At 57.0% G+C, this 57671-nt stretch carries 50 protein-coding genes and 1 tRNA gene (2 of these 51 running past the window's edge); 33 read left to right on the top strand and 18 right to left on the bottom strand.

From position 1 onward, the window contains the following. The 10 genes from tolB to B9Z49_RS21600 all read left to right on the top strand — a co-directional run. A protein-coding gene (tolB, locus tag B9Z49_RS11985) for a Tol-Pal system beta propeller repeat protein TolB (protein ID WP_233254611.1) crosses the window boundary here: on the top strand, positions 1–747 show its 3' portion. Its footprint begins 483 nt before the window's first position; 747 of the gene's 1230 nt are visible here — the last part of the coding sequence; its start codon lies beyond the left edge, outside the window; it ends in the stop codon at positions 745–747. A gap of 40 nt (positions 748–787) precedes the next feature. Continuing rightward, positions 788–1336, top strand: a complete 549-nt coding sequence (pal, locus tag B9Z49_RS11990) for a peptidoglycan-associated lipoprotein Pal (RefSeq protein ID WP_108353679.1) — start codon at positions 788–790, stop codon at positions 1334–1336. A gap of 8 nt (positions 1337–1344) precedes the next feature. Beyond that, entirely contained in the window at positions 1345–2154 is an 810-nt protein-coding gene (locus B9Z49_RS11995; RefSeq protein ID WP_108353680.1) for a tetratricopeptide repeat protein, read from the top strand. Between the two features lie 6 nt (positions 2155–2160). Then, positions 2161–3273 carry a YeeE/YedE family protein gene (locus B9Z49_RS12000; RefSeq protein WP_108353681.1) on the top strand — a complete coding sequence of 371 codons (1113 nt, stop codon included), beginning with the start codon at positions 2161–2163 and terminating at the stop codon, positions 3271–3273. A 50-nt stretch (positions 3274–3323) separates the two neighbouring features. Next, the gene (locus tag B9Z49_RS12005; protein ID WP_108353682.1) at positions 3324–4118 is read left to right on the top strand and encodes a ThiF family adenylyltransferase; all 795 of its coding nucleotides are present in this window, start codon (positions 3324–3326) and stop codon (positions 4116–4118) included. A 44-nt stretch (positions 4119–4162) separates the two neighbouring features. Beyond that, a tRNA-Lys gene (locus tag B9Z49_RS12010) sits at positions 4163–4238 on the top strand. Positions 4239–4352: 114 nt separating this feature from the next. Then, positions 4353–5123 carry a hypothetical protein gene (locus tag B9Z49_RS22250; RefSeq protein ID WP_233254606.1) on the top strand — a complete coding sequence of 257 codons (771 nt, stop codon included), beginning with the start codon at positions 4353–4355 and terminating at the stop codon, positions 5121–5123. 495 nt (positions 5124–5618) lie between these two features. After that, positions 5619–7247 carry a hypothetical protein gene (locus B9Z49_RS21590; protein ID WP_146188522.1) on the top strand — a complete coding sequence of 543 codons (1629 nt, stop codon included), beginning with the start codon at positions 5619–5621 and terminating at the stop codon, positions 7245–7247. Between the two features lie 183 nt (positions 7248–7430). Next, positions 7431–8222, top strand: coding sequence for a hypothetical protein (locus B9Z49_RS21595; protein ID WP_146188523.1), 792 nt, complete (start codon positions 7431–7433; stop codon positions 8220–8222). Between the two features lie 137 nt (positions 8223–8359). After that, positions 8360–8686, top strand: coding sequence for a hypothetical protein (locus B9Z49_RS21600; RefSeq protein WP_146188524.1), 327 nt, complete (start codon positions 8360–8362; stop codon positions 8684–8686). 185 nt (positions 8687–8871) lie between these two features. Here the strand turns inward: B9Z49_RS21600 and B9Z49_RS12020 are convergent, their stop codons facing one another. The 4 genes from B9Z49_RS12020 to dapC all read right to left on the bottom strand — a co-directional run bounded on the left by B9Z49_RS12020 (position 8872) and on the right by dapC (position 14465). Then, positions 8872–10962 carry an ABC-F family ATP-binding cassette domain-containing protein gene (locus B9Z49_RS12020; protein WP_108353683.1) on the bottom strand — a complete coding sequence of 697 codons (2091 nt, stop codon included), beginning with the start codon at positions 10960–10962 and terminating at the stop codon, positions 8872–8874. A gap of 156 nt (positions 10963–11118) precedes the next feature. Further along, positions 11119–11997 (bottom strand): 50S ribosomal protein L3 N(5)-glutamine methyltransferase, encoded by an 879-nt coding sequence (prmB, locus tag B9Z49_RS12025; protein ID WP_108353684.1) that lies wholly within the window; start codon positions 11995–11997, stop codon positions 11119–11121. After that, positions 11994–13160 carry a succinyl-diaminopimelate desuccinylase gene (gene dapE / locus B9Z49_RS12030; RefSeq protein ID WP_108353685.1) on the bottom strand — a complete coding sequence of 389 codons (1167 nt, stop codon included), beginning with the start codon at positions 13158–13160 and terminating at the stop codon, positions 11994–11996. Before dapE ends, prmB begins: the two co-directional genes overlap by 4 nt. A 69-nt stretch (positions 13161–13229) precedes the next feature. Further along, positions 13230–14465, bottom strand: a complete 1236-nt coding sequence (gene dapC / locus B9Z49_RS12035; protein WP_108353686.1) for a succinyldiaminopimelate transaminase — start codon at positions 14463–14465, stop codon at positions 13230–13232. A gap of 215 nt (positions 14466–14680) precedes the next feature. Between dapC and smc the strand changes: the two genes are divergently transcribed. From smc to ligA, 3 genes are read left to right on the top strand one after another with little or no spacing between them, the layout of a single operon-like run. Next, positions 14681–18208, top strand: a complete 3528-nt coding sequence (smc, locus tag B9Z49_RS12040) for a chromosome segregation protein SMC (RefSeq protein WP_108353687.1) — start codon at positions 14681–14683, stop codon at positions 18206–18208. Positions 18209–18227: 19 nt separating this feature from the next. Beyond that, the gene (locus tag B9Z49_RS12045) at positions 18228–19301 is read left to right on the top strand and encodes a cell division protein FtsZ (protein ID WP_108353782.1); all 1074 of its coding nucleotides are present in this window, start codon (positions 18228–18230) and stop codon (positions 19299–19301) included. Further along, the gene (gene ligA, locus B9Z49_RS12050) at positions 19302–21443 is read left to right on the top strand and encodes an NAD-dependent DNA ligase LigA (protein WP_233254607.1); all 2142 of its coding nucleotides are present in this window, start codon (positions 19302–19304) and stop codon (positions 21441–21443) included. It abuts the gene before it with no gap. A gap of 38 nt (positions 21444–21481) precedes the next feature. Here ligA and serB read toward each other — a convergent pair whose 3' ends face one another. Next, positions 21482–22198, bottom strand: a complete 717-nt coding sequence (gene serB / locus B9Z49_RS12055; RefSeq protein WP_108353784.1) for a phosphoserine phosphatase SerB — start codon at positions 22196–22198, stop codon at positions 21482–21484. Positions 22199–22493: 295 nt separating this feature from the next. Here serB and B9Z49_RS12060 point away from each other — a divergent pair, with 295 nt between their 5' ends. The 5 genes from B9Z49_RS12060 (at position 22494) to B9Z49_RS12075 (ending at position 27834) form a co-directional block, all read left to right on the top strand. Further along, a complete protein-coding gene (locus B9Z49_RS12060) occupies positions 22494–23510 on the top strand; it encodes an OmpA family protein (RefSeq protein ID WP_108353688.1) in 1017 nt (338 codons plus the stop codon). 39 nt (positions 23511–23549) lie between these two features. Then, positions 23550–26267, top strand: a complete 2718-nt coding sequence (locus tag B9Z49_RS12065) for an Ig-like domain-containing protein (protein ID WP_108353689.1) — start codon at positions 23550–23552, stop codon at positions 26265–26267. Further along, positions 26233–26625, top strand: a complete 393-nt coding sequence (locus B9Z49_RS21805; RefSeq protein WP_158273488.1) for a hypothetical protein — start codon at positions 26233–26235, stop codon at positions 26623–26625. The genes B9Z49_RS12065 and B9Z49_RS21805 overlap by 35 nt, the downstream gene beginning before the upstream one ends. A 2-nt stretch (positions 26626–26627) precedes the next feature. Then, on the top strand, positions 26628–27011 hold the full coding sequence (locus B9Z49_RS21610) for a hypothetical protein (RefSeq protein ID WP_146188526.1): 384 nt from the start codon (positions 26628–26630) through the stop codon (positions 27009–27011). 127 nt (positions 27012–27138) lie between these two features. Next, complete coding sequence (locus B9Z49_RS12075; RefSeq protein ID WP_158273489.1) at positions 27139–27834, top strand: ABC transporter substrate-binding protein; 696 nt, start codon at positions 27139–27141, stop codon at positions 27832–27834. Here B9Z49_RS12075 and B9Z49_RS12080 read toward each other — a convergent pair. Next, positions 27769–28497, bottom strand: coding sequence for a response regulator transcription factor (locus tag B9Z49_RS12080; RefSeq protein ID WP_108353692.1), 729 nt, complete (start codon positions 28495–28497; stop codon positions 27769–27771). The genes B9Z49_RS12075 and B9Z49_RS12080 overlap by 66 nt on opposite strands. Before the next feature lie 130 nt (positions 28498–28627). Here B9Z49_RS12080 and B9Z49_RS12085 point away from each other — a divergent pair, with 130 nt between their 5' ends. From B9Z49_RS12085 to B9Z49_RS12130, 10 genes are all read left to right on the top strand, one after another. Beyond that, entirely contained in the window at positions 28628–30133 is a 1506-nt protein-coding gene (locus B9Z49_RS12085) for a sigma-54-dependent Fis family transcriptional regulator (RefSeq protein ID WP_108353693.1), read from the top strand. A 209-nt stretch (positions 30134–30342) separates the two neighbouring features. Next, entirely contained in the window at positions 30343–31530 is a 1188-nt protein-coding gene (locus tag B9Z49_RS12090) for a substrate-binding domain-containing protein (RefSeq protein ID WP_108353694.1), read from the top strand. A gap of 216 nt (positions 31531–31746) precedes the next feature. Beyond that, positions 31747–32511, top strand: coding sequence for an ABC transporter ATP-binding protein (locus B9Z49_RS12095; protein ID WP_108353695.1), 765 nt, complete (start codon positions 31747–31749; stop codon positions 32509–32511). Continuing rightward, complete coding sequence (locus B9Z49_RS12100) at positions 32508–33248, top strand: ABC transporter ATP-binding protein (protein WP_199225048.1); 741 nt, start codon at positions 32508–32510, stop codon at positions 33246–33248. Before B9Z49_RS12095 ends, B9Z49_RS12100 begins: the two co-directional genes overlap by 4 nt. Beyond that, positions 33245–34231, top strand: a complete 987-nt coding sequence (locus B9Z49_RS12105; RefSeq protein ID WP_108353696.1) for a branched-chain amino acid ABC transporter permease — start codon at positions 33245–33247, stop codon at positions 34229–34231. Before B9Z49_RS12100 ends, B9Z49_RS12105 begins: the two co-directional genes overlap by 4 nt. An 11-nt stretch (positions 34232–34242) precedes the next feature. After that, positions 34243–35346 carry a branched-chain amino acid ABC transporter permease gene (locus tag B9Z49_RS12110; protein ID WP_108353697.1) on the top strand — a complete coding sequence of 368 codons (1104 nt, stop codon included), beginning with the start codon at positions 34243–34245 and terminating at the stop codon, positions 35344–35346. After that, positions 35343–36209, top strand: a complete 867-nt coding sequence (locus B9Z49_RS12115; protein ID WP_108353698.1) for an alpha/beta fold hydrolase — start codon at positions 35343–35345, stop codon at positions 36207–36209. Before B9Z49_RS12110 ends, B9Z49_RS12115 begins: the two co-directional genes overlap by 4 nt. A 95-nt stretch (positions 36210–36304) precedes the next feature. Beyond that, positions 36305–37321 (top strand): ABC transporter substrate-binding protein, encoded by a 1017-nt coding sequence (locus B9Z49_RS12120; RefSeq protein ID WP_108353699.1) that lies wholly within the window; start codon positions 36305–36307, stop codon positions 37319–37321. A gap of 13 nt (positions 37322–37334) precedes the next feature. Further along, the gene (locus tag B9Z49_RS12125) at positions 37335–39536 is read left to right on the top strand and encodes an iron ABC transporter permease (protein WP_108353700.1); all 2202 of its coding nucleotides are present in this window, start codon (positions 37335–37337) and stop codon (positions 39534–39536) included. Positions 39537–39553: 17 nt separating this feature from the next. Continuing rightward, complete coding sequence (locus tag B9Z49_RS12130) at positions 39554–40609, top strand: ABC transporter ATP-binding protein (RefSeq protein WP_108353701.1); 1056 nt, start codon at positions 39554–39556, stop codon at positions 40607–40609. A gap of 357 nt (positions 40610–40966) precedes the next feature. Here the strand turns inward: B9Z49_RS12130 and B9Z49_RS12135 are convergent, their stop codons facing one another. From B9Z49_RS12135 to B9Z49_RS12160, 6 genes are read right to left on the bottom strand one after another with little or no spacing between them, the layout of a single operon-like run. Continuing rightward, a complete protein-coding gene (locus B9Z49_RS12135) occupies positions 40967–41647 on the bottom strand; it encodes an AAA family ATPase (RefSeq protein ID WP_108353702.1) in 681 nt (226 codons plus the stop codon). Positions 41648–41681: 34 nt separating this feature from the next. Then, positions 41682–41957 (bottom strand): cell division protein FtsB, encoded by a 276-nt coding sequence (gene ftsB, locus B9Z49_RS12140; RefSeq protein WP_108353703.1) that lies wholly within the window; start codon positions 41955–41957, stop codon positions 41682–41684. A 12-nt stretch (positions 41958–41969) separates the two neighbouring features. Next, positions 41970–43253, bottom strand: coding sequence for a phosphopyruvate hydratase (gene eno, locus B9Z49_RS12145; protein WP_108353704.1), 1284 nt, complete (start codon positions 43251–43253; stop codon positions 41970–41972). 53 nt (positions 43254–43306) lie between these two features. After that, positions 43307–43594, bottom strand: coding sequence for a DUF1330 domain-containing protein (locus tag B9Z49_RS12150; RefSeq protein WP_108353705.1), 288 nt, complete (start codon positions 43592–43594; stop codon positions 43307–43309). Further along, a complete protein-coding gene (kdsA, locus tag B9Z49_RS12155; RefSeq protein WP_108353706.1) occupies positions 43591–44445 on the bottom strand; it encodes a 3-deoxy-8-phosphooctulonate synthase in 855 nt (284 codons plus the stop codon). Before kdsA ends, B9Z49_RS12150 begins: the two co-directional genes overlap by 4 nt. Before the next feature lie 11 nt (positions 44446–44456). Further along, positions 44457–46112: a CTP synthase gene (locus B9Z49_RS12160; RefSeq protein WP_108353707.1), complete on the bottom strand. Its 1656-nt coding sequence runs from the start codon at positions 46110–46112 to the stop codon at positions 44457–44459. Positions 46113–46189: 77 nt separating this feature from the next. Here B9Z49_RS12160 and coaBC point away from each other — a divergent pair, with 77 nt between their 5' ends. Further along, complete coding sequence (gene coaBC / locus B9Z49_RS12165) at positions 46190–47401, top strand: bifunctional phosphopantothenoylcysteine decarboxylase/phosphopantothenate--cysteine ligase CoaBC (RefSeq protein WP_108353708.1); 1212 nt, start codon at positions 46190–46192, stop codon at positions 47399–47401. Between the two features lie 26 nt (positions 47402–47427). After that, positions 47428–47877, top strand: coding sequence for a dUTP diphosphatase (dut, locus tag B9Z49_RS12170; protein WP_108353786.1), 450 nt, complete (start codon positions 47428–47430; stop codon positions 47875–47877). 28 nt (positions 47878–47905) lie between these two features. Here dut and B9Z49_RS12175 read toward each other — a convergent pair whose 3' ends face one another. Further along, positions 47906–48439: a peptidylprolyl isomerase gene (locus tag B9Z49_RS12175; RefSeq protein WP_108353787.1), complete on the bottom strand. Its 534-nt coding sequence runs from the start codon at positions 48437–48439 to the stop codon at positions 47906–47908. An 87-nt stretch (positions 48440–48526) separates the two neighbouring features. Between B9Z49_RS12175 and B9Z49_RS12180 the strand changes: the two genes are divergently transcribed. After that, a complete protein-coding gene (locus tag B9Z49_RS12180) occupies positions 48527–49648 on the top strand; it encodes a JmjC domain-containing protein (protein WP_108353709.1) in 1122 nt (373 codons plus the stop codon). A 230-nt stretch (positions 49649–49878) separates the two neighbouring features. Here the strand turns inward: B9Z49_RS12180 and B9Z49_RS22040 are convergent, their stop codons facing one another. The 5 genes from B9Z49_RS22040 to B9Z49_RS12205 form a co-directional block, all read right to left on the bottom strand. Then, positions 49879–50058, bottom strand: coding sequence for a hypothetical protein (locus B9Z49_RS22040; protein WP_199225049.1), 180 nt, complete (start codon positions 50056–50058; stop codon positions 49879–49881). Between the two features lie 70 nt (positions 50059–50128). Next, complete coding sequence (gene bamC, locus B9Z49_RS12190; protein ID WP_108353788.1) at positions 50129–51235, bottom strand: outer membrane protein assembly factor BamC; 1107 nt, start codon at positions 51233–51235, stop codon at positions 50129–50131. A gap of 44 nt (positions 51236–51279) precedes the next feature. Then, positions 51280–52176, bottom strand: coding sequence for a 4-hydroxy-tetrahydrodipicolinate synthase (dapA, locus tag B9Z49_RS12195; protein WP_108353711.1), 897 nt, complete (start codon positions 52174–52176; stop codon positions 51280–51282). A 111-nt stretch (positions 52177–52287) separates the two neighbouring features. Continuing rightward, complete coding sequence (locus B9Z49_RS12200; RefSeq protein WP_108353712.1) at positions 52288–52833, bottom strand: bifunctional 2-polyprenyl-6-hydroxyphenol methylase/3-demethylubiquinol 3-O-methyltransferase UbiG; 546 nt, start codon at positions 52831–52833, stop codon at positions 52288–52290. Between the two features lie 146 nt (positions 52834–52979). Next, on the bottom strand, positions 52980–54191 hold the full coding sequence (locus B9Z49_RS12205) for an MFS transporter (protein WP_108353713.1): 1212 nt from the start codon (positions 54189–54191) through the stop codon (positions 52980–52982). A 123-nt stretch (positions 54192–54314) separates the two neighbouring features. Between B9Z49_RS12205 and B9Z49_RS12210 the strand changes: the two genes are divergently transcribed. Together B9Z49_RS12210 and parC are read left to right on the top strand one after the other, a co-directional pair. Further along, positions 54315–56297 carry a DNA topoisomerase IV subunit B gene (locus B9Z49_RS12210; RefSeq protein ID WP_108353714.1) on the top strand — a complete coding sequence of 661 codons (1983 nt, stop codon included), beginning with the start codon at positions 54315–54317 and terminating at the stop codon, positions 56295–56297. Between the two features lie 87 nt (positions 56298–56384). Next, a protein-coding gene (parC, locus tag B9Z49_RS12215; RefSeq protein WP_108353715.1) for a DNA topoisomerase IV subunit A crosses the window boundary here: on the top strand, positions 56385–57671 show its 5' portion. Its footprint extends 1077 nt past the window's final position; only the first 1287 of its 2364 coding nucleotides appear in the window; the start codon lies at positions 56385–56387; its stop codon lies off the right edge, out of view.

The raw sequence follows: 57671 nt of genomic DNA on the forward strand, positions 1-57671 counted from the left end.
CTGTGGATTGCCGATGCCGATGGGGAGGGCGCACGCTCTGCGCTCAGCAGTCCAGAACCGATCATTTCCCCCTCTTGGTCGCCCACGGGCACCCAACTGGCCTATGTGTCCTTTGAGTCACGCAAGCCGGTCGTGTATGTTCACGAATTGGCCAGCGGTCAGCGCCGGGTGGTGGCCAATTTCAAAGGCTCCAATAGCGCACCGACATGGGCCCCTGACGGTCGCTCGATTGTGGCCACGCTCAGCCGCGATGGTGGCTCGCAGCTTTATCGGGTGTCTTTGCAAGGCGGCGAGCCCCAGCGCCTGACTTCGGGCAACATCAACACCGAACCAGCTTTTTCGCCGGATGGCAATACCTTGTACTTTGTCAGTGACCGGGGCGGTAACCCCCAAATCTACAAAATGCCTGCACAAGGCGGTCCTGTCGACCGGGTGACTTTTTCAGGCAACTACAACATCTCACCTGCCATCAGCCCCGATGGTCGCTGGCTGGCCTATGTCTCTCGCTTGCCTGGCGGTTTTCGCTTGCACCTGATGGAGTTGGCCACAGGTCAGGCCACAGCGTTGACGGACACCAATGCCGATGAGCGGCCCAGTTTTGCCGCCAACAGCCGTTTACTGGTGTACGCCACGCAACAAGGCGGCGAAGCCTTGATGACCAGCACACTGGATGGTCGCATCAAAGCCCGCTTGGCTGTGCAAGGGGGCGACATCCGCGAGCCGCATTGGGGTCCGGTGCGTCCCTGAGTTCTGAATTTAAAATCTGTTTTTATCCATGAGGTTCAATATGAAAAAGCATTTCTGGTCGGTGTTGATGGTCTCGGTGGCCCTGGCGGGCTGCGCCTCGGGCGTCAAACTTGATGATGTGCCCGTGGAAGACAAATCGGCCACCAGCAAAGCCTCTGGCGCCAATGTGGCGGTGCAAACCATTGCTTCTGGTCAAGGAAGTGCCCAAACAGGCGTGGCTTCTGTGACGGCCAATCAAAGCGCGCCAGGCCAAGGCCCTGTGGGCATTGCCCATGTCGTGTTTTTTGATTACGACAGTTTTGTGCTTCGCCCAGAAGCGCGACCTGTGATCGCTTCGCATGCCCAGTTTTTGCAAGCCAACAAGCAACGCAAAGCCAATCTGGAAGGCCACACCGATGACCGAGGTGGCCGTGAATACAACCTGGCCTTGGGCCAAAAGCGTGCCGATGCGGTGCGCCAGGCGCTGAGCTTGCTTGGCGTGCCTGAATCTCAACTCGAGGCCGTCAGCTTTGGCAAGGAAAAGCCCTTGGCCAACGGCGCTTCTGAGGCCGACCAAGCGCAAAACCGCCGCGTTGAAATTCGTTATTGAGGTCTGACATGCAACACGTTCGATCGGTCTGGTGCAATGCTGCCATGGCGCTGACCCTTGGCTTGGCGGTTTTGTCCAGCCCAGCACAAGCGGCCTTGTTTGGCGGAGATGATGAAGCCCGTCGGGCCATCCTGGATTTGCGCCAGCGTCTGGAACAGTCTCAAAACGCCACCCGCGCCCTGATCGAGCAAAATGCCCAGTCTCAAAATCAGTCACAAAACCAAGCCATTGCCCAGTTGCGCAGTGCGCTGCTGGATTTGCAGGGCCAAATTGATCGCCTCAAATCGGAACTGGCGCAAAGCTTGGGTGCGCAAGAGCGCCTGGCACGCGACCTGACTGAATTGCAGTTGCGTCAAAAAGACGTGCTCAACACCGTCGACGACCGCTTGCGCCGCTTCGAGCCTGTACCCGTCACCATCGATGGCCGCGAGGTCATGGTTGACCCAGCTGAAAAAGCCGACCATGACAAAGCCATGGCGCTGTTTCGCCAGGCTGACTTTGCCGCCGCCCAAGGTGCACTGGAATCGTTTGTATTGCGTCATGGGGCCAGCGCTTATGTGCCCTCGGCCCTGTTCTGGCTGGGCAACGCTCAGTACGCCAACAAGGCTTACAAAGAATCGATGGCGAATTTCCAAAAACTGCTGAGAATGGCGCCGAATCACCCGCGTGCGGCCGAGTCCATGCTGGCCATCTCCAATGTTCAAATTGAACTCAAGGACATGAAGGCGGCGCTTAATACGCTGGAAGATTTGATTGCCGCCTATCCTCAGGCCGAAACGGCAGGCACCGCCCGCGAGCGCCTGAGTCGCCTGCGCTGACACCGGATGGTTTTGTATTCTGCGGATGAAGTCCAGCAGTTGGTCTTCCTGGTTCAAGGGCCTAGCTTCGCCTTATCGCTGTTGGCGGGTATCTTGGTTCATCGGGGGCACTTTTGCACCATGGGGGCCATCAGCGATTGGGTAGTGATGCGCGACGCCACTCGGTTGCGGCAATGGGCACTGGCTGTGGCGGTGGCTACGGCCGGTTTCGGCCTGATGGCCTGGCTGGGCTGGATCAGTCCGCTGAGCACCATTTACGCCTCTTCTCAATTGGCCTGGCTGTCGGCGCTTTTGGGTGGCGCTATGTTCGGTATCGGCATGGTGCTGGCGTCGGGCTGCAGCAGCAAATCCTTGGTTCGTCTGGCGGCGGGCAACCTCAAATCCCTGGTGGTCTTGCTGGCCATGGCGGTCTCTGCGCTGGCGGCCATGCGGGGTTTAACGGCGGTGTGGCGGGTGCACGGGTTGGACACTGTGGCCATTCACTTACCCTACGGCCCTTTTGTCGGTCAGTGGATCTCTGCTTTTTTGGCGCTGGACCTGCGAACGGGCTTGGGCATCAGCGCGGCGTTGGTGTCCTTGCTTTTGCTGGGGTGGGTCGTCATAGATCGCCGTTTCCACACGGTGTTCAACTGGGCCACGGGTGCAGGTCTTGGATTGCTGGTGGTGGCACTGTGGTGGGTCAGTGGTGTCATGGGTTATGTGCCTGAACACCCGGAAACCCTGGAGCCGGTGTTCCTTGCCACCCACAGCGGCCGCATGGAAGCGTTCAGCTTCACAGCCCCTGTAGGTTATTGGCTCGATGCCCTGCTTTATTACAGCGACGGCAGCAAACGGCTGACCCTGGGCATGGTCACGGTGGTCGGTGTTTTGGTGGGTGCTTGTTTGAGCGCATTGCAGCAAGGCAGCTTTCGTTGGGAGGGCTTCACCCACCGAGCCGATTTGGTGCGCCATTTGGTCGGTGGCGCACTCATGGGCACAGGCGGCGTTCTGGCCATGGGGTGCACCTTGGGTCAGGGCCTGAGTGGGCTGTCGACTTTGAGCCTGGGGAGCCTGCTGTCGGTGATGGGCATTTTTGCAGGGGCCTGGGCCGCTTTGCTTTGGCAAATGCGCCAGTCCTGAGCGTTCACATTCGCGCGTCGCCTTCACTTCATTTTTTGCACGACCAGTCCATGAGCCAGATGCCACAGACGGAAACAGACGACGACAACACTCGCCGGTTCGGCGGTCTTCAACGCCTGTATGGCGTGGCCGGTGCGCGGCGCATTAGGCAAGCGCATGTCGTGGTGGTGGGGATCGGTGGCGTGGGCTCTTGGGTGGCAGAAGCTCTGGCCCGCAGCGGCGTGGCGCGTTTGACCCTGATCGACATGGACCACATTTCAGAGTCCAACATCAACCGACAAATCCACGCGCTCAGCAACACCACTGGCCAATCCAAAGTGCTGGCCATGCAAGAACGCATTGCTCTGATTCATCCGCAATGCCAAGTCGATGCAGTTGACGATTTTGTGAGCCCTGAGAACTGGCCTGCGCTGTTGTCCTGCATGCCCGATGCACTGATTGACGCCTGTGACCAAGTCAAGGCCAAAGTGAGCCTGGCGCAATGGGCACTGAGTGAAGGCGTGGGCTTTATCACTGTGGGGGCTGCTGGTGGTAAGCGCCTAGCGCACAAGGTCGATGTTGACGACCTGTCTCGCGTCACCCACGACCCTTTGCTGGCGCAGTTGAGATACCGGTTGCGCAAACACCATGGTGCCGCCAGGGGCGACAAACGCATGGGCGTTCAAGGCGTCTTTAGCCGCGAAGCCGTGGCCCCGCCAGATGCTTCATGCGCCTTGGAAAGCGACGGCTCGCTCAACTGCCACGGCTACGGATCGGTGGTCAGTGTGACGGCCACCTTTGGCATGTGCGCGGCTTCAGAAATATTGAATTTTTTAGCGACCGGCCCAGAGGGGGTCAAAAAATAACGCTATAATTTAAGACTTGCCAAAGTGCACAGCGCCTAAGCAAAGGGACCATAGCTCAGTTGGTAGAGCAGCGGACTTTTAATCCGTTTGTCGTGGGTTCGACCCCCGCTGGTCCCACCATTATCAAAGTGAAAACACCCTGTACGAAAGTGCTGGGTGTTTTTTTGTCCGTGCTGCAACACTAAAACACTCTGCGAGCACTTTGAATTCCACGCTGTCGTTCGTCGTTGCTAAATGTCTCGCCAGCAACGCACACCCAAAAACACACCGCAGCACCTCACACCTCAAAACACAGCACAGGTGTTGGCGTTGCTGCCCACAGCAAACCCACAGCACATTCATTTGCGTGATGGCGAAGTGGTGCTTTACAGACGCAGCCGCAGCCTGCTGTATCAATGCCGCTACAAACTTGCTGATGGCACTTGGTATCGCCAAACAACAGGCAAAGCCAGCATAGAACACGCCGTTGCCGTTGCCTGTGATTTGTATGACGAAGCCAAGTACAGACAGCGGCTGGGTTTAGCACACCAAACACACACGTTCGCACAAATTGCGGCGGTTACGTTGGCAGAACTGCGAGTGAAAATTGACGCCAGCACTGGCAGAACTGCTTACAGCGACTACGTGGGCTGTATTGAGAAATATTTTTTGCCCTACTTCAAAGACAAGCGGCTGGAAGAATTGACGCACACAGACATCGTTGAATTTGAATTGTGGCGGGACAGGCAGATGCGACGCCGACCCAAAGCAAGTGCGTTGATGAACTACGCCAGTGCTTGGAACAAGTTGTTGTCTGTTGCGGTGTCGCGTGGCTACATCAGCGAACGTGTGCCAGTGCCAAAACTGACGACAAAGGGCGAGAAGGGCACAACACGCCCAGCGTTTAGCGAAGAAGAAATTACTCAGTTGTTAGCGTTTATGGAAACGTGGCAGCACGAGGCTTGCGAGCAGTGGAAAAAGAAATGCGTTCCCTGCTGCGTGACTACATTGAAATGTTGCTGCTAACGGGAATGCGGTACGGCACAGAAGCAATGGGCATCTGCTGGCGGCACTTGGAATGGCACACGGATAAAGGTGTGCGCTACCTGGGTATATGGGCAGATGGCAAAACAGGGGGGCGTTGGCTCATTGCCAAGCTCCGTGTGGTGGCAGTGTTGGAACGCTTACACGCAAGACAACGAGACATCTGTGACTTGTCGTTTGAAACGACATTCGCATAGCGGGTGCCCCACAAGTTGTTCAGGTTCAGTGACGGCTATCAACCGCCAAGCCTGAACGGCACATTCAGGCGGCTGATGCGTGACACAGGTTTGCTGAAGAACGAGGATGGGCAGAACAGAACCTTGTATTCGTTGCGTCACACCTACGCCACATTTGAACTCTTGCAGAATGGCACGGACATACATACACTCAGCAAACATATGGGCAACTCTGCGGCAATGATTGAGCGGCACTACTCAAAGTTGACGGCAACGATTGATAAACAATATTAATTTAATTATGAATTGCAACAAAATTCTTTCTATTTCACTTTTTTTGATGCTCGCAATCTCAAGCGCGCAATCCCAAGAGGTACAACTTGAACTACCAGTAGGAGTTCAAAGTCAAGTTTCGTTGCAAATTAAACTGCCAAATGAAACAGGCAAGTGCAATATAGAGATCACTGTGCCCGGGCTAGCAAAATTTGAACGAGAGGTAAATGCGCCAAATTTTCAGACCTTGGTGGAATTTACGCCGCCAGCAGAAGGATCTTTTCCAATTGAATGGAGAGGAAAATTAAAAAAGCGTGGTCTAAATTCAGTACTTGGTTGTGATGGTGCTGGCAAGGTAATGGTCGTAGGCAAGGTAATGGTTGTAGGCAAGCCTAGTACATCTGATATTGCAGCAAAGTGGAATGATTACTTTTCCAAATCAAATCCCGAAGCTGTTGAATGCGTGAGGATGGGTTTAGAAATAAATCAAGTACTGTTTGAGTCTGCTGATCCATCTGCGAAACTTGTAGCCCCGAATGACTCATTAGTTAAACCAATATTCGAAAAATGCGATTCGTTTTTTCGTCAAAAACAACCACAGCAAAATTACGCTTGCACAATTCCAGGCGGAATTAAAACATTTTGTAACGAACTCTATGCAGAACGAGGTTCTGATGGAAAGTTGAGTGCAATCTCGAAATTGGAGGCAATCAAACTTCATTTTAACGGCAGAGAATGGATGCTTGCACACACAGAGACCGGAGAAGCAAAGGCAACCCGATTAAAATCGGAAGAAGACAGCAAAAAACAGCAGGAAGCTGATGCAGCTAAAAGGACAGCAGAAGCTAATTCGAAACGATTGAAAGCTGAAGAAGAAAACAAAAAAATGCAGATAGCTGATGCAGCTAAGAGTAAAGCCCTTTCATCTGAACAAAAATCTAAGCCGGCTTCTTCCGAACCAGACATTTTGAAAGAAGAAAAAGCGATGAGAGCCTACAATATAGGTATATGTCTTGGCGCCGCTGGCATTGCTATGCAAAGATTTGGCGATAACGAAACATACGATAAATATATGAATAAATTTAGGTCCGCTTTTACAAATTACGAAAAATTTATCGTTGAACCTTGTAAATCCAAAATGACTGAAGCTTGCTTTAATAAACTGCCAGAAGAATCAAGATTTTATTTTAATGGCATTACAACGTCGCGAACAGAGTTGAATTCTCCTAAGCCTGTAACAATTCTTAGCTCTAATCGGATAGGGACAGACAGGACAACACTGATAGCTGCAATAGCAGGCTATTGCGATGCTGAAGCCGAAAGTAAGCTCACTTCAACAACTTCATCCGAACCCAAGCCAGCGGATGTTGATATGTTTTGTAGCGGGTTACTTTTCAGAGCTTCTGGGCTTATAAATTCTGGTTTGTCTCCATACAGGGGAGAGGCTCTAAATCAATTAACGCAGCTGTCGGCGCATCTAGAAAGATCAGCAAATCTTCTTATGCAAAGGGGTGTTGTTCGTAATGGATCCGCTGATAGCGCAAATGCTGGTGTGTCGGTAGCTAACAACGTTATTGGGAGAAATATCAATGGCCTTATTCAAAGTGGTTCGGATCCGCACAAGTCAGTGATGGGGTGTTTAAAAAGACTTCAATAGTAAGTAATATTCTGTTGCTTTTTTTTAAGGCTTTGCAAGGGCGAAAGTGAATTTTCAATTTTGCGAACAGAGTTGAATTCTCCTAAGCCTGTAACAATTCTTAGCTCTAATCGGATAGGGACAGATAGAAGAACACTGATAGTTGCAATAGCAGGCTATTGCAACCAATAAAGGATTTTGATAATGAACTATATTATTTTTTCGAGTTTGGCTATTTTGGTTGGTATTTTAATTTTTACTTCTGCATTTATTCGAATAAAGTACCTTAATAAAGTATATGATTATAGCAATAAGGGTTGGGGTGAAAATCCAGATGCACTTATAAGTAAGTTACATCGTTGGTCGAAAAAAATCGCAGCTGCATTTTTTATATTAATTTCAGTTATCATATTCCCATTAAATTTAGTTATTTTTCTACCGGATGAATTGGAGGCGATAGAGTATGGTGTATCTGGTGATGAACTTAAAAAATTAAAATTGGAACACAAAAAATTAGCCGATTCAGATTTTATCGATTTTGTAGAAAGTTATTTAAAATTTGGGCAATCAAATGCCATCGAACACACATCAGCTCGTAAATATAATATTGCAGTTGATAATTTCGTAGAAGCTCGTAAATTAAATATTGCAAATTATAACGATTTGTCGAAGTATAAAGAGGCAGTAGAGCAACGTGAGCGAGAGAAAAAAATAGCTTTCGAAGCCGAAAAAAAGCGTAATGCTGAAGCCGAAAAGAAGAGAAATTCATCAAGTAATTACTCATATAGCTCCAGTACATCATCATCCTTTACTCGAGAGGATCCACGAAATGTTTATATATATTGCGTGACTGGCCAGCGTTCTATATGTTACACGACACCTGCTGAGTGTGAAGCACAAAAGGTATATTATGGCGGGCAATGTAAATCTGCTGCCTGTGGCACGGCCGAAACAGTACTCAATACAAGTCAGTGCGCACTTAAAGGTTATAAGTGATTGCCTGAAAATTTCTGTATAATTTCATCAGAAAGGATTATTTAATGACAAGATGATTTTAATACTTCCTCAATCTTTAATAATTACATTTTGCATTTTGCGAACAACTCTTGAATTAATAAAATAAGGAATTTCAAATGAATGCTGTTGCGAAAAATTTTATTTTCATACCAATCTTTTTATTTGTACTTAGCGCACAAACAATCGCTCAAACACCTAAACCAAAACCCACGCTTTTATCGTGTGATGTTAATGTTGATTGTAAAAATAAAGATGATGCAGTGATGAAAATGCGTATGAGCTGGATGCAGATAAATGCTTCAAGTGATCCTTCCGTCAAAGCCTATGCAGAAGCTTGTTTTGAAGCTTTGCAAACAGTTCAAAAAAATACTTTTCGTATGCCTAAACAAGACCTACCTACTTTTCTAAAAATGTGCAATATAGGTCTTCAGCGAATGCAATAATTAATTTTTCATTTAAAAATGTTAAAATTTTTAATTATTATTACGTTATTGTAGTAATAGTCAGTTTCGATGCGAATCCGAATAAATTGAAAAAGACTATTTAAGATTGAAAAAGCTCGCTCAATGGCCGGCTTTTTCTATTGTGTCGTTCAAAACCTTGCATTTTGGATTTCATATACTTCAGTTTACAACGCAGTCATGGTGGCTTCTTCGAGCAAAGAAGTTATCGTCAGCCAGCGCTCCTCCAAGGTCGCCACTTCGTCGGCCAAGGCTTTGAGACGGCGGCCCGCGTCCGCCATTTCGGCGGGTGATACAGGGGTGGTCAGGAGCGCTTCCAATCGGTTTTTCTCGACTTCGATGCTGGCCATGCGCTCCTCGTTTTGTTCCAGTTCGCGCTTGAGTGGGCGGGTTTGTGCGGCCAGTTGCTGGCGTTTTTGGGCGTCGAGTTTGCGCTGCTCGGCGCTGTTCAGGCCGGGAGTGCCGGTCTGCATGACGGCCGCGCTTGATCCCTTGGCTGCAACAACGGCAACGGCTGCTGCGGGTGTAGTTGCAGGTGAAGCACTCGAAGGGCTTGGGTCTTTGCGCGGCATGATGGCGGTTGCCGCTGGAGCCGGTGCCGTCGTCGTAGTGACCACAGCATCGCGAGCTGAATTTTTGGCTTCTTCACGCAGGCGTTTGGACTCTTCCAGCAGGTACTTTTGGTAATCGTCCAAGTCGCCGTCAAACGGCTCGACCTTGCCCCGGCCAACCATCCAGAATTCGTCACACACCGCACGCAGCAAGGCGCGGTCGTGGCTGACCAGCATGACGGTGCCTTCGAACTCGTTGAGCGCCATCGACAGGGCTTCGCGCGTTGCCAGATCCAGGTGGTTGGTGGGCTCGTCCAGCAGCAGCAAGTTGGGCCGTTGCCACACGATCATGGCCAGCACCAAGCGGGCTTTTTCGCCGCCGCTCATGGAGCCCACGGACTGCTTGACCATGTCGCCACTGAAGTTGAAGGTGCCCAGGTAGTTGCGCAGGTCCTGCTCGCGGCTGGGCTCGTTGCTGCCCAGCTCTTTGGCCAGGCGAATCATGTGTTCCAGCGGGTTGTCGTTCGGGTGAAGCACATCGAGTTCTTGCTGCGCAAAGTAGCCTATGTTCAGGCCCTTGCCCTCGGTTAGTGTGCCGGCCAGCAGCGGCATGGTGCGGGCAATCGTCTTGACCAGCGTCGATTTACCTTGACCGTTGGCACCCAAAATACCAATGCGCTGGCCCGCCAACACCGATTTGCTGACGCCTTGCAAGATGGCTTTGGGCTCCTCGTCGACGGTGTAGCCAAAACTCGAATCGCTGATGGCTAGCATCGGGTTGGGCAGGTTGTTGGGTTCTTTGAAGCCAAAGGTGAATTCGGCATCGGCCAGCAGCGGTGCCACTTTCTCCATGCGCTCGAGCGCCTTGACACGGCTTTGCGCCTGTTTGGCTTTGCTGGCCTGGGCTTTGAAGCGGGTGATGAACTTTTGCAGGTGGGCGATTTTGTCTTGCTGCTTAGAAAACGAAGCTTGTTGCAGCTCCATCTGTTGGGCACGCAGGATTTCAAAGCCGCTGTAGTTGCTGCCGTAGCGGGTGAGTTTGGCGTGGTCGATGTGCAAGGTGACATCGGTCACGGCATCCAGAAACTCGCGGTCATGGCTGATCACGATCATCGTGCCGGCGTAGCGCTGTAGCCAGGCTTCCAGCCAGACCAGGGCGTCCAAGTCCAAGTGGTTGGTGGGCTCGTCCAAGATGAGAATGTCAGACGGGCACATCAGCGCGCGAGCCAACTGCAAGCGTATCCGCCAGCCGCCCGAAAAGCTGTTGACGGGGTTGTTGAGCTCGTCCACCCGAAAACCCAGGCCCAAAATCAGGGCTTCTGCGCGGGGCATGGCGTCGTGGTCACCGGCATCGGCCAAGTCGGTGTAAACGTGAGCCATTTCCATGCCGTCGCCACTGGCTTCGGCCACCACCAGACGCTGGCGCAACTCGGCCAATCGGGTGTCACCTTCCAACACAAAGTCAGCGGCGGCTTGGTCGGTCTCGGGCATGTTTTGTGCCACTTGGCCCATGCGCCACTGGCGCGGCATTTCAAAGTCGCCGCCGTCCTCGGTCAAGCTGCCGTTGAACAACGCAAACAAGGTGGATTTGCCCGCCCCGTTGCGCCCAACCAGACCGACTTTTTCTCCGGGGTTGAGGGTGACTGAGGCTTTGTCCAGCAGCACCTTGGTGCCTCGGCGGAGGGTGACGTTTTTAAGATTGATCATGAAAAGCAGTATCCGGAACAGACGCCGGTATGGGGAGCAGGGTCAGTTTGGAGGGACTGACCTCTAAAAGCACAACCCGCCATTTTCGCCGATGTGCATGACGGTGAGATGGCGCGTTGAAAATTAGGTCGTTTCCCAGGCCACCAGGACGGGCCTTTACAAGCAGAGCAGGGCTCCGCGGGAGATCAGCAGCACCTGATCGTCGCCAGCGCTGGTGTCCAGCCAAGCGACTTCAAGTTCGGGGAAAGCAGCGATGAAATGGTCCACCTCGTTGCCGATTTCCAGCACCAGCAACGCTTGCTCGCTCATGCGCGAAGGTGCTTCCTTGAACAGTTGCCGCACAAAGTCCATGCCGTCCGCGCCGCCTGCCAGCGCAAGCTCGGGCTCGGCGCGGTATTCCGCGGGCAGGGCGTCCATTCTGGCTTGACACACATAAGGCGGGTTGCACAGGATCAGGTCAAACGGGCCCGGCAATGCACTCAGGCCGTCGCTGTTGATCAGTTGGACGCGCGCTTGCAAGTCGTGACGCTTTACATTGATGGCGGCCACGGCCAGTGCATCATCCGAAATGTCTGCCCCGGAAACTTGCATCTCGGGCCAAGCCAGTGCCGCCAGCACGGCCAGGCTGCCGTTACCGGTGCACAGGTCCAGCACGCGGGTGGTCTGGTTGCTCAGCCAGGCGTCGATCGTGCCGTCGGCCAGCACTTCGGCGATCAGGCTGCGCGGCACGATGGCACGCTCGTCGATGTAAAACGACACGCCCTGCAACCAGGCTTCTTGCGTCAAGTAGGCGGCGGGCTTGCGTGTGGCGATGCGTTCTTCGATCAGCGCAGCGCAAGCCATTTGCTGCTCGGGCGTCACAGCTTGTTCGGCCACATCGTCCAAGTCGGTGTCCAGCGGCAAGCCCAGACGCCAGAGCACCAGCCAGACGGCTTCGTCAAAGGCGCTCTGTGTGCCGTGGCCGAAAGCCACACCCGCTTGTGTGAGCCGCTCGGAAGATGCCTCGATCAACACCGACAGGGTCAAGGCGCTCATGCGGACAGGCCCGCGTTGAGGTGTTCCAGCGTGCGGCGGTAGATGGCTTTGAGCGGCGCGATGTCACTCAGCGCCACATGCTCGTTGACCTTGTGGATGGTCGCGTTGGGCGGACCGAATTCGATGACTTGTGGGCAAATCTGCGCGATGAAGCGGCCGTCGCTGGTGCCGCCGGTGGTGGACAGCTCGGTGGTCAGGCCGGTTTCGTCGGTGATGGCTTGTTGAATGGCTTTGACCAAGCTGCCCGGTGTGGTCAAAAACGGCAAGCCGCCAATCGTCCAGTTCAGTTCGTATCTCAAACCATGTCGGTCCAGCACGGCTGCCAAGCGCTGCTGCAGGCTCTCGGGGGTGGATTCAGTGCAAAAGCGAAAATTGAAATCCACCACGCAGTCACCGGGGATCACGTTGCTCGCGCCCGTGCCCGCGTGGATGTTGCTCACCTGCCAACTGGTGGGCGGGAAGAAGGCATTGCCTTCGTCCCAGCGGATGGCCACCAGTTCGGCCAGCGCCGGGGCCAGGCGGTGGATGGGGTTGTCGGCCAGATGCGGGTAGGCAATGTGGCCTTGTACGCCGTGCACAGTCAGCTTGCCGCTCATGGTGCCGCGCCTACCGTTTTTGATCATGTCGCCCGTATGCTGCACCGAGGTGGGTTCGCCCACGATGCAAAACTGAGGCGCATCGCCACGGGCTTGGAGCGCTTTGCACACCACCACCGTGCCGTCGAGCGCTGGGCCCTCTTCATCGCTGGTCAGCAAAAAGGCTAGCCCCAGAGCCGGGTTGGGATTGGCGGCCAAAAACTCTTGCACCGCGACCACCATGGCCGCCAGCGAGGTTTTCATGTCGCTCGCACCTCGCCCAAACAACTTACCGTCTTTGTGGGTGGGCGTGAAGGGGTCGCTGTCCCATTGCGTGAGTGGCCCGGTAGGCACCACGTCGGTGTGACCTGCAAAGGCCAGAGTCTGGCCCGAGCTGCCAGCCCGCTTGGCCCAAAGGTTGCGCACACGGAAAGTGTCCGGTCCTGAGTCCATGAATTCGCAGACAAAGTGCAGCGGCTTTAGTGCGTCGGCGATCAGGTCGAGACAACCGGCGTCATCCGGGGTGACGGAGGGCTTGGAAATGAGCTGTTCGGCCAGTCGCAGGGTGTTGTGGCAGGTCGTGTTCATGGCTTGGAGGGATTGAGGAGATAGGTGCCGGGTCAAATCCGACATGACAGTGGGCTGATCTGAAGCTTGTCACACGGGGCTTGACCCAGGGTCCATTTTTTGGGGATGGGCACGCACAAAGCGCGCAATGCGCTCAGCCGCTTCCAGGCACTCGGCGGTCTCAGCCACCAGCGCCATGCGGATGCGGCCCTGACCCGGGTTGCTGCCGTTGAAGTCACGCGCCAGGTAGCTGCCGGGCAGCACCGTGACGCTTTCTGCACCATACAGCGCCTTGGCAAATGCGGCGTCATCACCCTGCCAGCCCGCAGGCACACCGGCCCACAGGTAAAAACTGGCGTCCGGCAGTTTCACATCCAGCACGTCGGCCAGCACGGGTGTGACCTGGGCGAACTTGGTGCGGTACTGGTTGCGGTTGTCAACTACATGGGCTTCGTCGCCCCAAGCGGCCACGCTGGCAGCTTGCACCACCGGACTCATCGCGCTTCCGTGGTAAGTGCGGTACAGCAAAAACTGCTTGATGATGGCCGCGTCGCCCGCCACAAAACCGCTGCGTAGGCCGGGCACATTGCTGCGTTTGCTCAGGCTGGTGAAGGCGATCAAGCGCTTGAAGTCGGTACGGCCCAGCTGGTGGGCGGCTTCCAGGCCACCCAAAGGGGCTTTCTCGCGAAAGTAAATCTCGCTGTAACACTCGTCCGATGCGATGACGAAACCGTATTGATCAGAAAGGGCAAACAGCTTTTCCCATTCGCTTAGCGGCATGACCGCGCCCGTGGGGTTGCCGGGTGAGCAAACGAACACCAGCTGCGTGCGCGCCCAGACGGCGGCAGGCACACTGTCCCAGTCGTTGGCAAAGTTGCGCGCTGGGTCGCTGGGCACGTAATACGGGGTGGCGCCCGACAGCAAGGCCGCGCCTTCGTAGATTTGATAAAACGGGTTGGGACTGACCACGGTGGCGCCCGGGCGGGTCGGGTCGATCACGGTCTGCGTCAGGGCAAACAGGGCTTCGCGCGAGCCGTTTATGGGCAGGACTTGCGTGGCCGGGTCCAGAGTCAAGTCATAACGGGTTTTGAGCCAAGCCGCACAAGCCCTGCGCAGGGCAGGTTCGCCCGCCGTGGCGGGGTAGGCCGACAAACCGGTAGCGACCGCCGTTTTGAGCGACGCTTGAATGAAAGCTGGTGTGGCGTGCTTGGGCTCGCCGATGCCCAAGCTGATGGGCTTCAAGGCGGTGTTGGGCGTGACGCTCGCGAACAGCTGTTTCAGTCGTTCGAATGGGTAGGGTTGCAACTTGGCAAGAAGAGGGTTCATGCCCAGATTATCCGGGATGCAGCAGGCTTGTTGGGCGACGTGTTTGTCCGAACGCAGGCATTCCGGGGGGATTGCGCCCACCAGCCATGGCAAGGCTAGCCTGCCGGTTTTTCCACCATCCCTGTCGGGTAACATTGAACCTTTGCACTGAGTTGGCCGTTTGGGCTGGCCCTTTTAGCTGATCCAACACCTATCCGAAAACAAACCTAACCGCTGTGCGCCTCAATTCCATCAAGCTTTCGGGCTTCAAATCGTTCGCTGAACCGACCAACTTCCTGCTGCCCGGGCAGTTGGTGGGCGTGGTCGGGCCCAACGGCTGTGGCAAATCCAACATCATGGACGCGGTGCGCTGGGTGTTGGGCGAGTCCAAGGCTTCCGAGCTGCGTGGTGAATCCATGCAGGACGTCATTTTCAACGGCACCAACACCCGCAAACCCGCCAGTCGCGCCAGCGTGGAGTTGGTATTTGACAATGCCGACCACCGCGCCGGGGGCCAGTGGGGCCAATTTGCCGAGATCGCGGTCAAGCGTGTGTTGACCCGTGACGGCAACAGCAGCTACTACATCAATAATCAACCGGTGCGCCGCCGCGATGTGCAAGACGTGTTTTTGGGCACTGGCTTGGGTCCACGCGCTTACGCCATCATTGGCCAAGGCACCATTAGCCGCATCATCGAGTCGCGACCGGAGGAGCTGCGCTTGTTTCTCGAAGAAGCTGCAGGCGTGTCCAAGTACAAAGAGCGCCGCCGTGAGACCGAAAACCGCCTGTCGGACACCCGCGAAAACTTGACCCGGGTCGATGACATCCTGCGCGAGCTGAACGCCAATCTGGAAAAGTTGGAAAAGCAGGCCGAAGTGGCCCAGCGTTACAACAACCTGCAGGCCGACAGCACGCTCAAGCAGCACCAGTTGTGGTTCTTGAAGCGACGCGACGCTGAGGCCGACCAAGGCCGCATGAAGTCGGACGTTGACCATGCGGTCAATGCGCTGGAATCGCGCATGGCCGATTTGAGGCACGTCGAGGCCGACCTGGAAACCATCCGCCAAGCGCATTACGCCGCAGGTGACGAGGTCAACCAAGCCCAAGGCAAACTGTACGAAGCCAGTGCCGAGGTCGGAAAGCTCGAAGCCGAAATCCGGTTCGTGGTCGAAGGCCGCCAACGCGCAGAGCAGCGCCTGCAGCAATTGGTGGAGCAAACTGCGCAATGGGGCACCCGCAGCCAAGACGCGCAAGCCGAGCTGGAAACCCTGGCCCAGCAAGCGGCCACTGCCGAAGACCAGAGCATGACGCTGGCAGCGCAAGTTGAAGACCAAGCCATGGCCTTGCCCGACTTGGAAGAAGCCCTCCTTAAAGCGCAAAACGACGCAAATAGCCAGCGCGCCACGGTGGTACAGGTCCAGCAGCAAATTGGAGTGCTCGCCGCAGACCAGCGCAACGTCGAAGAACAATCGCGTCAGCAGGACAACCGCCGCGAACGGTTGCTGACCGACCGCAACGCTTTGGCCGCGCCCGATGAAGCACGCCTGCAGCAGTTGCAAGAACAGCTGGCCGAGGCTGAAGCCCTCTCTGCTGAATCGGAAGCCCGGCTGCAAGACCTGCAAGAACAGGTGCCCGCCTTGGACGAAGACCGCCGCACCCGCCAATCCGCCGTGAACACTGAGTCGTCCCGCTTGGCCGACCTGAGCGCCCGCATCGAGGCCCTCAAAGCCCTGCAAGAGAAGGTGCGTACAGACGGCAAACTCAAGCCTTGGCTGGCCAAGCACGGCATGGAGGGCCTGGAAGGCCTGTGGAGCCGCATCCACATCGAGCCCGGCTGGGAAAACGCCCTTGAATCTGCTCTGCGTGAGCGCTTGTCGGCGCTAGAAGTGTCACGCCTGGACATGGTGCGCGCATTTGCCAATGACGCGCCGCCCGCTAAATTGAGCTTTTTCAGCCCGCCTTTGGCGGCGAAGGCCGCGCCGCGCAGCGGCATGCCCTCGGGGTGCAAGCCCTTAGCGGACTTTTTGCGTGTGCATGATGCTGGGCTTTCGGCCCTGCTGGCAGACTGGTTGCAAGGCTGCTATACGGCTCCCAACATCGACGACGCGCTGGCTTGGCGCAGTCAATTGCACTCGGGTGAAACCCTGTTGGTGCAAGCCGGTCATTCGGTTCAACTCAACAGCGTGGTTTTCTATGCGCCAGACTCCGAGCAAGCCGGTTTGTTAGGCCGTGCCCAGGAAATCGAGAATCTGGAAAAGCAGCTGCGCGCCCAGACCCTGATTTCGGAAGAAAGCCGCAGCGCGTTGGTGCGGGCCGAAGCGGCTTACGCCGATGCCTCGCAACGACTGATTACCGTTCGCCGCGAAGCCAGCGAAAGCCAATCGCGCACGCACGAGCTGCAGGTCGAGACCCTTCGCTTGTCGCAGTTGGTGGCCCAAACCCGGGCCCGTAGCGCTCAAATCAACAACGACTTGGCCGAAGTCGAGATCTTGCTGGACGAGTTGCAAGAGCGCCGTGTGACGGCCGAAGCCCGCTTTGAAGAGCTGGACATGCAGCTGGCCGACACGCAAGAGCGCCACGCCCAGCTGGACGAACGCGTGATCGAGTCCGAACGCAAGCTGGCCGAATGCCGCGAACAGCAGCGCAGCCTGGAGCGTCGGGCGCAAGAAGCTCAGTTCTCCCAGCGCAGCCTGGACGCCCGCCGCGCGGAATTGCAGCGCACCATTGGGACCGCGCAGCAGCAAGTGGCCAGCATTGACGCCGAAATGCAGCGCGCCCGCGACGAACTCAGCCGCTTGACCGATGCAGCCGCCCAAGCCGGTTTGCAAAATGTGCTGGCCATCAAGCTCGAGCGCGAGCAAGCCCTGGCCGCACGGCGCAGCGCCTACGACGACCTGACATCTAAACTACGCGCCAGTGATGAGCGCCGGGTGAGCTTCGAGCGCGAACTCGACCCCCTGCGTCAACGCATCACCGACTTGCAGCTCAAGGAACAAGCGGCCCGTTTGGGTCTGGAGCAATACACCCAGCTGCTTGCCGATGCACAGGCCGATTTGGAGGCTGTGGCCGCTTCGATTGAAACCGGCCAGGTGCGCGTGACGGGTTTGCAGGGTGAGATCGACCGTATTCACCGCGAAATTACCGCCCTGGGCCCAGTCAACTTGGCTGCTCTCGAAGAGCTGTCCACTTCGCGTGAGCGCAAGACCTTCCTGGATGCCCAGTGTGCCGACCTCACCGACGCCATGAACACGTTGGAAGATGCCATCCGCAAGATCGACGCCGAAACCCGCGAATTGCTGGGCGGCACTTTCAAGATCGTCAATGAGCACTTCAGCCGCATGTTCCCTGAGTTGTTTGGCGGCGGTAATGCGCGTTTGGTCATGACCGGGGACGAAATTTTGGACGCCGGTGTGCAGGTGCTGGCCCAGCCGCCGGGCAAGAAAAACCAGACCATCCATTTGCTGTCGGGTGGCGAAAAAGCTCTCGCGGCCATTGCACTGGTGTTTGCGATTTTTCAACTCAATCCCGCACCGTTTTGCTTGCTCGACGAGGTGGACGCGCCGCTGGACGACGCCAACACTGAACGCTATACCAAGCTGGTCAAGGGCATGGGCAAAGAGACCCAGTTCCTGTTTATCAGCCACAACAAGATCGCCATGGAAATGGCCGAGCAGTTGATCGGCGTGACCATGCAGGAGCAGGGCGTGTCACGCATCGTGGCTGTGGACATGGAGTCTGCAGTCTCATTGGCCGACGTGGCCTGAGGAAGTTATGTTGGAATCGATGAGCTCATTGCAGTTGAGTCTGGCCGCCATCGGGGCGCTCACGGTGGGTGCCGTGGTGGTCTACAACTACTGGACATCACGCAAACACGCGCCTCGCCAAGCCGACCCCCATCGCGATCCTCCGCTGGAGTCGAGTTTAAATGCCATTGAACCTGTGCTTGACGCTGATCCTGCCGTATCGAGCAGCATGACTGAACCCTTTGAGCCGGTGTTACAAGACAACTTCACCCACCTGAGCCAGCCCGATCGTAAAACCCAGCTCGATGCGCTGATCGACGTTTTGGCCGTGATCGAAGTGGACCAACCTGTATCTGGCGATGCCGCCTTGGCGGCCCTGCCGTCCACACGCCGGGTAGGCACCAAGTTGTTTTCTGTCGAGGGGTTTTTTCAAGTAACAGGGCAGTGGGAAGCACTGGCCGCTGGGCGGCGTTACAACGCCTTTCAGGCGGGGGTTCAACTGGCTAACCGTGTGGGTGCGCTCAACAACATCGAGTTTTCTGAATTTGTGGTCAAAACGCAGGCTTTTGCAGATGCGATAGGCGGCAGCGCCAGTTTCAGTGACATGCTCGAAGAGGTTGCCCGCGCCAAAGAGCTGGATCAATTTGCCAGCGTTCACGACGCTCAGCTGAGCTTCACGCTGTGTGCCCGCACCGCAGCTTGGAGCCCTGGCTACATTCATCAGCATGCTGCTCGCTTGGGCTTTGTTCCGGGTGTCATACCCGGCCGCATGGTTTTGCCTGCCTTGGTGCAAGGCCTGCCAGCTGTCCTTTCAATCACCTTTGACACCCATGCGGCGATGGCCGAAGACCCGGATCTGTCTCCCATTCGCTCTTTTGCATTGAGCCTTGATGTTCCCCAGACCGCCCGAGAGGAACAGCCTTATGTCCGCCTGCGCGAAGCCGCTGTTTCGCTGGCTGCACAGATGGACGGTGTGGTGACCGATGGCGAAGGCCAAGTGCTCAGTGAAGCCACGCTCGACCAAATTGGTCTGGACTTGCAGCAGCTGTATGACGCCCTGGACGCCCGCGAGCTGTCAGCCGGATCGCCACAAGCCCGTCGTCTGTTCTCTTGAATGCGCCCCAGAACCGTGAGCCCCAACACGCCAGGCCTTTTTGATGACTTGTCTGCTGAATCATCGACAGCTTCGACACCTGCCGACACCCCGGCCATTCAGGCTCAAGCCCTGCGCCGCCAGTTGCACCACCACGCGCACGCTTACTACACGCTGGACTCGCCCGAAATCCCCGACGCTGAATACGACCGTCTGTTTCGCGAGCTGCAAGCCCTGGAATTGGCGCAACCCGAGCTTCTGACATGTGACTCGCCCACCCAGCGAGTTGGCGGGGCGGTCTTGGACGCGTTTGCCCAAGTCACGCACCGCGTGCCCATGCTCAGCATCCGCACCGAGACCGACACCGAGGCCAGCGGGGCCGAGGCCTTTGACGCCCGCATTCGCAAAGAGCTGGGCCTGAGCGAGTCTGACCCGCCCGTGGACTACGTGGGCGAACTCAAATTTGACGGCCTGGCCATGAGCTTGCGTTACGTAGGCGGCTTGCTGGTGCAAGCTGCCACACGAGGCGATGGCGAAACTGGCGAAGACGTCACCGCCAATATCCGCACCATCAGGCAAATTCCCTTGCGGTTGCCGTCCGACGCCCCCAGCGTGCTCGAAGTGCGCGGCGAGGTCTACATGCGCCGCGATGATTTCGAAACCCTGAACGAGCGCCAGCGGCAACGCATCGCCGCAGGCACCAAAGGCGAAAAAACCTTCGTCAATCCGCGTAACGCTGCAGCGGGTGCGGTGCGCCAGCTCGACTCGGGCATTGCGGCTGAACGGCCGCTGAGCTTTTTTGCTTATGGCCTGGGCGACATCACGCCCGCCAACGAAGGCGGCCCGCAGTGGACTTCCCACTTCAAAATGCTCATGCAACTGAAAGATTGGGGCTTTCCGTTGGCCGAGCAAACCGCTTGTGTCCAAGGTGCTGCAGGGCTGGTGGCGTTTCACCAGCGCGTGGCCGCCGAACGCGATGCCTTGCCTTACGACATCGACGGTGTGGTCTACAAGGTCAACGATCTGTCGCTGCAGGCTGGCTTGGGTTTTGTGACCCGCGAGCCACGTTGGGCCGTGGCGCACAAGTACCCCGCGCAAGAAGAAATGACCACGGTGCTGTCCATCGACGTTCAGGTGGGCCGCACCGGCAAACTCACGCCCGTAGCCAAATTGGCCCCTGTGTTTGTGGGGGGTGTCACGGTGACCAATGCCACGCTGCACAACGAACTCGAAGCTCGTCGAAAAGACGTGCGGGTGGGTGACACGGTCATTGTGCGCCGGGCAGGCGATGTGATCCCAGAAGTGGTGTCGGTGGTGCTGGACCGCCGTCCGGCCGATGCGTCGCAGTTCACCATGATGAGCCACTGCCCAGTGTGTGAGAGCCTTGCTGAGCGGGAAGAGGGCGAAGCAGACCATCGCTGCACGGGTGGGCTGTTTTGTAGCGCCCAGCGCAAACAAGCCATCTGGCACTTCGCCCATCGCCGCGCCATGGACGTGGAAGGCTTGGGCGACAAACTGGTGGACCAGCTGGTGGACACGGCCCAAGTCAACACATTGGCCGACCTCTACCACCTGAAGCTCGACATCTTGGCCAACATGGACCGCATGGCCGAAAAATCTGCCGTCAACTTGATGGAGGCTTTAGAAAAGTCCAAGACCACCACGCTCGGACGCTTTTTGTTCAGCCTGGGCATTCGCCATGTGGGCGAAGCCACGGCCAAAGAGCTGGCCCGCCATTTCGGTCAGCTCGATGCCATCATGGTCGCCAGCGAAGACGCGCTCTTGCAAGTGGCCGATGTGGGTCCTGTGGTGGCCCACAGCATTCGCACCTTTTTTGATCAGCCACACAACCGTGAGGTGGTGCAAGCCCTGCGCGATGCGGGGGTCACCTGGCCCGAAGGTGAGGCCTTGGCCCCCACCGAAATGCCTTTGGCGGGCATCACCGTGGTACTCACCGGTACGCTGCAAACCATGGGCCGCGACGAAGCCAAAGAAAAACTTGAAGCCCTGGGTGCCAAAGTGGCAGGTTCGGTCAGCAAAAAAACCCATTACGTTGTTGCTGGGGCCGAATCGGGCAGCAAGCTCGACAAAGCCCTAGCGCTGGGGGTGCCCGTGCTGGACGACACGGGTTTGGCTTTGCTTTTGTCAGGCAATAAGCCCTGAGCTTCGGTCGACTGGGACAGCCGTGTGAACCAGGCCCTTTAATGGGTAAGAACTTCCAGCAGTCGATCCAAGCCACCTTCATGGATGGCCACCATGGCTTGCTCACGCACTTTGGGTTTGGCGTGGTAAGCCACCGACAAGCCGGCCACGCCCATCATGGGCAGGTCATTTGCGCCGTCGCCCATGGCAATGGCCTGGTCTGGTGTGATGCCCATCATTTGGCAAGTGTCCAAAAGGGTTTTGCGTTTTTCTTCACCGTCGCAAATGTCGCCCCAGTCTTGGTCCACCATGCGACCGGTCAGCACGCCATCTTCTAATTCCAGCAAGTTTGAGCGCGTCCAGTCGATGCCCAAGACATCGCGCACATGGTCGGTGAAATAAGTGAAGCCGCCCGAAACCAAGAGCACTTTCATGCCCGCAGCCTTGCAGGCGCTTACCAAATCTGCCGCGCCTGGATTCAGGCGCAGTCGCGCACTCAAAACTTCATGCATGTGTGCGACTGTCACGCCCTTGAGCAAGGCCACACGCTGGCGCAAGCTCTCTTTGTAGTCGGTGATTTCGCCGCGCATGGCCGCTTCAGTGATGGCCGCCACTTCTGCCTTGCGTCCAGCGGCATCTGCGATTTCGTCCACACACTCGATGTTGATCAAGGTCGAGTCCATGTCGAAAGCGATCAGCTTGAATTGGGAAATTCTGAGGGGAGCAGCAAAACCCTGAATGGTCAGGCCTGGGGCAAATTCGGTCGCTTGAATCATGGCATCGATCAAATCAATTGAGGAAATTTTAGGCTCGCCAGTTTCGCATTTGCAGGCCCGGCAATGAGATCCCGGCCTCATTGTCACTGATCAGATTTATTCCGCATGTGCTCTCAATGCCTTGGTGCGGTCAAAGTAGAAAGTGATGATCTGTAAAAATCAATAATAATATTATACTAAAATAATAACATATAAAATATAAGTACTCCATTTGGCTAGTTTACATCAGTTCGCTATCAAGCATGATTGATACATAGGGTTTCAGATCAATTTGTAGCTCTAAGTTTTTGAATTCATGCAAGATTTTGTGGAGGATACAGTGAATAAATCACGTTTTAGATGGTCTTCTTTAAGGGTTCTGGGTCAAAAAGTTGCTCGAGCTATCCTGGCTGGTTGCGTTTTTGTCACCATCGCCTCATCAGCGGTTGCACAATCCCTAAGCTCCCGCGTCAGCATTGACGCATTTGGCGAGGTCTACGTCACTGCGTTGGCGGCACCCGTAGAGCAAACCAGGGTGTTTGTTTACCGAATCGGCCAGGCGCCGAACGCATCGCCGATCAATATTTATCTTAATGGCCAATACCACGCCTCTTTATTGCGAGGCGGTTATACCGAATTTTGTGCCGCTCCAGGTGCGGTCAACATCAAGGCTGCGCTCGATGATGCATCTAGACTGCACACAAGCAAGCTTGATGCGGGTCAACGCTTAGAGCTCAAAGCAGGACAAACGAATTTTCTAAAAGTTGATGAAAGCTCTTCACCTGCAATCGGCTTGTTGAGCGGCACAGCGGCTCAAACCAAAGCGGAGATCGAAAGTACACGCCGCCAAATACACACCATTTCGCGCGCCAAGGCTGCACTGACATGTGGGCAACCTGCTGCCGCAGCTGCTGTGATGACTCCCCCTCCTGCGCCAAAACCGCCTGTTCCTCGCGAATACGCGCTTGAAACGGATGCACTGTTTGAATTTGGCAAGGCTGAAATCCGCGCTTCTGGTTTCAACGCCATTGAGTCGTTGGTGCAACGTTTGCTTCAAGATTTCTCTTCTGTTGAGCGCATTCGTGTGGTGGGATTTACGGACCCAATTGGTTCAGCTGCTTTCAACAAAAAGCTTTCCCAAGACAGAGCTGATGTGGTGGCTCGTCAAATCGTCTCGCGAAAAATTCCTATCGAGCGAGGCATTGAAGCAGAAGGTCGCGGCCCCATTGAATTGGTCAAGAGCGGATGCGGCAACACGCCGACCCCTGAAAACAAAATTTGCCATGCACCCAATCGCCGGGTCATGGTTGTGATCACCGGTGCGCGCCGCTGATCGATGGCCCCTGAACACTTTTTTTGAGAGACACACATCATGAGCAAGTCATACAAAATCAAACTCAATCAAGGCCCAGGTGAGGCCAAGTTGGTGGACATTCCTCAAGTGTCTGGCACAAGCCAGCCGCTGGCTGTGAAAGCTGTGCCAGGAGGCAAATACCAACTGGTAGATGCGAGTACGGGTTACGGGCCAGAAAACATTCGAGCCAGTCGTAATGGCAAAAATCTTCAAGTTTTCTTTGAAGGACGGGGTCAGCCAGATTTGGTCGTTGAAGACTATTACGCAGAAGCCCCAGAGGGCTTCAATGGATTGATTGGTGAGTCGGAGTCGGGTCGCTTTTACGAATACATTCCTGAAACAGCAGTTGGCAATTCAGCCGTGCCATTGTTGGCTGATGGCTCTAATCAGGTGGGCATGGCCTTGGGTGGTGCTGAGATCAATGCCTCAGGTGCCGCAGTGGGCGCATTGGTCGCTGCGGCGGCTTTCAATCCCCTGCTGTTGGCTCCGTTGGCTTTGCTGGGAGCTGCGGCTGGCGGCGGGGGTGGCGCAAGCGGCGGTGGAGGCACGACAGACACCACCCCGCCCGTCATTAAATCCGCTAAATTGCATGTCGATGATGACACTGGTGCCAAGGACAATGTGACCAGCGACAAAACGCCTCGCATCACGGGTGAAACCGAAGCCAATGCTGACGTGTCGGTCGAGGTGAACGGAAAAACCTATACGGGTAAAGCTGATACCAATGGCTTGTTTGTCATTCAGGTGCCGGATGCCGATGCTCTAAAAGATGGGCCTTACACGCCTAAAGTGACCGCCACCGATGCGGCAAAAAACAAGTCGGCCGTGTTCGATGGCACGCCATTTAAGGTGGACACCAGCCCCGACAAGAATGAACCTGACCCGGACCCCAACGCGGGCTCTGTGATTGACATTGTGAGCATCACAATAGACTCCGGCCAAGTTAAGACTGATTTCTACACCAATGACAACCAGATGTTACTCAACGGCACATTGAAAAACTTCACCCAAAATGGCGATTGGGTCAAGCTTGAACTCAAGGATGCCAGTGCCAAAGTGATTGACACGGCCTATGTCAAACCTGTAGCCAACGGAACAGGCTGGGACTGGAGTTGGGATCGCACCGCCAAAGACAAGATGGTCGATGGCCAGTATTCCATTTCTGCCGTAGTGGTCGATGGCGCAGACAACGTGGTGGGCAGTGGCAATTCTCGAGTCTCCGATGTTCAGGCCATCACCATTGATACGGACAAAGACAACAATTTCGGGCCCAACAAAGAGGAGGACCCCAACAAGTCCAGTACCGTCGATATCGTATCTTTGTCACTGGACACGGGTTACAGCAACGCCGATTTCATCACCAAGGATCGGACCCATGTTTACACAGGAAAACTGAGTGCTTTCACCAACAATGGTGCATCCGTTGAGTTGACGCTCAAAGACGCCACGGGCAAGGTGCTGACCACAGAACATGTGACCCCCAAGCAGGTCGCTGGTGTGTGGACATGGTCTTGGGATCAAACCTCCAATGCGCTGCCTGATGGTGAGTACAGCTTGCAAGCCAGCTTGGTCGACAAAGCGGGCAATCCGATTCAGGTGGATACGCAGGTCATTTCTGTTGACAACAGCGCTGGAGAGAATGGCGGTAAGTTGGATCCAAACGCATCACTCAAGATGCTGCCTGTGACTTTTGCAGATGACACGGGCGTGAGTCAAACGGATTATTTGACCAACGACCAATTTTTGACATTCAAGGGGGGATTTGACAAAGATTTCGTCAACAACGGTGATCGCGTGTTGGTCCAGGTATTCGGATCCGATGGCTTGGTCATATCTCCCCAATATGTTTTGCCATCGGGCAAAACCTGGGAATTTGAAAATCTGACAAAACTGGGGGCTGACACCAAAACAACCACTTACACGGTCAAATCTGTGTTGGTGGATGCTGCAGGAAATTCGCTCCAAGCGACGGATCAATCTTTTGTCATTGACCGCTCAGTGTCGATTTTTGATGGCTCCGGAGCCAAAAAAGAAGCAGGGCTGTGGACTTATTCGACCATCAAGTTTTCTACGGACGAGCAAGGGTCTTATAAATTCACAGGGGGGACGGGCGTCAAAAACTATACCGGTGGTCTTTTTGACTTGAAAGATATTGAAGGCAAGACTTTTGAAAAGGGCGCATTCAGTCTCGAGTTCACGGACAAAGCGGGCAACATTTTCACCATCAAAAATGACGATGTGCGCATGGACTTCAGTACTGCCAAAATGTCCACCGATACAACGTCTCCCGCAGTGTTGCCTGCGCCCGGTTTCAGCAACAACCAATTGCTCGGATCCATTGGTAAGTTGACATTGGACGCAACTTCCACCAAAGAGTTGGACATGGCATCGTTGTACGATGGCATTCCTGATTTGGGTGACGTGGCAGCGATCAACCAAGTGGATCTGAACAAAGGGGATCACACCCTTAAATTGACCATGGGCGATGTGTTGGATTTGGGTGTCAAAAACAGTTTCTCCAATGCAACGGCCCACCAAGGTCGCCTGCAGATGCGCATTGATGGCGATGCTGGTGATAAAGTGGTGCTGGATGATTTGGTGGGCACGATCGACCACGACTGGAACGCTAATAATTCACGGGTCACTTTGGATGGACAGGAATACCGGGTATTCACCCACGAAGGCCTCGGCCTGAGTTTGTTTGTTCAGCAAAGTGTGCAGATCAATTTGGTTTAAACATCAACTTAAAGTTCTTTTGACGGTGACATCCAAATACTTGAAGCAATGGGGGGTAGTCGTCTTCGGCGTTTTTTTTGGCGGAGCCGCAGCAGCAGATCCATTGTTTGATTTCACCTTGTTCAGCCCCCCTGAAGTTTCTCAGCGCCGCTTGCAAGAGCCTGAGGTCAGTTGGCTGGTCAAGCCCAATGCCAGCAGCTTTTGTCAGCAGGCTCAGCCCAAAGATGGTTTTGTCAGTCGTCCTGAGGGTTGTGTTTATTGGCAACTGCAGGCTTCGCGATGCACCATCGTGACCACGGGACAGACCACGCATTCGCTGCTGGGACATTTGTTTGTACATTGTTTGCAGGCGAGGTGATCATGTCGCTGGTCGCAGTTCGCTTGCCCAAAACTCCGTTTCAATTTATGGGGCTGGGTTGTGTGCTTGCTATTGGACTGTTTATGGCGGGCTGCGAGACCACAACCATGCGACCACCCCAGGTGGACACCGTGCGCTTTACGCCTATGCCTGACGCCAAAAGGGTGATTGCACAGCCCAAGGTCAAATATCTGGTTCGTCAGGATGGGCATGAATACTGCGCTCGCATCACCGGCATTCCTGTGACCCCTACTTCAAAACCCATGGCCTGTGCTTTCTGGAATGTCCGAAGAAAGGAATGTACGGTCGTCACGCCTGTGGTCACTGGTTACAACTACGTGGGTCACGAGCTTCGTCATTGTTTTGAGGGAGCTTTTCATGATTGATCAGCCCGTTTTTTCTGGCAGAGGAAACATGACGCGCAGAAATTTTTTGACTGTGCCACTGGCCTTATGCATGTCAGCCATTGCATGGCCTGTTTTGGCCCAAACATCCGGACTGGAGGGCGGTGTCTTGCAGGTTGGCGTACTGACAAATTACAAGCCCTTCAGCTTTGTCGATGGCCATTTGCAGGGGTTTGATGTCGATGTGCTCAAGCGTTTGGCGTCCATTTTGAATTTGGAGTTGAAAATTCACGTGGACGGCATGGCCACTTTGCAGAAAAAACTGAACTCAGGTGAAATTGCGGTCATAGCCAACCAGTTACTGATGACACAAGAAAACCGCCGCCAGTTTGATTTCGTTCGCGCCTATGCTGCCAACCAACTCGTCTGTGTTCAACACGAAGAGGATGCGCGCGATTTCCTGTCCTTGGACGATTTGGTGGGCAAAAAACTCGGCGTTTTGGCCAATACGGGTGTTGAAGATCAAGCGCGTGGTGCCTTGGGCAAGTCGGTCTTGCCTTTTTACAGCATAGATCTGGCCTTAAGACAATTAGCCGATAAAAAATTGGATGCGGTGCTGGAGGAAAGTTTGATCGCTGACTACTATATCGAGCGGTACGGTTTGCCCATCAAGGTCACCTCACCTTTCGCTCCTCCCTTGACTTCCGGCTGGGTCGTTCGCAAGGGCAACAAGCCGTTGGCACAGCGCTTATCCGAGGCTGTCCTGACCCTGCTTGGCGATGGCTCTTTCAAGCCAATTTCAGCAAGATGGTTTGGCTACGATGTCAGCAGACCCAGTGTTAGCCATACGTCTTTGCCCCGTTAGGCCTGAAGCTGTTGCGCTTCGGGGCGGTTCAAAGATGTTCAAAATTCGCCGATCACCATCCATTGTCAAGTCCAGCAGTTCAGACAGGGAAGTGCACCCCATTTTTTCCAGAACCCGGCTTCTGTGAAGTTTGACAGTTGAAGCAGCAGAGCCGTTCAGGTTGGCGATTTCCTTGTTGCCGAAGCCTTTGATCATCCACCCACAAATTTCACGTTCTTTATCGGTCAAACTGGAAAATCGCTGCCGCGCTTTTTCAATCTTCATTCTTTGATCAAGACCTGTTTTGTCTTTTTCCAAGGCCAAATCGATTGCTTGAACAAGTGCATGAAGTCCGAATGGCTTGAGCAGGAAGTCAACCGCCCCTTTTTTCAAAGCTTCTATGATTTCTGGGGGGTGACTCTCGCCCGAGATGAAAATGATTGGCGTGACGCGTCCTTGGTGTATCAATTCGTTTTGGAGGCTCAAGCCGCTGGTCTCTGGCATTCGGTTATCCAGCAGAATTACAGCAGGACTGATGGAAAGTGAGTCCTTCAGAAAGGCTTTGGGGTTTTCAAAGCTTTGAATTGAGTAGCGCAATGAACTTAGACTAAAGGCCAGACTTCTGCGGATGGATGGGTCGTCATCGATCAGGTAAATGTGGCCTTTGAAATCTTCAAAATTCATTCATCACCCACGTTGAACTGGTTGAAATGAAGGTTAAATTTTTTTGGAAAAAAATTCAAAGCTTCAATTTTAATACCAAAGTATAAATCATTTTTAAATCAATTGAAGTCACCGTGAATGGAGCAATCGCATGAATTCTGACAATTTGGGGTATGTGACGGACCTACCCACCGATGGTCAGAGCATTTTGAGCTTGGCAGCACGTTCATTGTTTGATGTGTTTGCCAACGCCAGTGAGGGAATGCTGTTGGTGGACCGGTCTGGACGAGTGGTCTGGATCAATGACCATTACCGCCGATACCTGCCCGCCTTGGGTTTCGAAAAAGAGGAGGATTTTGTCGGCCGGCCTGTGGTCGAGGTGGTGCAAAACACTCAGATGGGCAACGTGATGGAAACGGGGAAGCCCATACTCATCGATCTGCTGAGCAACAGAGCGGGAACTTTTTTGGTCAGCCGATTTCCCTTGCGTGATGAATCTGGGGTGGTCATTGGCGCTTTGGGTGTGGTTCTGTTTGATCAGCCCGAAACCAATTTGCGACCACTGATGGCTAAATTTGCCTTGATGCAACGTGAGTTGGACGAAGCACGCAATGCCCTGGCCGCGCAGCGTAAAACAGGGCCCGCCCTGCGTCAAGCTCGCTACAGTTTTGCAAGTTTTGTGGGAGCCAGTGGTGTCGTGACCGATTTGAAGCGCCAGGCCAGGCGAGCGGCCCAAACCCACAGCCCTGTTTTGCTTTTGGGAGAAACGGGTACCGGTAAAGAGTTGTTGGCCCATGCCATCCATGCCAGTTCGCCTCGTGCCAGAGGGCCTTTGGTCAGCGTCAATATCGCGGCCGTGCCGGATTCTTTACTGGAGGCCGAATTTTTTGGGGTTGTACCCGGAGCTTTCACCGGGGCAGACCGCAAAGGGCGTGACGGTAAGTTTAAGCTGGCCGACGGTGGTACCTTGTTTTTAGATGAGATCGGTGACATGCCTTTGGGCCTGCAGGCGAAGTTGTTGCGTGCCTTGCAGGAGGGTGAAATCGAGCCCTTAGGGTCCAACCAATTGGTGCCTTTTGATGTGCGGGTGATCGCAGCGACTTCCCGTGATTTGGCCAAACTGGTGCGCGAAGGCTTGTTTCGCGAGGACCTTTTTTATCGACTCAATGTTTTGCCACTTCGTGTGCCTGCTTTGCGCGAGCGTGCCTCTGACATTCCCAACTTGGTTGAGGTGTTGTCGGAGGCGTTGGCCTTGCGCAGTGCAGTGCCACAGCCAGAGTTCAAGAGTGAAGCGATAGCGTTGCTGTCAGCGCAACCCTGGCGGGGCAATGTCCGTGAACTTCGCAATGTGATCGAGCAGTTGCTGTTGCGCTGTGAATCGGGTTGTGTGGATGCATCAGCGGTCGAAGCTGTTTTGCGTGAATCCGGTCTCAGTCAGATTGTTCCCGCCCGTGTCGAGCCTGCATTTTCTGATCCCATGGATCAGATGCATTCTGCTGCAGACTCAACTGGGCAGCAATGGCCTTTGGCCCCGCGCATCCGCGCATTGGAGGTGCGGGCGGTGCAGGATGCTTTGAACCATACCAGAGGCAACAAGGCTGCTGCGGCCCATTTGCTGGGCATATCGCGTGCAAAACTGTACCAATGCCTCGTTTAAAATGTCTTTAAAAAATACATATGTATTTTTTAAAGACAAAACCAGTGTATTTTATTTGAACACACAAGTTCGAATTACTATCTGGTGGACTCATTCATCAGGTTTGACAAGGGTTTGAGTGATTGTGTAGTGACTGTTGCGATTGGCATGCAATATGCTTTAAATTTTTGAGCCGCAAACCAGCGGACAACTTACCAGGAGACTCCCGCATGTTCCGTCGACACCTCATTTCCTTGGCCGCACTTGCCTTTAGTTCTATTTTGATGCCAGCCGCATGGGCCCAAGGCAAAGACATCAAGATCGCCCATATTTACAGCAAGACCGGCCCACTGGAAGCCTATGGCAAGCAAACCCAAACCGGTTTGATGATGGGCCTGAGTTACGCCACGGGCGGGACCATGGAAGTGGCTGGGCGTAAGATCGTCGTGATCGAAAAAGACGACCAAGGCAAGCCCGACCTTGGCAAGAATCTGTTGGCTGCGGCTTATGGAGACGATAAAGTGGACCTGGCAGTGGGCCCGACCGCTTCGCCGGTGGCGCTGGCCATGTTGCCAGTGGCCGAAGAGTACAAAAAGCTTTTGTTGGTAGAGCCTGCTGTGGCCGACTCGATCACGGGCGACAAGTGGAACAAATACATTTTCCGCACTGGCCGCAACAGCAGCCAAGACGCGATTGCCAATGCCGTGGCTGTTGACAAGGACGGTGTGAGCATCGTCACCATGGCGCAAGACTCTGCTTTTGGCCGTGACGGCGTCAAAGCCTTTAAGGACTCGGTCAAAAAAGCCAAGCTGGTGCATGAAGAGTACCTGCCGCCAGCCACTACCGACTTTACCGCCGGTGCACAGCGCATGATCGACAAGCTCAAGGCCCTGCCTGGCCGCAAGATCATTTTCATCATCTGGGCCGGTGGCAACCCCTTCAAGATCGCCGACATGGACTTGAAGCGCCACGGCATTGAGATTGCCACGGGCGGCAACATCCTGCCCGCCATGGTGGCGTACAAACAGTTTCCCGGCATGGAGGGCGCGGCTTACTACTATTTTGGCATGCCCAAAAACCCGGTGAACGACGCCATGGTGGCCTCGCACTACCAGCAGTTCAAGTCGCCCCCTGACTTCTTCACAGCCGGTGGGTTCTCAGCCGCCATGGCTTTGGTCACGGCATTGAAGAAAACCAATGGCGACACCAACACCAACAAGCTGATCAGCACCATGGAAGGCATGAGTTTTGACACACCCAAAGGCAAGATGACCTTCCGCAAGGAAGACCACCAAGCCATGCAGAGCATGTACCACTTCAAGATCAAGATAGATCCGGCTTTTGCCTGGGGCGTGCCTGAACTGATCCGCGAGATCAAGCCCGAAGAGATGAACGTGCCGATCCGCAACAAACGCTGATCGGGTTCGTTTCGGTGGCGTGGCGTTTTTTTTGGATTGCCACACCCACGCAAGCGCTTTGTCGCGATGACTGTGCTTGTCGTTTGGGCGCGTAGGTCGGTGGCTTTAGCCCCGACATGGTGGTGAAGTGGAGGCACCTGTCGGGGCTGAAGCCGCCGACCTACAAAAATCCATTCCTGTTGCATCGGCGGGTTCTTCTACTTTTAAATTGATCACATGCTTGAAACCCAAAACCTCACGGTGCGGTTTGGCGGTCATGTGGCCGTGAATGCGGTGTCATGCCGCTTTGAACCCGGCACGCTCACGGCCATCGTTGGCCCCAACGGGGCAGGAAAAACGACCTACTTCAACCTGATCTCGGGGCAGTTGCCTGTGACCTCAGGCGCGGTGCATCTGAGCGGCCGTGAGCTGACGGGCCTCAGCGCTTCGGCGCGGACCCGCGCTGGCTTGGGCAGGGCGTTTCAGTTGACCAATTTGTTCCCCAACTTGTCGGTCCTCGAAAACGTTCGCCTTGCCGTTCAGGCCACGAAAGAGGGCGCACACCGCCGTGGCCTAAACCTGTGGAGCATCTGGAGCGACCATACGCAGCTCACGAACCGCGCTTTGGAGATTTTGCAATCCGTGTCGATGAGCGCGCAGCAAGACGCCTCGGTGGCCAGCCTGCCGCATGGCGACCAGCGCAAGCTCGAGGTGGCGCTGCTCATGGCGCTGGAGCCGTCGGTTTACATGTTTGACGAGCCCACCGCAGGCATGAGCCACGATGAAGCCCCGGTGATCCTCGATTTGATTCGCCAGTTGAAAAAAGACAAGAGCAAAACCATCTTGCTGGTCGAGCACAAGATGGACGTTGTGCGTGAACTGGCCGACCGCATCATCGTGCTGCACAACGGCACGCTGGTGGCCGATGGCGAGCCCAATGAGGTGATTGCATCGCCTATCGTGCAAGAGGCTTACATGGGTAAAGCGAAGGTGCTCGCATGAACAAGCCTGGCTTGAACACGAATTTGCTGACCCTCGAAGGCGTGCACACGCACATCGGTGCTTACCACATCCTGCACGGGGTTGACTTGTTTGTTCCGCGTGGCGAGCTCACATTGCTTTTGGGCCGCAACGGCGCGGGCAAGACCACCACGCTGCGCACCATCATGGGCCTGTGGCCCGCCTCGCAAGGGCGAATCTGTTTTGGCGATGAAGACATCACCCAGTTCAAAACACCTGCCATTGCGCAAAAAAGCATCGCCTATGTGCCTGAAAACATGGGCATCTTCTCGGACCTGACCGTGAAGGAAAACATGCTGCTGGCCGCACGCAGCGTTCAGCATGCGGCGCAGATGGACGAAGCGCGGCTGCAGTGGATTTTTAAACTCTTCCCGGCGGTGGAGAAATTCTGGAACCATCCGGCGGGCAAGCTCTCGGGCGGACAAAAACAGATGTTGGCCGTGTCGCGGGCGATTGTGGAGCCGCGTGATTTGCTGATCATCGATGAGCCGAGCAAGGGACTGGCTCCAGCCATCATTCAGAACATGATCGAAGCCTTTCAACAACTGAAGGCCAGCGGCGTGACGATTTTGCTGGTGGAGCAAAACATCCACTTCGCCCAGCAGTTGGGTGACACCGTGGCAGTGATGGACAACGGCCGGGTGGTGCATGCGGGTCGCATGCAGGCCTTGGCCGAGGACACAGCTTTGCAGCAATCCTTGTTGGGGCTGGCTTTATGAATCTATTCCAAGACGTGGACATCCGTCCTTTGCTGCTCGTGCCGGTGCTGGCCTTGCTGGCGTTTCCCTTGATTGGCTCGGGCTCAACCTGGCTAACGCTCACGGTGGCGGGTCTGGCCATGGGCATGATCATTTTCATCATGGCTTCGGGCCTGACGCTGGTGTTTGGCCTGATGGATGTGCTGAACTTTGGCCATGGTCTGTTCATTGCCCTGGGCGCTTTTGTGGCCACCAGTGTGCTGGGCGCCATGGGCGACTGGACCGGCTCGGGCGAGTGGTGGCGCAACATGTTGGCGGTGCTGCCCGCGATGCTGATTGCCATGGCCGTTGCTGCGGCCGTGGGCTTGGCTTTTGAGCGGTTCATTGTGCGGCCTGTGTATGGCCAGCACCTCAAGCAAATTTTGATCACCATGGGCGGCATGATCATTGGCGAGGAACTCATCAAGGTCATCTGGGGGCCGCTGCAGATTGCCTTGCCTCTGCCCGAGGCCATGCGGGGTTCGGTGTTGTGGGGAGAAGCCGCCATTGAAAAATACCGATTGCTGGCGGTGGTGGTGGGATTGGCGGTGTTGGCGGTGCAGATGTGGGTGCTCGGACGCACCAAGATCGGCCTGTTGATCCGTGCAGGCGTTCAGGACCGCGAGATGGTCGAGTCGCTGGGCTACCGCATTCAACGTCTGTTTGTGGGCGTGTTCGTGGTGGGCAGTGCGCTGGCGGGCTTGGGCGGCGTGATGTGGGGCCTGTACCAGCAGAACGTGGTGCCGCAAATGGGCGCGCAGGTCAACGTGCTGATTTTCATCGTCATCATCATCGGCGGGCTAGGCTCGACCGGCGGGGCGCTGATCGGAGCCTTGCTGGTGGGTCTGATGGCCAACTACACCGGCTTTTTGGCGCCCAAGGTGGCGCTGTTTTCCAACATCGCGCTGATGGCGGCGATTTTGCTGTGGCGTCCGCAGGGGGTCTACCCCGTGGCCAACCGCTAAAAGGGCAGGGCATGTTGAACCGTTTGATCTCCAACGACCAGCCGCGCAGCCGTTTGCTCGCTGCGGTGCTGATTTTGATTTTGTTGGGCCTGGCCTTTGCACCGTTTTTATTTCCGGGGGTCAAGGCCTTGTCGGTAGCGGCCAAGGTGCTGATTTTTGTGGTGCTCGTGGTCGGTTTTGATTTGCTGCTGGGCTATACCGGCATCGTGAGTTTTGCCCACACCATGTTCTTTGGCATTGGGGCGTATGGCATCGCGATCTCGTCGAACACCTGGGGGCCAACCTGGGGTGCCATCGGCTTGGGTTTTGCGCTGTCCTTGGGGGTCACGCTTGTTTTTTCTTTGGCCATTGGCTTGTTTTCGCTGCGGGTGCGGGCGATCTTTTTCGCCATGATCACGCTCGCCGTGGCCGCAGCTTTCCAGACGCTGGCCTCCCAGTTGTCGGACTTTACGGGGGGAGAAGATGGCTTGAGTTTCAAGGTGCCCGAACTCTTGTCGCCGGGCACCGAGTTCAGCGATGAACCGTTTTTAGGCGTGTCCCTTGACGGGCGTTTGCTGTCTTATTACCTGCTGTTTTTGCTGGCTTTGGGCATGCTGCTGGCCATGCTGCGCATCGTTAACTCGCCGTTTGGGCGGGTATTGCAGGCCATCCGCGAAAACGAGTTCCGTGCAGAGGCGATTGGTTACCGGGTGGTGGTGTACCGCACGCTGTCGAGCGTGCTGTCGGCCTTGTTCGCTTGTGTGGCCGGGGCCATGCTGGCGCTTTGGCTGCGCTACAACGGACCCGACACTTCGCTGAGTTTTGAAATCATGATGGACGTGCTTTTGATCGTGGTGATCGGCGGCATGGGCACGGTGTATGGCGCGGCCATTGGCTCGGTGCTGTTTTTGTTGGCACAAAGCTATTTACAAGACCTGTTGCGTCTGGCCAGTGAAGCGGCTGCGGCCTGGCCTTTGTTGTCGGCCTTGTTGTCGCCCGACCGCTGGTTGTTGTGGCTGGGCTTGCTGTTTGTGCTGTCGGTGTACTACTTTCCCACGGGCGTGGTGGGGCGATTGCGCACACGCGCTGCCTTGAGGCTGTCTTCCCCAAAGCCGGGCCTGGAGGATGCTTCATGAGCTTCACGTCCCAATACGTTCAATGCGCCGGGCTGGAAATCCATTACACCGATTGGGGCAAGGCCGAAAAAGGCACGGTGATCGCCTGGCACGGCTTGGCCCGCACGGGCCGCGACATGGACGAGTTGGCCGCGCACCTGAGCGCACGTGGCTGGCGCGTGATTTGCCCCGACACGGTGGGGCGCGGCCTGTCGCAGTGGAGTGTCGACCCTGAAAACGAATATTGCCTGGCCTTTTACGCGCGCCTGGCGCGTGAGCTGATGGACGGCCTGCAACTGCGGACGGTGCATTGGGTGGGCACCTCGATGGGCGGGGCGATTGGCATGGTGTGCGCCGCAGGCCTTGCAGAGCCCATCCTCAAGCACCGTATTTTGAGTTTGACGTTAAACGACAACGCCCCCGAGTTGGCGTCTGCAGCCATTGAGCGAATCAAGACCTACGCGGGCAGCCCGCCGAGCTTTGCCACGGTGACAGAGCTGGAGGCTTTTTTGCGGCAGGTTTACCAGCCCTTTGGTTGGCTCAGTGAGGCGCAATGGCGTCGCCTGACCGAGACCTCGGTGCGCCGCCTGCCCAATGGCCGCATCACACCGCATTACGACCCGGCCATGGCTTTGCAGCTCACGGCTCACCCTGACGATTACCTGATCTGGCAGCACTATGACGCCCTGAATCTGCCCGTGCTGCTGCTGCGCGGGGTGGCGTCGGACTTGGTATTGCCCGAAACCGCTGCCGAGATGCGCCGCCGGGGTCCAGGCGCGCGCGGTTTACTCCAGCACATGGAGGTGCCAGGCTGCGGCCATGCCCCTGCGCTGAATGTGCTGCAGCAGCTGGAATGGGTGACCGATTTCATCGAGTCTGTGTGAACAACGGACGAAGCTCCCGGCGCATGGGTGTTTTCACTCTGTTTCTGGGCAGGAGAAGCCCGCAAAATAGAGGGATTGTTTTTTTGGAGAAACCCATGCAGGCGTTCAAAATTTTGCCCTTGTTGGCCCTGATGGCGAGCAGCGTTCAAGCCCAAAACCGCGAGGTCAACATCATCTGCTCGGCGCAAGCCGCTTGGTGCAGCATGATCGCGGTCACTTTCGAGAAAAGCCAGGGCATCAAGGTCAACATGACGGCCAAGGGTTCGGGCGAGGCTATTGCCCAACTGGCCGCTGAAAAAGCCAACCCCAAGACCGACATCTGGTTTGGCGGCACGGGTGACCCGCACCTGCAGGCGGCCGAGCAAAACCTGAGCCTCGAATACAAATCGCCCACGCTGCCCAAGTTGCACGACTGGGCGCAAAAGCAAGCGGCCCAAGCCGGTTTCAAAACCGTGGGCATTTACTCTGGCCCGCTGGGCTTTGGCTACAACACCGAGCTGCTGGCCAAGAAAAAGCTGCCCGTGCCCAAAACCTGGGGTGACCTGCTCAAGCCCGAGTACAAAGGCGAAATCCAGTCGGCCAACCCGGCGTCCAGTGGCACGGCTTACACCATGATCGCCACCTTGGTGCAGCTCATGGGCGAAGAGAAAGCTTTTGAGTATCTCAAGGGCCTGCACAAAAACATCGGCACTTACACCCGCTCGGGTACCGGCCCCATCAAGGCGGTGGCGCGGGGCGAAACGGCCGTGTCCATCAGCTTTGTGCACGACGGCCCCGGTGAAAAAGCCCAAGGCTTTCCCATCGAAACCATCACCCCGGCCGATGGCACAGGGGCCGAAATTGGTTCCATGTCCATCGTGCGCGGCAGCCGCAATCTGGAGGCTGCCAAAAAGTTTTACGAGTGGGCCTTGACCCCGGCGGCGCAAGAGTTGGCTGCGGCCACTTTGCAGTTCCAGCTGCCTTCGCACAAAGAGGCCAAGGTGGACCCGCGTGTGCCGGACTTCCGCAAGATCAAGATGATCAATTACGACTACGCCAAATACGGCCAGACGGCCGAGCGCCGCCGCCTGATCCAGCGCTGGGAAAAAGAAGTCAATTCGCTGCCGCGCTGAGTGAAAGACTGAGATGAATCCAGCGTTGCGTTTGCAGCGCGCTTTGCAAGGGTGGGTCCTTTTGGGCTTGCTCAGCTTTGCGCTGCTGCCTTGGTATTTTTTGCAGCAAACGTCCCTCATGGCGGCCTTGCCCGGCGTCTGGGCTGGGGCCGAAACGGCCAGCGGCTGGGCGCAGGCCTTGCAACATGGGCGGCCTTGGTTGTGGTCAGCTGCGCTGGGCTTGGGCGGCTGCGCCTTGGCGGTCATGCGGCCCTGGCCTGCCCGCCAGCAAGGTGCCCTGTTGTTGCTGGGCAGCTTGACGGGCTTGATGGGGCTGCTGGGCAGTGGTTTTGCCATTGGGGCCACGGGCTGGGCTTTTGCAGCGCTGGAATCGGTGTGGGGCGCTTTGCCGGTTGGCCAGTACGGCATGGGCTGGGGGGCCGCGTTGGTACTGCTCAGCTTGTTGGTGCTTTTGGGCGCTGCGCTGGCGCGTTTGGGCGGTTTTCGGGGCGATGTGTTTGTCGCCGCAGCGGTGGTCGGCTGCACGGCGCTGCTGGTGCTGTTTGTGGTGTACCCGGTCCTGCGTTCCTTGGTGGCGGCCTGGGTGGACGATGCGGGCACTTATGCCTGGACGCATCTGTTTGAGCGCGTGGCCACCGAGCGGGTTTGGGGCTTGGGCTGTGTGTCAGGCGAAGGCCGCTGCGGCGTGGCTTGGAACACCCTGTGGCTGGCTTTCTTCACCGCCACTGGTACCACCATCATGGGCACTTTGCTGGCCTTGTGGGCCGAGCGTGGCGGCACGCGATTGTCCAAACCGCTCAACATTTTGGCCATGCTGCCCATCATCACGCCGCCCTTTGTGGTGGGGCTGGGCTTGATCTTGTTGTTTGGCCGTGCGGGCTTGTTCAACCAAGGGTTGGAGTGGGCCTTTGGCATCGAGCCGGGGCGTTGGTTTTATGGCGTGTTTGGCATCTGGTTGGCACAGATGTTTGCCTTCACCCCCATTGCTTTCTTGATCATGCGTGGCGTGGTGCAGGGCGTGAGCCCCAGCATGGAGGAGGCCGCACAAACCCTGCGCGCCAGCCGCATGAAAACATTCTGGACAGTGACGCTGCCCCTCCTCAAGCCCGGTCTGGCCAATGCCTTTTTGGTGGGTTTCATTGAAAGCATGGCCGATTTCGGCAACCCGATCATTTTGGGCGGGCAGTACGCGGTGCTGTCTACGGAGATCTTTTTTGCCATTGTGGGCGCAGCGCTCGACCCTGGCATGGCGGCAGCGCTGGCCCTCGTGCTCACCAGTTTTGCGCTGGCGGTCTTTTTGGTGCAGCGCCGGGTACTCTCGGGCAGCAGTTTCACCACCGTCTCGGGCAAGGGCGATGCGGGCGTGGCCATGGCGTTGCCGTCTGCGGTGCTGCGTGTGTGCCGCAGCGTGGCGGGGCCTTGGTTGTTTTTCACACTGGTGGTGTACCTGTTTGCGTTTACGGGCGGCTTTGTGCAGACCTGGGGGCGCGACTTCACGTTCACGCTGGTGCATTTTAAGACCGCGTTTGACGTGCAGCAGGGCGAGTTTGGCTGGGTGTTTGCGGGCACAGCCTGGAAGTCGCTCTTCACCACGCTCAGCTTGTCGGCCATGGCCGCGCCCATTTGTGCGGGCGTTGGCTTGCTGATCGCATGGTTGCTGGCCCGCACCGAGTTCCGGGGCAAAGCGGCGTTCGAGTTCTCGGCGCTTTTGACCTTTGCCATTCCGGGTACGGTGCTGGGCGTGAGCTACATCCTGGCCTTCAACGTGCCGCCGGTGGAACTGACCGGCACCGGCTTGGTCATTGTGCTGTGCTTTGTGTTCCGCAATTTGCCGGTAGGCGTTCGGGCGGGCACGGCGGCTTTTAAGCAATTGGACCGGTCTTTGGACGAAGCCTCGCAAATGTTGCGCGCAAGCACTTTGACCACGCTGCGCCGGGTGGTGTTGCCCCTGCTCAAACCCGCGCTGGTGGCAGCGCTGGTCTACAGCTTTGTGCGCTCCATGACCACGGTATCGGCGGTGATTTTTTTGGTCACCGCGCAATACGAGCTGGCCACGACCTACATCATTGGCCGCGTGGGCAATGGCGACTACGGCGTAGCGCTGGCTTACTGCACGGTGCTGATGGTGCTCATGTCCGTCATCACCTGGGGCATTCAAAAGCTGGTGGGTGAGCGACAGCTGGGGCGGCGTGCTTCTGCGGTCACACCGGTTTGAAACAAGGATTCATTGTGATGGGCATTCAATTCAAACAAGTCACCAAACGCTATGGCGGCCGCGCTTCGCCGCTGGTGGTGCAGGGTATCGATTTTGTCGTGCCCAAGGGCAGCTTGACCACGATTCTGGGGCCGTCGGGCTGCGGCAAAACCACCACCTTGCGCATGATCGCGGGGTTGGAAGCGCCCTCTGGTGGGCAGATCCTTATCGATGGCGTGGATGTGACGCACCTGGGTCCGTCCGAGCGCAATGTGAGCATGGTGTTTCAAAGTTATGCGCTGTTCCCGCACATGAACGTGATCGAGAACGTGCGCTACGGGCTGGACGTGAGCGGTGTGGACAAGAGCGAAGCTCAAGAGCGCGCGCTCAAAAGTCTGGCTCTGGTGGGGCTGGCGGGCTACGAAAAACGCTTGCCCAGCGAGTTGTCTGGAGGCCAGCAGCAACGCGTGGCCTTGGCCCGCGCCTTGGTGCTTGAGCCCTCAGTCTTGCTGTTTGACGAGCCGTTGTCCAACCTGGATGCGCGGTTGCGCCGCTCCATGCGCGACGAGATCCGTCAGTTGCAGCAGCGCCTTGGCCTGACGGTGGCCTATGTCACGCACGACCAGAACGAAGCCCTGGCTGTGAGCGACCAGATCATCGTGATGGAAGCCGGACGTATTGCACAAGCGGGTACGCCGCAAGACATGTACGAGCGCCCGACCTCTGCTTTTGTGGCCGGTTTCATGGGAGAAGCGGTGCTGTTTGATGGGCAGTCGCTCAGCGATGGCACGGTGCAGTTGGGGCCTTTGCGGGTGGTGCCACGCCACGCGGTGGCCCCTGGGGCGGTGCGTGCAGCCGTGCGCCCCGAGGCCTGGCTGGTGGGGCGAGAACTTTCGGATGGAGAAATCTTGCCCGACCTTTTGTCGGCCACGCTCACCCAGTGGTCTTATCTGGGTAGTTTTGTTGAGTTGAGCTTTGACACGGTCTTGGGCGCAGTCTTTGTGGTCTCGCCTGAGGTCGCGCGCGACTGGCAGGTCGGACAGGTGCTGGCCTTGGGTTTGCCTGTCAGTGGTGTGACTGTGGTGGCCCTGTGAAGTAGAGCAAAGCCATGGTCAAGATGTGGTGTTCGATTTGGGCGGCGTGGTGTTCCGATGGCAGCCTCTGGTTTTGTTGCAGGAGTTGCTTCCGACGCGGGCGCCCAACGAGACGGAGGCCAGCAAATGGGCGAGTGCGATTCTTCAGATCCTTCACCCCGAGGGCTATTGGGCTTTGTTCGATCTGCGACTGACAGAGCCTGACCCACTGGCCCAGCGCACCAGTCTGGCGGAGTCCGACTTGCGGTACTTGATCGCCAACATTCCCGCACACCTGTGGCCCATTCCAGGAACGGCGGGCGGACTGCCCTGGTGCTCAAGTCCAATGTCCTGTCCTTTCCAGCTCGGAACTGTTTGTCAGTCAGCTGAGCGCTGCTTCACAAGCCGGGTGAACAGCTTGTGCTCGCAAGCGGGGTCGCTGCAGTCGTTGCATTGCCAAACGCTGCGGCCCTGGTTGATCGCGAACTGGCCTTGCTCACGGATGTGTTGTGCGGATGCATCCTCGCCCTCCAAACCCAGAGCCAGCAAGGCGTTGTTCAAGCGCTGTGGCCCTTGGCCATACACTACCCGATAGGGCATGCCTGAGTGCTCCAGCGCTTGCCGAACCAAGGTGTCGACCGAGCCGCGCACTTGGGGACCGTCACGTTGCAGGCCGTCCGCCACCCAAGGCAGGTCCAGGCCCATGACCAAGGTGATGTCGTACAGGGCCTGGTGTGCCAAAGCCATGGGGTAGAGACTCTCGTCATCAAACAGAAGATGGCTGTAGACGGCGGTCATCAGGGGTGTGGTGTCAGACAACAGCCAGGTGTCGGGCGCTGGCTGGCTCAGTGGATGCGCGGCATCGGCTTGCTGCTGCGCGATGGCCATTTGCTCGTGCCGCAGTGGGGTACGCCCAGAACGGTCGCACCAGTGACGCAGCACTTCGTCCACCGTGCGCACACCTTGGCCGCGTGTACGCAAAACCCCGGCCAATGCCTGAGTAAGCCAAGTTTTTCCGGTGCTTTCGGCACCTACCAAGGAGATGCGTAGGGGTTTCATGGCTCTGAAGGCAACAACCCAATGGGTTGATTGCTCATTTTGCGATCTGCACGAAAATTTCGTTGGCCTTGACCATGCCCAGTTCCTGTCTAGCCCTTTCCTCAACCATGTTCAGACCTTCTTTGAGGTCGTTGACTTCGGCGCTCAGTTGATCCATGCGGCGACGTGCTTCTTCGTTGGCCTGTTTTTGCTGCGCCAGCTCTTGGCGCAACTCACTCACATGCGGCAGGCTGCCCGGTCCGAACCACAATTGGGCTTGCACGATCGCCAGCAAGGCGAACAGCAGGATCGGAACCAGGCGGTAGCCCATGGCAGCCTTGTTTTAGCGCAGGTTGTAAAACGCAGAGCGGCCAGGGTACACCGCCACTTCGCCCAGGTCTTCTTCGATGCGCAGCAGCTGGTTGTACTTGGCCATGCGGTCTGAGCGGCTCATAGAGCCGGTCTTGATCTGACCCGCATTCAGGCCCACGGCGATGTCGGCGATGGTACTGTCTTCGGTTTCGCCCGAGCGGTGTGAGATGACGGCGGTATAGCCGGCGCGCTTGGCCATCTCGATGGCTGCAAAGGTTTCGGTCAGGGTACCGATTTGGTTGATCTTGATCAGGATCGAGTTGGCGATGCCTTTGTCGATGCCTTCCTTGAAGATTTTGGTGTTGGTCACGAACAGGTCGTCACCGACGATTTGCACGTTTTTGGCCAAGCGTTCGGTCAGCACCTTCCAGCCATCCCAGTCGTTTTCGGCCATACCATCTTCGATGCTGATGATGGGGTACTTGTCGCACCAGGTAGCCAGCATGTCGGTCCATTGTTCGGCGCTCAGTTCCAGGCCTTCACCGGACAATTTGTACATGCCGTCTTTGTAGAACTCGCTGGCGGCGCAATCGAGGCCAATGGCGATTTGCTCACCAGGTGTGTAGCCCGCAGCCGTGATGGCATCCAGCACCATCTGGATGGCCGCTTCGTGGCTGTCGACGTTGGGGGCAAAGCCGCCTTCGTCGCCCACGGCAATGCTCATGCCCTTGTCGTGGATGATCTTCTTGAGCGCATGGAACACTTCGGCACCCCAGCGCACAGCTTCACGGAACGACGGTGCGCCCACGGGAATGATCATGAACTCTTGTAAGTCCAGGTTGTTGTTGGCGTGCGCGCCGCCGTTGATGACGTTCATCATGGGCACGGGCAATTGGTTGGCGTTCATGCCGCCAAAGTAGCGGTACAGCGGCAAGCCAGACTCTTCGGCAGCGGCACGGGCCACGGCCATGGACACGGCCAGCATGGCGTTGGCGCCCAAGCGGCTCTTGTTATCGGTGCCATCCAGGTCGATCAAGGTGCGGTCCAAAAAGGCTTGCTCGGAGGCATCCAGGCCCAACACGGCTTCGGAGATCTCGGTGTTGATGTGTTCAACCGCTTTGAGTACGCCTTTGCCCAAGTAGCGGCTCTTGTCGCCATCGCGCAGCTCGATGGCTTCGCGGCTGCCTGTGGATGCGCCGGACGGCACAGCGGCGCGCCCCATAACGCCTGATTCCAAAAGTACGTCGCATTCGACTGTGGGGTTGCCGCGGCTGTCCAAAATTTCGCGGCCGACGATATCAACGATTGCACTCATTTGGAAACTCTCTCAAAAATGAAAAATAAAACGGGGATGAACCAGCTCAAAAATCAAACGCCCTCAACGGCCACCATGCGCATGATGGCGGCACCTTCGCGTGCTTCGCGTGCTTTCAGGTATTCGGGCAGTTCGTAAAAATCTTTGGCGGCCTCGAACGATGGGAACTTTAGGACGACGATGCGCTCAGGGGCCCAGTCGCCTTCTAGCACTTGCACCTGGCCGCCGCGCACGCAAACTTCGGCACCTGCGGTTTTCATGGCGGCGGTGGACCACTTCTTGTACTCTTCGTATTGGGTGGGGTTGGTCACTTGGACGTGAGCAATGATGTAGCCGCTCATAAAAAGTCATCCTCTAAAAATGGGTTTTTCTTGGTCACAGCATCGAGCTGAACCAAAGTTTCCAGCAGTGCTCGCATTTTGCCCAGCGGCACGGCGTTGGGGCCGTCAGACCAGGCGTCAGCGGGTTTGGGGTGGGTTTCCATGAAGAGACCTGCCACACCAGCGGCCACGCCCGCACGGGCGAGCACCGGCACCATCTCGCGCGCGCCACCGCTACTGGTGCCTTGGCCGCCAGGCTTTTGCACCGAGTGGGTCACGTCAAACACCACAGGTGCGCCGGTTTTGCGCATCTCGGCCAGGCTCGTCATGTCGGCCACCAGGTTGTTGTAGCCAAAGCTCACACCGCGCTCGCAGGCCAAAAAGTTGTCTTCGGGTAAGCCAATTTCGCGTGCCGCGCTGCGGGCCTTGTCGATGACGTTTTTCATGTCCCAAGGGGCCAAGAACTGCCCCTTTTTGATGTTCACGGGCTTACCCGACTGGGCCACGGCGCGGATGAAATCGGTCTGGCGGCACAAGAAGGCGGGTGTCTGCAGCACGTCGACCACGCTGGCCACGGTTTTGACCTGTGATTCGTCGTGCACATCGGTCAGGATAGGCACGCCGATCTGGCGACGCACCTCGTCCAAAATTTTCAGGCCCGCATCCATGCCCACGCCGCGCTGGGTATTCCCTGAGGAGCGGTTGGCCTTGTCGAACGAGCCTTTGTAGATGAGAGGAATGCCCAGCGCTGAGCAAGCCTCTTTGAGGCGACCGGCCACCTCGATGGACATCTCCAGGCCTTCGATGGAGCAGGTGCCCGCGATCAAAAAGAAGGGCTGGTGTAGGCCAACGTCAAATCCGCAAAGTTTCATGGGGTGTCCTGTCAGGGGAGTACGGCCTTGGCCTGGTGCTCAATGGACGCCTTGATGAAGGCGTTGAACAGGGGGTGACCGTTCCACGGTGTGGACTTGAACTCGGGGTGAAACTGCACGCCCACATACCAAGGGTGCACGTTTTGAGGCAGCTCAACCATTTCGGTCAGTTGCTCTCGCTGGGTCAAAGCCGAGATCACCAAGCCCGCTTTGCGCAGGTCGTCCAGGTAATTGACGTTGGCTTCATACCGGTGGCGGTGTCGTTCTGTGACCACGTCACCATAGATCTGGTGGGCCAATGTGCCCTTGGCGACGTCAGAGCTTTGCGCGCCCAAGCGCATGGTGCCGCCCAAGTCCGAGTTGGCATCACGCACCTGGATGGAGCCGTCAGCGTCTTTCCATTCGTTGATCAGGGCGATCACAGGGAAGGGCGTCTCAGGTTCGAACTCGGTGCTGTTGGCGTCTTTCATGCCGGCCACATGGCGGGCGTATTCGATGGTGGCGACCTGCATGCCCAGGCAGATGCCCAGATAAGGCACTTGGTGGGTGCGGGCGAATTGCGCGGTTTCGATCTTGCCTTCCACGCCGCGCTTACCAAAACCGCCAGGTACCAGCACGCCATCGTAATGGGCCAAGCTGGCCACGGTTTCTGGGGTGATGGTTTCGGAGTCGATGTGCTCGATCTTCACGCGCACATGGTTGCGCATGCCGGCATGGCGCAGCGCTTCGTTGACCGATTTGTAACTGTCCGAGAGTTCCACGTATTTGCCCACCATGGCAATCGTCACTTCGCCTTGTGGGTGCTCGGTGTCGTGGACCAAATCGTCCCAGCGTTTGAGGTTGGCCGGTGGTGTGCTCAGGCGCAGTTTGTCGCAAATCAGGCCGTCCAGGCCCTGTTCGTGCAGCACGCGGGGCACTTTGTAAATGGTGTCCACGTCGGGCATGGAAATCACGCCCCAGCTTTGCACGTTGGTAAAAAGTGAGATTTTGTCACGCTCATCGTCCGGAATGTAGCGGTCTGCGCGGCACAGCAGTGCATCGGGCTGGATGCCGATTTCGCGCAGTTTTTGCACCGTGTGTTGTGTGGGCTTGGTCTTGAGTTCGCCCGCTGCCGCGATCCAGGGCACGTAGGTCAGGTGTACAAAGGCGGTGTTGTTGGGCCCCAGGCGCAAACTGAGCTGTCGCACGGCTTCCAAAAAAGGCAAAGATTCGATGTCGCCCACCGTGCCGCCGATCTCGACGATGGCGACATCGACCGCTTCGGGGGTGCCGTAGCCCGCCCCGCGCTTGACGAAGTCCTGGATTTCGTTGGTGACGTGTGGGATGACCTGTACAGTTTTGCCCAGGTAGTCGCCACGGCGCTCTTTTTCCAACACGCTTTTGTAAATTTGGCCGGTCGTGAAGTTGTTGGCCTTCTTCATTCGGGTGTTGATGAAGCGCTCGTAGTGGCCCAGGTCCAGGTCGGTTTCTGCGCCGTCATCGGTCACAAACACCTCGCCATGCTGGATCGGCGACATGGTGCCGGGGTCCACATTGAGGTAGGGGTCGAGTTTGATGAGGGTGACAGACAGGCCGCGAGATTCAAGAAGTGCGGCGAGCGATGCGGAGGCGATTCCCTTGCCCAGGGAAGACACCACACCGCCGGTGACGAAGACGAATTTGGTCATGTCCAAGACGGGAGCTTTCAGCCCCCGGTAGGTGGAAATCGTGATTATAGACAGTCACGTCTGCTACATTTCCACGCATGAGCACATTGGCTGGAAAACACATCGTTCTGGGCTTGTCGGGCGGCATCGCGGCCTTCAAGTCAGCAGAACTCTGCCGCGCCTTGGTCAAGGCGGGCGTGACGGTGCAGGTCGTGATGACCGAGGCGGCCGAGCACTTTATGACGGCCGTGACCCTGCAAGCCCTGTCGGGCCGCCCGGTTTACACCTCGCAGTGGGACCCGCGCGAGGCCAACAACATGGCCCACATCAACCTGAGCCGTGAGGCCGATGCGATTGTGGTGGCTCCGGCCAGCGCCGATTTTCTGTCCAAGCTGCTGCACGGTGGCGCCGATGAGTTGCTGAGCCTCATGTGCCTGGCCCGTCCACTCGACAAAGTGCCCTTGATTGTGGCCCCGGCTATGAACCGCGAAATGTGGAATAACCCGGCCACGCAGCGCAATGTGGCCCAACTCAAAGCCGACGGTATTCATGTGCTGGATGTGGGGCAGGGCGACCAAGCCTGCGGCGAAACCGGCGACGGACGCATGCTCGAAGCCGATGAAATTCTGGAAGACCTGGAGGCGTTTTTCACGCCCAAGTTCATGGCAGGCAAGTCGGTGTTGGTGACTGCAGGACCCACTTACGAGGCCATCGATCCGGTGCGCGGCATCACCAATTTGTCGAGCGGCAAGATGGGCTTTGCCATTGCGCGTGCGGCCCGCATGGCTGGGGCCAATGTGACCCTGATTGCAGGCCCGGTGAGCCTGGCCACGCCCCGAGGCGTCAAACGCGTGAACGTGCGCTCCGCCCGCGACATGCTGCAAGCCGTCCAGGCCCATGTGCCAGATCAAGGGGTGTTTGTGGCTACGGCGGCGGTGGCGGACTGGCGACCGGCTAATTCGGCCGACCAGAAAATCAAAAAAGACGGCTCAGGGCAGACGCCCGAGCTGAGCTTTGTGGAGAACCCCGACATCTTGGCCACCGTGGCCCAGTCGGCAGCGGCGCAAAAGGGCGAGCTGTTTTGCGTCGGCTTTGCCGCCGAAAGCCACGACCTGTTGGCTCACGCCACCGCCAAGCGACTGCGCAAGCAAGTGCCACTTATTGTGGGCAACATCGGTCCGGCTACTTTTGGGCAAGACGACAACGCCTTGCTGCTGGTGGACGAGCAAGGCGCTCGGGAGCTGCCGCAGGCCAGCAAGCAGGTGCTGGCCGTTCAACTCATTGAAGACATTGCCCGGCGACTGGGCTGAGAACAAGAATGACCATGACCATGACCATGAACCTCGACGTCAAAATTCTCGATGCGCGCATCGCCGCACAAATGCCCCATTACGCGACCCCTGGCAGCGCAGGTTTGGATCTGCGCGCGTGCCTGGATGCGCCGCTCACCTTGGCACCCAATGCTTGGCAGCTGGTGCCCACGGGCCTGGCGATCCACCTCAAGGACCCTGGTTACGCGGCCATGTTGCTGCCGCGTTCTGGCTTGGGCCACAAGCACGGCATCGTGCTGGGCAATCTGGTGGGTTTAATTGACAGCGATTACCAAGGGCAGTTGATGATCAGCGCCTGGAACCGCAGTGACGTGGCGTTCACCATTGAACCCATGGAGCGCATCGCTCAGATGGTGATCGTGCCCGTGGTGCAAGCCACGTTCAACGTGGTCAATGAATTTGCTGCACCCAGCGAACGTGGCGAAGGCGGTTACGGCTCGACCGGCAAAAAATAAGCGCCTTGATGGCGCTGTTAAAGAGGGGTCAGTGCAGCGTGGGCGGCGTCAGTTTGCCCTCATCGCCGACTTCAATCTTGAAAAATCCCGTGCCGCAGCTGCCACTGCCCACTTCTTCCTCAGTAGGCTCGCGCACCCATTCCACTTTCAAGCTCAAGCGCAGCGCGATGCCCGACAGCGGGTGGTTGGCGTCCAGCACCACATGCTCGGGGTAGATTTCGGTCACGGTGTAAAGCGCGTTGCGTGGTGCGTCGGGGTTACAGCCTTCGGGCAGAGCGGTGCCTTCGATGGTGAGGCCGGGCTCTAGCCCTTCGGGAAAGAGGGCCAGCGGCTCCAGAAACAGCAGCGCTTCGTTGAAGTCGCCAAAAGCGTCTTCAGGCTCAAGGTGCAGGTCGACCTTGGCGCCTTTTTCGTGGCCTTGCAGGGCCTCTTCGATTTTTGGCAACAGGTCTTGGCCGCCAATGAAAAATTCCACGGGCTCATTCAGGGTGTCCAGAACTTCGCCCAGCGTGTCTTTGAGTGTCCAGGTCAGTGCGACCACAGAAGGTGTCTTGATTTCCATACGACAATTGTCGCAGTTTGGCGGCCACTTTTTGGCCGCATTGTCTTTGAGTGCAGGTCTTTCGGCCTGAGCAACTGGATGACCCATATGAACACAGAACAAGCCTTGGCACTGCTCGGGGGCCTGAGCCCCAGCCAATTCATGAAGCGCCATTGGCAAAAAAAGCCTTTGCTGGTGCGCAATGCCATCCCGGGCTTTGTGCCCTGCGTGGGCCGCGCTGACTTGGTGGCACTGGCGGGCGACGAGGGCGTAGAGTCGCGTTTGATCGTGGATTCGCCCAAGGGCTGGAAGATGAAGCACGGCCCATTTCCGAAGCGAAGTCTGCCGCCGTTTAGCCAGAATAAGTGGACTTTTTTGGTGCAAGGCGTCGACTTGCACCACGACGGTGTGCACGCGCTGATGCAGCAGTTCCGCTTTGTTCCGGATGCACGGCTGGACGATGTGATGATCAGCTACGCCACCGATGGGGGTGGTGTGGGGCCGCACTTTGACAGCTATGACGTATTTTTGTTGCAGGCGCATGGCCAGCGCCGCTGGCGCATAGGCCGCAACAAAGACTTGACTCTGCAATCGGGCGTGCCGCTCAAGATTTTGCAAAACTTTGAAGCCGAAGAAGAATTTTTACTCAACCCCGGCGACATGCTTTATCTGCCCCCCAAATACGCCCACGACGGTGTGGCCAAGGGGGAGTGCATGACCTGGTCGATGGGATTTCGGGCGCCGCAAGAGGGCGAGTTGGCGCGTGAGTTGTTGCTGGGCTTGGCCGATGAGGCTTTCGACGGTGTGGGTGACGCGCTTTACCGCGATCCGAAACAAGCGGCTGTGTCGTCTTCTGCCGCTATTCCACAGGCTTTGGCTGGCTTTGCACGGCAAGTCGTTAACAAAGCACTGCAAAACCCTCAGCTCCTCGACAGCTTGCTCGGGGAGTACCTGACCGAGCCGAAAGCGCATGTTTGGTTCGATGGCACACAAGGCGAGCTTGATGTTTCGGCGGGCGTTCAGCTCAACCGGCGCACCAAAATGATGTACGACAGGCAGCACATTTTCATCAACGGTGAGAGCTTCAAGGTGGGAGGGCGTGATGCGATCGCTTTGCGTCAATTGGCTGATGATCGCGTCATTAACGGGAGAAAAGTGAAGACTTTAAGTGCAGATGCGAAGTATGCGTTGCTGGATTGGGCCAGCGCGGGTTGGCTGCAAGCTTTGTGAGTTTGATTTCTAAGTGTTATTTACTGCACCAAATAAATGCAAGACAAGAGCAAGCTTTCTTTCGTATGACTAGGGAAAACGCTATAATCCGAGGCTGAGTACAAAAGAGCTCGAGTGCTTTTGGCTCAGTCTCAACGGATTTAACACCCGTTGAAACAATTTCCGGAAATTGTTTTCAAATTCACACCTTAGGAACATCAAAATGAACAAGTCCCTCGTTCTGGCCGTTTTCATCGCTGCTGCTGCTTTGTCCGCTTGCGGCAAAAAAGAAGCCCCAGCACCAGCGCCAGCACCTGCAGCAGCGCCTGCCGCTGCCCCAGCAGCTGACGCATCGGCTCCTGCCGCTGCCCCAGCAGCTGACGCATCGGCTCCTGCCGCTGGCGCTTCTGCTCCCAAGTGATCAATTTCATCCGGTACAAACCGGATGGGTCACAAAAAAACCCCGCTTTGCGGGGTTTTTTTCGTCTTGAAATCACGCGTTCAGCGCAACTCGGCCGCAATCAACTTTAAGATGCGCTCGGAATCCTGGGCCGATGCTTCGGGTTGACCTCTGGCGGTCAGAACGCGCAGCGTGCTTTGGTTGTCGCCAGAAGACGTGACGCTGATCTGATATTTGGTCAGCGTCGAAGGCACATCTTTTTTGCTGGAAAACAGTCGTCCGAGGAATCCCTTCGGTTCGTTGGTGGTGCCAGCGGCCACATAACGCACAAAGTACACACCTGCCGAGCGGTCACGGTCTTCCACGGTGAACCCGCTGCGGTCCAATGCAACGCCTGTGCGGCGCCACGCGCGGTCCAGGTTGTCCCGAAGCACGATAGCCGGCTGGCCATTAAGGCTACTGACCTGGCTGATGTTGTCTGGTGTGTTGCTGGCTGCTGCAGCGGTTGTTTTGGCGACTTCTGGCGAGGTGCCCAGTTTGACCATCAGGCGGCGCAGGAATTCGATTTCCAGCTCAGGGTCGCTGGGACGGGGTTGCCATATGGTGGAGCCTTTTTGATTGTCAGCGTAGTTTTCAACCATGCCCCGGTGGGTGATGTAGATTTCAACGCCACCCTGTGCCTGACGTTCTACGCGGGTTCTGAATTTGTCGCGCTCACCTGTTGAATACAACGTGTCCAGCACTTTGCCCAAAGTCCTGCGAATGAAATCTTGGGGCAGCTTGGCCCTGTTTTCGGCCCAATCGGTTTCCATGACGCCGATGTCGGGTGCATCCGTGGTCAGCACAAAGCCATTGCTGGTCCAGAATTCCCGCAGGGGCTCCCAGATTTTGTCGGCTGGCAAGCTGGCCACCAGCCAGCGCTGATTGCCTTGACGTTCGATCCTGACGGCCCCCAGGGCGTTCGCTGCCGTGCCCGCATCGACCACGCGAATGCCCGCATTTTGAAAACCCGAAGCTGTAGTCGACGTGCTCTCAAGGGCGTAACGCGATTCCTTGCGCAATTGCGTCAGGTCCGGAGGCACTTCGAGTGTGGGCGCTTTGGCTGCGCTTTTGTAGTCAATCTTGTCTTCCTGCAGCATCGAGCAGCCGCTGAGCAAACTGGCCAAGGCCAGCACTGTGGCGGAGCGTTTGAAATGTAAAGAGGGCATGGCGTTGAAAAACAGAGGGTTCACAAATATCCTTGGGGTGTCCATCAAATCAGGCCGCTGGCCTTCAGGGCCGCTTCGACCACGGGCTGTTGTGACGCAGAGAGCTCGGTCATGGGCAAGCGCAAAGTGGGGCCGCACAGGCCCATGCGCTGCATGGCCCATTTCACGGGGATGGGGTTGGCTTCGACAAACAGGTTTTTGTGCACAGGCAGCAGTTTGAACTGAATGCGCATGGCTTCTTTGACGTCGCCACGGGTCGCTGCCAAGCACAGTTCATGCATCAGGCGCGGGGCCACGTTCGCGGTCACGCTGATGTTGCCAGCTCCGCCACACAGCATCAGGGCCACTGCGGTGGCGTCGTCGCCCGAAAACACCGCAAATTCTCTGGGGACATCGCGGATGAGCCACTGGGCACGCTCGATGTTGCTGGTGGCTTCCTTGATGCCGATGATGCCGTGCACCTGGGCCAGACGCAGCACCGTGTCGTGCTGCAAATCGGCCACGGTTCGGCCTGGGACGTTGTAGAGAATCACGGGCAGGGTCGGCACGGCCTCGGCAATGGCTTTGAAGTGCTGGTACAGGCCTTCTTGGGTGGGCTTGTTGTAGTAAGGCACCACTTGCAACTGAGCGTCAGCGCCAACTTTTTGTGCAAATTTGGCCAGATTGACCGCTTCGGCGGTGGAGTTCGCGCCACAACCGGCAATGATGGGAATGCGTTTGGCGGCTTGTTCAACCGAGACACGGATGATTTCACAGTGCTCTTCTACCGTCACAGTGGGCGATTCGCCTGATGTGCCCACCACAACGATGGCATCGGTGCCTTCGGCCACATGCCAGTCGATCAGTTTTCGCAAAGTCGGGTAATCCACTTTGCCATCAGCGAGCATGGGGGTGATCAGCGCAGGGATGCTGCCACGGATGGGGCGAAATTCGGTGGTCATGTCAGTGTTTCTGAGCAAGAAAAAGGACTATTTTAACGAGTGCAAGTCACCGGGCGATTGGCACACCTTGCAAGGGGGCAAAGCCATGAAAAGCTAGAGGCTGGCGCAGTTTCAGGCAGGGTGCAACGGTCTGCGTTCAAAGGCCTCGGTTGGCCCGGACCTCACAGCCACAATACGCTGCACAAAGCGGTCCGGCGAGGTCTCAAAGCCGTCTTCGTAAGACACCGTGCGCAAGCCTTCGGTGACCCTGAGCAGCTCACCGGGCTGCAGCAAAAAGTCAGGCCGAGAGGGTTTGCCCACGCTTTCGTTGCCTACTGCAAAGGTTTCGTAGATCAGCACGCCACCCGGAGCCACGCTGCCCACGAGGGTGGGCAGCAGCGGGCGCCAGAGGTAATGGGTCACCACCACGCAGCCGAATGTTTGTCCAGCAAAGGGCCATGGGCCGTTTTCAATGTCGGCGCAAATGACCGAACCGCTGCCTTGGGCCAGCGCCACGGCTTCAGGGTTGCGGTCCACGCCCGTGACACGGTGTCCCAAAGTGGCCAAATAACGCATGTGACGGCCTGCGCCGCAGGCCACATCAAGCACGGTGCTGCCCGGGGCAATCAGGTGGGCCCAGCGTTGCAGCCAAGCGGAGGGGTTTTCGGTGCCATGCATGTCGTCGGCGCTTTCAAGGCAGTGGAGGGGCTAAAAGCAGGACCACAGTTGTTCGGACAGCATGATGACCACGTCGGACTGGCCATACAGCCAGAATGTCAGGCCCAGGGCTGCAGCCCCCAGCAACAGCGAGGTTTGCCGGGTGCTCATGTGGTTTGAGGGGGGGTGCGGGTGATCGGGCTTTCGCGTACCGGGAGATTGGCCAAGGCTGCAAAAATGCCCAAGGCAATGGCCAAGTACCAAACGACATCGTAACTGCCGGTTTTGTCGTACAAATACCCGCCCAGCCACACGCCCATGAATGAGCCAATTTGGTGGCCGAAAAAGATGAAGCCGCTGAGCATGGACAAATGCGCGACGCCAAAGATTTGCGCCACTGCCGCGTTGGTGGGCGGCACAGTAGACAGCCACAACAAGCCTATGACGGCCGAGAAAATGTAAACACTGGTAGGCGTGAGCGGCGCCAGCAAAAACAAAGTGATGGCCGCTGAGCGGCCAATGTAGATAGAAGCCAGGATATTTTTCTTGGCAATTTTTGGGCCCATAGTGCCAGCGATGTAGGTACCAAACACGTTGAACAGGCCGATCAGGGCCAGCGCATAACTGGCCACCTGCGGCGCCAGGCCGTGGTCTTTGAGGTAGCTGGGCATGTGCACGCCAATGAATACCACCTGAAATCCGCACACGAAATAGCCCGCCATCAGCAGCTGAAAACTGGGGTACTTGAAGGCTTCCTTCAAAGCCTGGCCAATGGTTTGGTCTCGCTTGATTTGGCCGGGCCCGTTCAGGCCTGGTTCGCGCAGACCCCAAGCCAGCGGGATGATCAGCATCGCTGCCGCAGCCAAAATAACCAAAGCGGTTTGCCAGCCCATTTGGCTGATCAACAAGCCCTCGACAGGCACCATCAAAAACTGACCAAAACTGCCGGCTGCTGCCGCCACGCCCATGGCCCAAGAGCGGCGCTCTGCGGGGACGTTGCGACCAATCACGCCGTAAATGACCGCGTAGGTGGTGCCCGCTTGGGCGGTACCAATGATCACCCCGGTGAACAGGGCAAACACCCAGGGGTCGGTTGCCCAGGCCATGCCCAGCAGGCCCACACCGTAGACCATGGCACCCAAGGCAATCACGCGAAACGCACCGAACTTGTCGGCTACCATGCCCGCAAAAATGCCCATGAAACCCCAAGACAGGTTCTGGATGGCCATGGCAAAGGCGAATTCTTCACGTCCCCAGCCTTGGGCCTGGGTGATGGGCTGCAGCCACAGGCCAAAGCCGTGGCGAATGCCCATGGACAGAGTGACGATGGCCGCGCCACACAGGAGTACCTGGGTCAGAGACAGGGGTTTGTTTTGCATCTTCCGACTTTAACCAATAGTTTGGACAACAGCCGTCTCGCAAATGCCTCGCTCATTTATTGCGTCTTAACCACTGTCTATGCATCCAGTAGACCTTCGTAAATCACACTACAATCCGCCTCCATGGTCAACCAATCAACTGTCAAAACCTCCACCGAGTACTCCGAAGGCTCAATTCGTGTCCTCAAAGGACTAGAGCCTGTCAAGCAACGCCCGGGCATGTACACCCGCACCGACAACCCCCTGCACATCATTCAAGAAGTGCTGGACAACGCCGCCGACGAGGCGCTGGCGGGTCACGGCAAAAAGATCAAAGTCGTCCTGCACTTGGATGGATCGGTCAGCATCGAAGACGATGGCCGGGGCATTCCATTTGGCATGCACCCTGAAGAGAAAGCGCCCGTGATCGAGCTGGTGTTCACCCGTTTGCACGCGGGTGGCAAGTTCGACAAAGGCAAGGGCGGTGCCTACAGCTTCTCGGGCGGTTTGCACGGTGTGGGGGTGAGCGTCACCAACGCGCTGTCCAAGCGCCTGGAGGCCACCAGCTACCGTGAAGGCCAAGTGGCCAGCCTGGTGTTTTCTGGCGGTGATGTGATCGAACAGCTGGTGACCCGCAAGTCAGGCGAAGGCGACCGAAAGCAAGGAACCACCGTGCGCGCCTGGCCCGACGCCAAATATTTCGAGTCCAGCGCCCTGCCCATGAATGAGCTGACGCACCTGCTGCGCAGCAAGGCGGTGTTGATGCCGGGCGTGACGGTGACCTTGGTCAATGAAAAAACCAAAGAAACCCAGCAGTGGCAATACAAAGCAGGTTTGCGCGACTACCTGACGCAAACCCTGAACGGCGACCCGGTCATCCCGCTTTTTGAGGGCGAAGGCTTTGCCGATCCAAACCACGACAGCTTTGCCGAAGGCGAGGGCGCTTCATGGGCGGTGGCTTTCACCGAAGACGGCGCGCCGGTGCGAGAAAGCTACGTGAATTTGATCCCCACCAGTGCTGGCGGCACGCATGAAAGCGGTTTGCGCGACGGCTTGTTTACCGCCGTCAAAAGCTTCATCGAGCTGCATGGCTTGCTGCCCAAAGGCGTCAAGCTCATGCCCGAAGACGTGTTTGCGCGTGCCAGCTATGTGCTGAGCGCCAAGGTGCTTGACCCGCAATTCCAGGGCCAGATCAAGGAACGCCTTAACTCGCGTGACGCGGTGCGCTTGGTGTCCAGCTTTGTGCGCCCCGCGCTCGAACTTTGGCTAAACGAGCATGTGGACTTCGGTAAAAAGCTGGCCGAGTTGGCCATCAAGGCCGCGCAAACCCGCCAGAAAGCAGGACAGAAGGTCGAAAAGCGCAAGAGCTCGGGCGTGGCGGTGCTGCCCGGCAAGCTGACCGATTGCGAGAGCAAAGACATCTTGCACAACGAGGTGTTTTTGGTGGAGGGCGACTCGGCTGGCGGCAGCGCCAAGATGGGCCGTAACAAAGAGAGCCAAGCCATCTTGCCCCTGCGCGGCAAGGTGCTCAACACCTGGGAAGTGGACCGCGACCGCTTGTTTGCCAACAACGAAATCCACGACATTTCGGTGGCCATTGGCGTAGACCCGCACGGGCCGAACGACAACCCCGACATGAGCAACCTGCGCTACGGCAAGGTGTGCATCTTGTCGGATGCGGACGTGGACGGCTCGCACATTCAGGTCTTGCTGCTGACCTTGTTCTTCCGCCATTTCCCCAAGCTCATCGAAACAGGCCATTTGTATGTGGCCAGGCCCCCGCTGTTCCGCGTCGATGCGCCCGCACGCGGCAAAAAACCTGCCTCCAAAGCCTACGCGCTGGACGAAGGCGAACTCACCGCCATCATCGACAAGCTGCGCAAAGACGGCGTCAAAGAAGGCGGCTGGAGCATCAGCCGCTTCAAGGGTTTGGGCGAGATGAGCGCCGAGCAGCTGTGGGACACCACCCTCAACCCCGACACGCGCCGCTTGCTGCCCATGGAGTTGGGCCCGCTGGACAACGCGGGCACTGAAAACCTGATGATGCAACTGATGGGCAAAGGCGAAGCCGCCGCCCGACGCGAGCTGATGGAACTGCACGGCGACAGCATCGAAATCGACGTGTGATGAATCCCCTGTAGGAGCCCACCCTGTGGGCGATCGGCCGAACAAGGCTCATCGCCAGCAAACGCGCTGCCACATTGAAAGACATTGATGACCACTGACCTGTTGACCCCCGAAACCGCAGCCGCGCCCGAAGGCGACCACTTGGGCGCCTACGCCCAGCGAGCCTACTTGGAATACGCGCTCTCCGTCGTCAAAGGCCGCGCCTTGCCCGATGTGTGCGACGGCCAGAAACCCGTCCAGCGGCGTATTTTGTATTCGATGGACCGGATGGGTTTGTCGTACAGCGGCCCCAACAACAACACCGCCGCCAAGCCCGTCAAAAGCGCCCGTGTGGTGGGCGATGTGCTGGGCCGTTACCACCCGCACGGCGACACGGCGGCGTATGACGCGCTGGTGCGCATGGCGCAAGACTTTTCGCAACGCTACCCGCTCATAGACGGCCAGGGCAACTTTGGCAGTCGAGACGGCGATGGCGCAGCCGCCATGCGTTACACCGAAGCGCGGCTGTCGCGCATCACCAGCTTGCTGCTCGACGAGATCGACATGGGCACGGTGGACTTCATCCCCAACTACGACGGCTCCACCGAAGAGCCGCGCCAGTTGCCCGCCCGTTTGCCCTTCAGCTTGCTCAATGGCGCGAGCGGCATCGCCGTGGGCCTGGCCACCGAAATCCCCAGCCACAACCTGCGCGAAGTGGCCGATGCTTGTGTCGCCCTGATCAAAAACGACAAGCTGAGCGACAGCGAGTTGATGGCCATCATCCCCGGCCCCGACTATCCCGGTGGCGGCCAGATCATCAGCCCGGCCAGCGACATTGCCGATGCCTACCGCACAGGGCGCGGTAGCCTCAAAGTACGTGCCCGTTGGAAGATCGAAGACCTCGCCCGTGGCCAGTGGCAGCTGGTGGTGACCGAGTTGCCGCAAGGCGTGAGCTCGCAGCGTGTGCTCGAAGAGATTGAAGAACTCACCAACCCCAAAGTCAAAGCCGGTAAAAAAGCGCTCAGCGCTGACCAAGTGTTGCTCAAAGCCAGCATTCTCGCCGTGCTCGATGTGGTGCGCGACGAATCCAGCAAAGACGCCGCTGTGCGCCTGGTGTTCGAGCCCAAAACCAGCCGCATTGAACAGAGCGAACTCATCACCGCCTTGCTGGCGCACACCAGCTTGGAAACCTCGGCCCCTATCAACATGACCTCGGTGGGCATCGACGGCAAGCCGATTCAAAAGTCCTTACGCCAGATGTTGGTCGAGTGGATCAGTTTCCGCCAGATCACCATCACCCGCCGCAGCCAGCACCGCCTGAACAAAGTGCTGGACCGCATCCACATTCTGGAAGGCCGTCAGCTGGTGTTGCTCAACATCGACGAGGTGATCCGC

The organism is Limnohabitans sp. 2KL-51, assembly GCF_003063645.1.
Taxonomy (GTDB): domain Bacteria; phylum Pseudomonadota; class Gammaproteobacteria; order Burkholderiales; family Burkholderiaceae_C; genus Limnohabitans_A.

Coding starts and splice junctions, on each gene's coding strand:
- B9Z49_RS22040 (WP_199225049.1), bottom strand. CDS start 50,058: ATGAAATTGATCACTTGGGAGCAGAAGCGCCAGCGGCAGGAGCCGATG.
- B9Z49_RS12060 (WP_108353688.1), top strand. CDS start 22,494: ATGCAAGATTTTGTGGAGGATACAGTGAATAAATCACGTTTTAGATGG.
- B9Z49_RS12105 (WP_108353696.1), top strand. CDS start 33,245: ATGAATCTATTCCAAGACGTGGACATCCGTCCTTTGCTGCTCGTGCCG.
- B9Z49_RS12205 (WP_108353713.1), bottom strand. CDS start 54,191: ATGCAAAACAAACCCCTGTCTCTGACCCAGGTACTCCTGTGTGGCGCG.
- B9Z49_RS12200 (WP_108353712.1), bottom strand. CDS start 52,833: ATGCATGGCACCGAAAACCCCTCCGCTTGGCTGCAACGCTGGGCCCAC.
- dapA (WP_108353711.1), bottom strand. CDS start 52,176: ATGACCACCGAATTTCGCCCCATCCGTGGCAGCATCCCTGCGCTGATC.
- B9Z49_RS12135 (WP_108353702.1), bottom strand. CDS start 41,647: ATGAAACCCCTACGCATCTCCTTGGTAGGTGCCGAAAGCACCGGAAAA.
- dut (WP_108353786.1), top strand. CDS start 47,428: ATGAACCTCGACGTCAAAATTCTCGATGCGCGCATCGCCGCACAAATG.
- B9Z49_RS12005 (WP_108353682.1), top strand. CDS start 3,324: ATGAGCCAGATGCCACAGACGGAAACAGACGACGACAACACTCGCCGG.
- B9Z49_RS12175 (WP_108353787.1), bottom strand. CDS start 48,439: ATGGAAATCAAGACACCTTCTGTGGTCGCACTGACCTGGACACTCAAA.
- ftsB (WP_108353703.1), bottom strand. CDS start 41,957: ATGGGCTACCGCCTGGTTCCGATCCTGCTGTTCGCCTTGCTGGCGATC.
- B9Z49_RS12110 (WP_108353697.1), top strand. CDS start 34,243: ATGTTGAACCGTTTGATCTCCAACGACCAGCCGCGCAGCCGTTTGCTC.
- B9Z49_RS12080 (WP_108353692.1), bottom strand. CDS start 28,497: ATGAATTTTGAAGATTTCAAAGGCCACATTTACCTGATCGATGACGAC.
- pal (WP_108353679.1), top strand. CDS start 788: ATGAAAAAGCATTTCTGGTCGGTGTTGATGGTCTCGGTGGCCCTGGCG.
- dapC (WP_108353686.1), bottom strand. CDS start 14,465: ATGAACCCTCTTCTTGCCAAGTTGCAACCCTACCCATTCGAACGACTG.
- B9Z49_RS12150 (WP_108353705.1), bottom strand. CDS start 43,594: ATGAGCGGCTACATCATTGCTCACGTCCAAGTGACCAACCCCACCCAA.
- B9Z49_RS21600 (WP_146188524.1), top strand. CDS start 8,360: ATGAATGCTGTTGCGAAAAATTTTATTTTCATACCAATCTTTTTATTT.
- B9Z49_RS12095 (WP_108353695.1), top strand. CDS start 31,747: ATGCTTGAAACCCAAAACCTCACGGTGCGGTTTGGCGGTCATGTGGCC.
- coaBC (WP_108353708.1), top strand. CDS start 46,190: ATGAGCACATTGGCTGGAAAACACATCGTTCTGGGCTTGTCGGGCGGC.
- B9Z49_RS12120 (WP_108353699.1), top strand. CDS start 36,305: ATGCAGGCGTTCAAAATTTTGCCCTTGTTGGCCCTGATGGCGAGCAGC.
- B9Z49_RS12020 (WP_108353683.1), bottom strand. CDS start 10,962: ATGATCAATCTTAAAAACGTCACCCTCCGCCGAGGCACCAAGGTGCTG.
- B9Z49_RS21590 (WP_146188522.1), top strand. CDS start 5,619: ATGAATTGCAACAAAATTCTTTCTATTTCACTTTTTTTGATGCTCGCA.
- prmB (WP_108353684.1), bottom strand. CDS start 11,997: ATGAGCGCCTTGACCCTGTCGGTGTTGATCGAGGCATCTTCCGAGCGG.
- B9Z49_RS11995 (WP_108353680.1), top strand. CDS start 1,345: ATGCAACACGTTCGATCGGTCTGGTGCAATGCTGCCATGGCGCTGACC.
- B9Z49_RS12085 (WP_108353693.1), top strand. CDS start 28,628: ATGAATTCTGACAATTTGGGGTATGTGACGGACCTACCCACCGATGGT.
- B9Z49_RS12130 (WP_108353701.1), top strand. CDS start 39,554: ATGGGCATTCAATTCAAACAAGTCACCAAACGCTATGGCGGCCGCGCT.
- B9Z49_RS12065 (WP_108353689.1), top strand. CDS start 23,550: ATGAGCAAGTCATACAAAATCAAACTCAATCAAGGCCCAGGTGAGGCC.
- B9Z49_RS12160 (WP_108353707.1), bottom strand. CDS start 46,112: ATGACCAAATTCGTCTTCGTCACCGGCGGTGTGGTGTCTTCCCTGGGC.
- eno (WP_108353704.1), bottom strand. CDS start 43,253: ATGAGTGCAATCGTTGATATCGTCGGCCGCGAAATTTTGGACAGCCGC.
- bamC (WP_108353788.1), bottom strand. CDS start 51,235: ATGCCCTCTTTACATTTCAAACGCTCCGCCACAGTGCTGGCCTTGGCC.
- ligA (WP_233254607.1), top strand. CDS start 19,302: ATGCGCCCCAGAACCGTGAGCCCCAACACGCCAGGCCTTTTTGATGAC.
- serB (WP_108353784.1), bottom strand. CDS start 22,198: ATGATTCAAGCGACCGAATTTGCCCCAGGCCTGACCATTCAGGGTTTT.
- B9Z49_RS12210 (WP_108353714.1), top strand. CDS start 54,315: ATGGTCAACCAATCAACTGTCAAAACCTCCACCGAGTACTCCGAAGGC.
- B9Z49_RS21610 (WP_146188526.1), top strand. CDS start 26,628: ATGTCGCTGGTCGCAGTTCGCTTGCCCAAAACTCCGTTTCAATTTATG.
- B9Z49_RS12090 (WP_108353694.1), top strand. CDS start 30,343: ATGTTCCGTCGACACCTCATTTCCTTGGCCGCACTTGCCTTTAGTTCT.
- B9Z49_RS12125 (WP_108353700.1), top strand. CDS start 37,335: ATGAATCCAGCGTTGCGTTTGCAGCGCGCTTTGCAAGGGTGGGTCCTT.
- B9Z49_RS12180 (WP_108353709.1), top strand. CDS start 48,527: ATGAACACAGAACAAGCCTTGGCACTGCTCGGGGGCCTGAGCCCCAGC.
- B9Z49_RS22250 (WP_233254606.1), top strand. CDS start 4,353: ATGTCTCGCCAGCAACGCACACCCAAAAACACACCGCAGCACCTCACA.
- B9Z49_RS12115 (WP_108353698.1), top strand. CDS start 35,343: ATGAGCTTCACGTCCCAATACGTTCAATGCGCCGGGCTGGAAATCCAT.
- B9Z49_RS12100 (WP_199225048.1), top strand. CDS start 32,508: ATGAACAAGCCTGGCTTGAACACGAATTTGCTGACCCTCGAAGGCGTG.
- kdsA (WP_108353706.1), bottom strand. CDS start 44,445: ATGAAACTTTGCGGATTTGACGTTGGCCTACACCAGCCCTTCTTTTTG.
- B9Z49_RS12045 (WP_108353782.1), top strand. CDS start 18,228: ATGAGCTCATTGCAGTTGAGTCTGGCCGCCATCGGGGCGCTCACGGTG.
- dapE (WP_108353685.1), bottom strand. CDS start 13,160: ATGAACACGACCTGCCACAACACCCTGCGACTGGCCGAACAGCTCATT.
- B9Z49_RS12000 (WP_108353681.1), top strand. CDS start 2,161: ATGGTTTTGTATTCTGCGGATGAAGTCCAGCAGTTGGTCTTCCTGGTT.
- B9Z49_RS21595 (WP_146188523.1), top strand. CDS start 7,431: ATGAACTATATTATTTTTTCGAGTTTGGCTATTTTGGTTGGTATTTTA.